This is a genomic window from Streptomyces sp. TRM68367 (assembly GCF_014495685.1).
In the GTDB taxonomy this organism is placed as follows: Bacteria; Actinomycetota; Actinomycetes; order Streptomycetales; family Streptomycetaceae; genus Streptomyces.
In genome coordinates this window covers 55,514-112,765 of the sequence record NZ_JACTVI010000015.1, presented here as the reverse complement: position 1 = coordinate 112,765, position 57,252 = coordinate 55,514, and the positions used below count along the sequence as shown (strand labels likewise).

Below are 57,252 nucleotides of genomic sequence, written 5' to 3'. Positions count from 1 at the left end.
CTGGTACTGGAGGCGGCAAGGACAGCGGCGCGGACGCCATCCACCCCCGCTATGGCTTCCTCTCGGAGGACGCGGCGACAACACTCCCTCGCCCGATGACGCTCGGCAGCGTGCAACTGGCAGACGGCACCCGGGTCCCGGGTGTCCTGTGCGAACCGGGCGCCTCGCCGACGCCCAGGACATCACGCAGTACGGAGGCTGGCGTCACTGTCCAAATCCCCTGGGCAGGGCAGCCAGCCCAGGGGCGCGGGGAACTGCGCGACAAGCCACACACCACCCGCACCCGCCGACGACCGAGTCACCCCACCGACGAGTAGGCGACAACTCCCCGCAGCAACCCATCAACGGCCTTACGCGCAGCCTTCGGCACCGTAGAGCCCTCAGCCGGCGCCGCCGCAGAAATCTGACCCAGCACATCAATCACCTGCTTACACCACCGCACAAAATCCCCCGCCGGCATCTCCACCTCCCGCAGCACCTCATCAAGCCCCTTCCCAGAGGCCCACATATACGCGGCCCAGGCAAACCCGAGATCCGGCTCCCGCTGCCCGACCCCCTCGCTCTGCGTGATCCGGAACTCCTCCTCCAGCCCATCCAGCCGTCCCCAGATCCGCACCATCTCACCCAGCGCGGCCTTGGACTTCCCCGAGGGCAACTTCGGCACCATCGCATCGTCCGAAAGCCGCGCCTCGTACACCAACGCCGAAACACACGCCGCGAGTTCAGCCGGAGCGAGCCCCTCCCAGACCCCCTCCCGCAGACACTCACTCGCCAGCAGATCAAGCTCGCCGTACAGCCGCGCCAACCGCTTGCCGTGCTCGGTGACGTCATCCCCGCGCAGATAGTCCAGCTCGGTCAGCAGCGCCACAATCCGGTCGAACGTCCGGGCAATCGTGTTCGTGCGCCCCTCGATCCGCCGCTCCAGCTGCGACGTGTCCCGCAGCAGCCGGTGATACCGCTCGGCCCACCGCGCATGATCCTCCCGGTCACTGCACCCATGGCAGGGATGCGCCCGCAACGCCGCCCGCAGCCGCGCGATCTCCCGGTCGTCCGCGGCGGCGGACCTCCGCTTGCGGTGCCGGTCCGGCGCGATGTGCCCGGCCTTGCTGCGCAGCGCGGACGCGAGGTCGCGGCGGGACTGCGGCGAACGCGGGTTGAAGGACTTGGGGATCCGCATCCGCTCCAGCGGCTCGACCGGCACCGGGAAATCCATGGATGCCAGGCGCTTGACCTGCCGCTCGGCGGTGAGCACCAGCGGCCGCGGCCCGTCGTGGTGCTCGAAGCCCCGGTGGCCGTTCGACCGCCCGGCCGCCAGCCCCGGGTCCAGTACCAGCGCCAGACCCGCGTACTTGCCCGTCGGCACATGGATGACGTCACCGGGCTTCAGCTTCTCCAGCGCGACGGCCGCCTCCGCGCGCCGCTGCGCCGCGCCCTGCCGGGCCAGCTCGGTCTCGCGGTCCTTCAGCTCGCGGCGCAGCCGCGCGTACTCCTCGAAGTCGCCCAGGTGGCAGGTCATCGAGGCCTTGTAGCCGGCCAGCCCCTCTTCGTTGCGCTGCACCTGACGCGAGATCCCGACCACCGACTTGTCGGCCTGGAACTGCGCGAAGGACGTCTCCAGCAGCTCGCGTGAGCGGTGCCGGCCGAACTGCTCGACCAGGTTGACCGCCATGTTGTACGACGGCTTGAAGCTGGACCGCAGCGGATACGTGCGCGTACCCGCGAGCCCGGCCAGGTGGTCGGGGTTCATGCCGCGCTGCCACAGCACCACGGCGTGGCCCTCGATGTCGATGCCGCGCCGCCCCGCACGGCCCGTCAGCTGCGTGTACTCGCCGGGCGTGATGTCGGCGTGCTGCTCGCCGTTCCACTTGACGAGCTTCTCCAACACCACCGAACGGGCGGGCATGTTGATGCCCAGCGCGAGGGTCTCGGTCGCGAACACCGCCTTCACCAGGCCGCGCACGAAGAGCTCCTCGACGACCTCCTTGAACGTCGGCAGCATGCCCGCGTGATGGGCGGCGATGCCGCGCTCCAGGCCCTCCAGCCACTCGTAGTAGCCCAGGACGTGCAGGTCCTCGGCCGGGATGGAGGCCGTGCGCTCCTCGACGAGGTCGCGCACCTTCTCCCGCGCCTCCTCGTCGTTGAGCCGCAGTCCGGCGTACAGGCACTGCTGGACGGCGGCCTCGCAGGCGGCGCGGCTGAAGATGAAGGTGATCGCGGGCAGCAGGCCCTCGGTGTCGAGCCGCTCGATGACCTCGGGCCGGCTCGGTGTCCACACCCGGGACCGCTGTCTGCGCTCCCGCTCCCGGTCGGCCTCGCGCATGGCCCGACCACGCCTTCTGTCCGTGAACGACGGGCGGGTGGCCTCCATCCGCGCCATCCGCGTGAGGTCGGGGTTGACGGCCTTCTTGTGGCCCTCCCCCTCCTCGAACAGGTCGTACATCCGGCGCCCGGCCAGCACGTGCTGGAACAGCGGCACGGGCCGGTGCTCGGCGACGATCACCTCGGTGTCGCCGCGGACGGTGTCGAGCCAGTCGCCGAACTCCTCGGCGTTCGACACGGTCGCCGACAGTGACACCAGGGTCACGGACTCGGGAAGGTGGATGATCACCTCTTCCCACACGGCGCCCCGGAAGCGGTCGGAGAGGTAGTGCACCTCGTCCATGACCACGTACCCGAGGCCGAGGAGGGTCTGCGAGCCGGCGTACAGCATGTTCCGCAGCACCTCGGTGGTCATCACGACCACGGGGGCGCCGGAGTTGACGCTGTTGTCGCCGGTCAGCAGGCCGACCTTGTCCGTGCCGTAGCGGCGGCACAGGTCGGCGTACTTCTGGTTCGACAGCGCCTTGATGGGCGTCGTGTAGAAGCACTTCTTGCCCTCTTTGAGGGCGAGGTGGACGGCGAACTCGCCCACGATCGTCTTGCCGGAGCCGGTGGGCGCGGCGACCAGCACTCCCTTGCCCGCTTCGAGTGCCTGGCAGGCCTCTATCTGGAAGGGGTCGAGGCCGAAGTCGTACATCTCGCGGAAGGAGGCGAGCGCGGTGGCCTGCTCGGCAGCGCGCCTGCGGGCTGCCTCGTACCGCTCGGCCGGTGAGAGGTCCTCTGTCATCGTGCTTTCGAGCGTACCGGGAGCCACTGACAACAGGACGATCAATATCCGGATCGCGGCCCTCAGTACCGCATCCAGCCCGTGATGTGAGCCGCGTCACTGTGTTCGGCATGGCGAAAGGGCCGGACGGATGCCGTCCGGCCCTCTTCAGGTGCGCGGTGGGCCGTGGCCCTCGCGGGCCGCGTCAGGTGACGTCGTCGTAGCCGTTGACCCGGTCCGGGCCCGCCTGCTCCGGCAGGGCGCGGCTGGCCGTCACGGGCTCGATCTCGCCTATGTCGTCGGGCGTGAGGTCGAGGTCGGAGGCCTCTTCGTCGCTCAGTCCGGCATCGGGGTCGTTGCGGCGGCGCCGGCGGTCGTTGAGCAGGGAGACGCCGACCGCCATGAAGTACAGGACGACGATGGGCCCGGCGAGCGCGATCATGCCGACGGGGTCGGTGGTGGGCGTGGCCACGGCACCGAAGACGAAGACGCCCATCACGACGCCCCGCCACCAGCCCATCATGCGGCGTCCGGTCACGGCACCGGCGAAGTTGAGCATCACGAGCACGAGGGGAAGTTCGAAGGCGCCGCCGAAGATGAGGATCATCCGGACGACGAAGTCAAGGATCTTGTCCATCGGCAGGATGTTCGCCGAACCCTCGGGCGTGATCCCGAGGAGGACGCGCATGCTGATGGGCAGGATCGTGTAGGCGAGCCAGGCTCCGCCCAGGAAGAGGGGCACGGCCGCGGACACGAACCAGTACGTGTACTTCCGCTCGTGCTGGTGCAGACCCGGCGCCACGAACGCCCAGAGCTGGTACAGCCAGACCGGGCTGGCGAGGACAACGCCCGCCATGAAGCACACCTTCACCGTGGTGGTGAAGGGGGACAGCAGGTCGGTGTAGGCGATGACGGCGCAGGCGCCTCCCGTGGATTCGCCCAGTCCCGTGTCGCACCGCGGGACGGGATCCATGAGGAAGTTCATCAGCTCCTGCGAGTAGAAGGCGACCACCACGGTGATGACCGTGATCGCCAACATGCCCTTCGCGAGCCGGTTGCGCAGTTCACGCAGGTGCTCCACAAGGGGCATCCGCCCCTCGGGATCCTTCTCTTTCTTGCGGGCAGACTTGAGCAACCCACGTCCTCATCTCGTGCGGCAGGCCGGAGGCGTCCGGCCCTGCGTCAGCGCTTGGTGGTGTCCGTCGGCTCGTTGACCGGGCGCGAGCTGGTCATGTCGCCGGGGGCCGCCTGGATGATGCGCTGTGCCGGGGAGGACTGCTCGTCGTTGTTCGGCGGGTCGGCCGGGGCGGAGGACTTTTCGTCCTTCATCGCCTTGGCCTCGCTCTTGAGGATGCGCGCGGACTTGCCGAGCGAGCGCGCCATGTCCGGAAGCTTCTTCGCGCCGAACAGCAGGATGATGACGACGAGGATGAGAATGATCTCGGGAGCTCCGAGCCTTCCGAACATAAGTCTTTACCTTCTCACCGAGGCGGCTGGGTGGGGTGCCGTCCGACCGGTCGGACATGCGTCCGATCGACCGTGCTGACAGCGATCGTAACGCTCAGGGGTGAACGCGAGGCAATGCCCGTGCATATCCTGTGCGTACCCCCGATCCGCGGGCCGGGCCTCGTTTTCCGGTCCGCGACCAGCAGCGTACCTGGCGGGACCGGCAAGTTGACAGGGCGAAGCGGCCCAAAACACGGCCAACCCGGGACTCACAGGACACGCACAAGCCACCGCGCCGAAGGTCCACGGCGCCGTCGCCGGGCGGTCGGAGCGGGTCAGAGCGCGTCGACGGACCTGGCCGTGCTCACGGCGGCACGCTCCAGGTCCTCGGCGGCCCGGTTGATGCGCTGCGCCGAGTCCGCGACCTGCCGGCCGAGCCGCTGCGCCTCCAAAAAGACCCGCACGGCGAACACCCCGAGCACGGCGAGACCCAGGAACCCCACAGCTACCGCGAACATCGGCCAGAACATGGCGTCGAGCCTAGACCCTGCCGGGGAGCCGAACGTGCATAGGGCGGACCACGGCCCGCCCCCGGCTACACCGTTGAGTGCAGCCGCAGGGTCCTGACCCCGCCCCCGGTGAGCAGCTCCACGATCCGCTCCCCGGCCGGCTTGCGCACCGAGGCGCCGCATTCCGGGCAGGTGAAGGAGTAGAACGTGGTCCGGCTCGTGGCACCGATGGCCAGGCGCAGGGCGCTCGCGGCGAGCTCGAAACGGCCCCGGCAGTCCGGGCAGCCCGCCTTGAAGACCACCGGGGCCACGCTTCTCATCCCGGCGAACGCGGACGCCACCGTCATGCCCTGCACACCAGACCCCGACTCGCTCAAAGCCCCTGCTCCTGCCTGTCGTCCTGTCTGTCCTGAAGCACTCTTGCCCCGTGAGTGTCGGGAGCCCCCTCGGCCTCACGCGCCTCGACACCGTCGTACGCCGCCAGTGCCTCTCGGGCGGCCTGCCGGGCGCTGTCGGTGAGCTCGGATGGTGAGACGATCCGGCCGTCACGGCCGAGCCGCAGCGCCAGGCGTCTGAGCGACGCCGGGTCGGGGGTCCGCAGAGTGATACGCAGCCCGCCGTCCGGGAGCTCATCCGCGCTGTCGTGCGGGTAGTACTCGGCCACCCAGCGTCCGCCCGGGCCGACCTCCACGACGACCTCCGGGTCCTCGGCGGCAGGCTGCACCAGCGCCTCCGACAGGTCCCTGAGCTCGATCTCCGGCGGCGCGGCCGGCTCGTCGAGGATCTTGATCTCGGCGACCCGGTCGAGCCGGAAGGTGCGGCGCGCCTCGGAGCGGCGGCACCAGGCCTCGACGTAGGTGTGGCCGACGCTGACCAGGCGGATCGGGTCGATCTCGCGCTCGGTGACCTCGTCGCGGGCGGGCGAGTAGTAGCGGATCCACAGGCGGCGGCGCTCGGAGATCGCCCGGTCGACGTCGGCGAAGACGCCGCCCTCGGACTCGAAGGTGACCGACAGACGCGAGCTGGCGCCCGCCGTCTCGCCCGCCGCGGCCTCCACCTTGGCGGTGGCCCGCAGCAGCGCCTGCCGGTCACTCTCGCGCAGTCCGGGCAGCGTGGCCACGGCGCGGGCGGCCACCAGGAGCGCGGTGGCCTCGTCAGCGGCGAGTCTCAGCGGCTCCGCGACATCGTCCGGGTTGTGCCACCAGATGCGCTCGCCGTCCGTGTCGATGTCGAGCAGGTCGCCGCCCCGGAAACTGGTGCCGCACATGGGCAGCACGTCGAGGTCCGAGACCAGCTCGTCCTCGGTGATCCCGAACGCGCGCGCGACATCCCCGACCCGGGCACCGGGGCGCTCCTTCAGATAGGTCACCAGGGAGAGCATCCGCCGGGTCTGGTCGATGGCGTTCACGGGCCTGACCGGTTTGCCTGCCACTGTCCTCGTCCGCTCCCCCTCAGCCCTTGGCCACGGCACGCAGCCGGTCCACCACGTCGGCTCGCAGCTCGGCCGGCTCCAGCACCACCACGTCCGGCCCGAACTCCACCAGCCAGGCATCCAGCCCGTGCCCGTACGGAATCTCCAACTCGTCCCAGCCATCGCCGAGTTCCCGTACGGCCGTCGCTTTCGCCCGCAAAGGGTACCCGGCGCCAGAGCGCAGCCGGATCAGCGCGGAGCGGTCGGCGATCTCCCCGGCCCAGCTCGCGACGGTCTCCCGGACGGTGACGACATCGGGCACCGGGGCGGTGAACCGCGCGCCACGCGAGCGGACCCTGCCGGTGATCCGGGACAGCCGGAACACCCGCTCGGCGCCCCGGTCGCGGTCCCAGCCCGCCAGATACCAGTGGCCGCGCCAGCACTCCAGCGCCCACGGCTCGACATGCCGCGGCTCGGGGTGGGCGGCGGTGGCCTTGCGGTAGTCGAAGACGACCGGACGGCGGTCCCGGCAGGCCAGCATCAGCGGTTCGAACGCGGCCTCGTGCACGGGGATACGGGGCTCCAGCGCGCCGTGCGCCTCGTACGGGTCGACGTCCTCGGGCAGCCCGGCCGCGCGCAGCTTCTGCAGGGCGCCGCTCGCGGCACCGGCGAGCCGGGCCTGCTGCCACACCTTGGCGGCCAGGCCCAGCGCTGCGGCCTCCTCGGCGTCCAGGGTGATGGGCGGGAGGCGGTTGCTGTCGCGACGGGCGAGGTAGCCGACCTCGCCGTCCAGGCTGTCGACGGTCTCGATGACCAGCCCGAGCTCGCGCAGGTCGTCCTTGTCCCGCTCGAACATCCGGTTGAACGAATCGTCGGACCCGGCTTCCAGGTAGGCCTCGATGGACTCGCGCAGCTCGCGCTTGCTCAGCGGCCGCCGCGTCCCGAGCAGACACAGCGCCAGGTTCATGAGCCGCTCGGCCTTGGCAATGGCCATCGACGCCCTACGTCTTTCCCTATGGTTCCCGTGGTCCCTACGATCGACGACCGTACCGCTCACAAGTGCCCTGGCAAAAGCCGAGGGCCCATGCCGGACAGGCATGGGCCCCAGGTGGTCGGGCCCGGTCCGATCCTGCTCAGACCCCGAGCAGGTCGACCACGAAGATCAGGGTCTCGCCGGGCTTGATCGCCGGGGTCGGGCTGTGGTTGCCGTAGGCGAGGTGGGCGGGAACGGTCAGCTGGCGGCGGCCGCCGACCTTCATGCCCTGTACGCCCAGGTCCCAGCCCTTGATGACCCGGCCTCCGCCCAGCGGGAAGCGGAACGGAGTCCCGCGGTTCCAGCTGGCGTCGAACTCCTCGCCCGTGCTGAAGGAGACGCCCACGTAGTGCACGGTGACGGTCTGACCCGCCTGCGCCACTGCGCCGTCGCCCTCCCAGATGTCCTTGATCTCCAGGTCCGCCGGGGGCTCTCCGCCCGGGAAGTCGATCTCGGGCTTGTCGATGTTCACGTCTTTCAGCTCCTGCTTTGTCCGCGGAAAGGCAACAGGGACCAGTCTTACACCTGCGGGCCTCAGAGCTTCGCCAGGATGTCCACCGAGAAGACCAGCGTGGAGTCCTTCTTGATGCCGCTGCCCTGCGGCGGGTTGTTCCCGTAGCCCAGCTCCGGCGGGATGACGATCAGGACGCGGCTGCCGACCTTCTTGCCGGTCAGGCCCTGCGCCCACCCCTTGACGACCTGCTGGAGCCCGAACGACGCCAGCTGCTTGTTGGCGTACGACGAGTCGAACTCCTTGCCGCCGTCCCACAGCACGCCCTTGTACTGCACGAGCACGCTGTCGTCGGCGGCGACCTCGGGGCCGTCGCCCTCGATGACGTAGTTCGACACGAGCTTCTTCGGCGCGTCGGCCTTGGGCACCTCGATGGAGGGCGCCTTGCCGTCGGTGTTGGTGCCGACCTTGGGCAGGGCGGCGTCGTTCTGGGCGGTCTCGCTGCCCTTGGCGGAGCTCTTCGCGTTGTACGTGTCCTGCACGTCCACCACGAACACCAGCGTGTCGGTGCCCTTGATGCCCGCCTGCGCGTTGCCCTGCGAGCCGTATCCCCAGGTGGGCGGCACGGAGAAGAGGACGCGGCTGCCGGTCTTCTTGCCCGTGAGGGCATAGCGCCAGCCGTCGATGATGGCGCCCTGGGCGAGCTGGATGGCCAGCGGGGTCTTGCGGTCGTAGGAGTTGTCGAAGACCTTCGCGGTGTTCCAGACCTGGCCCAGGTAGTGCGCGACGACGTAGTCGCCCTCGGCGACCGTCTTGCCGCCGCCGGCGATGGCCGTCTTCACCGCGAGCTGCTTCGACGGGTCGCCGCTGCCCTTGGCGACCGTGGGTTTCTGCTCGAACTTCATGCCCGCCGTGATCGCCGGCAGCGGGCCGTCGACGATCTTCGGCGGCGGCGCCGCGGACGGCCCCGACGGCGAGGGCGACGCGCTGTCGCTGGCCTTGCTCGAGTCGGACTTGTCGTCGCCGCATCCGGCGATCGTGACCAGTCCTGCGGGAACGGCGATCAGAAGTGAGCGTCGGCGCACGGTGGGGGCCTCGTAATCGGTCGATCTTGCGATGGCGTGCGCGCAACTCTACGGCGTGAGCCGAGCGCCGCACTTGTAACGTGCGGCGCTCGTGTTGCGTTCCGGGGCTTCACCCCGAGCGCGGTGGCTCACATTCCGGCAATCAGCTTCTCCACCCGGTCGTCCACGGAGCGGAACGGGTCCTTGCACAGCACGGTGCGCTGTGCCTGGTCGTTCAGCTTGAGGTGGACCCAGTCGACGGTGAAGTCCCGGCGCTGTTCCTGTGCCCGCCGGATGAAGTCGCCGCGCAGCCGCGCCCGAGTGGTCTGTGGCGGAACAGACTTGCCCTCGAAGATCTTCAAGTCGTTGCAGATCCGGGCGGCTTGGCCCTTCTTCTCCAGCAGGTAGTACAGGCCACGGCGGCGGTGGATGTCGTGGTAGGCGAGGTCTATCTGCGCCACGCGCGGGTGTGACATGGTCATGTTGTGCTTGCTGCGGTACCGCTCGAGGAGCTTGTACTTCATCACCCAGTCGATCTCAGTGTCGATGCGGTCGAGGTCCTCGGTCTCGATCGCGTCCAGGGTGCGGCCCCACAGCTCCAGGACCTGTTCGACGATGCCGGTGCGGATGCCGCGGCGCTCGCAGAAGTCCAGGGCCTTCTCGTAGTACTCCCGCTGCACCTCCAGGGCGGAGGCCTCGCGGCCGCTGGCCAGGCGGACCTTGCGGCGGCCGGTGGTGTCGTGGCTGACCTCGCGGATCGCCCGGATCGGGTTCTCGAGGGTGAGGTCGCGCATCACCGTGCCCGCCTCGATCATGCGCAGCACCAGGTCGGTGGCGCCGACCTTGAGCAGCATGGTCGTCTCGGACATGTTCGAGTCGCCCACGATGACGTGCAGGCGGCGGTAGCGCTCGGCGTCCGCGTGCGGCTCGTCGCGCGTGTTGATGATCGGCCGGGAGCGGGTCGTCGCCGAGGAGACGCCCTCCCAGATGTGCTCGGCCCGCTGGCTGACGCAGTACACCGCGCCGCGCGGCGTCTGCAGCACCTTGCCGGCGCCACAGAGCAGCTGCCTTGTCACCAGGAACGGAATGAGAATGTCCGCGAGCCGGGAGAACTCCCCGTGCCGGGCCACGAGATAGTTCTCGTGGCAGCCGTAGGAGTTGCCCGCCGAGTCGGTGTTGTTCTTGAAGAGGTAGACGTCGCCTGCGATTCCCTCCTCGTGCAGGCGTCGTTCCGCGTCTACCAGGAGTCCTTCCAGAATGCGTTCGCCGGCCTTGTCGTGGGTGACCAGTTCGGTCACATTGTCACATTCGGGTGTCGCGTATTCCGGATGTGAGCCCACGTCGAGATAGAGGCGGGCGCCGTTTCGCAGAAAGACATTGCTGCTGCGGCCCCATGACACGACACGGCGGAAGAGGTACCGCGCCACCTCGTCAGGCGACAGGCGGCGCTGTCCCCTGAACGTGCACGTGACGCCGTACTCGTTCTCCAGCCCGAAAATGCGGCGGTCCATGAGTGAACATTACGCCCGATCCCCCGAGCTGAAACGAGGTTCGACGGCACGGTTTGGATCATTTTCCGAACCGGTGGCAACCACCGCCGCTGCGGCGGGAGCTGCGAGGACCCGCTGGGTGCCCACCAGAACCAGCAGGGAAACCGCCCCCGCCGCGCCCGGTACGGCGAAGCCCCACTGGGCCCCGCCGGCCTCGACGACCGGGCCCGCGATGCCTGTTCCGACGGAGTGGCCCACTGTGAAGGTCGTCACAAGCCAGGAGAACGCCTCGGTGACCGTGCCGCGCGGAGCATGCCGGTCGACCAGCACGAACGCGCAGGCGATGGACGGAGCCAGGAAGACGCCCGCGAGCACGGTGAGCAGCACCATCGCCACCGCGCCCGGCATCAGCATGAGCGGCAGGTAACACACCGCCAGAAGGGTCACCAGGATCCGCAGTCGCCGCGCGGGCTCGCCGGTCCACCGCCGTCCGCCGTAGACACTGCCGCCGATGAGCGCGCCGAGCCCGATGGCGGCCATCAGCCAGCCGTAGACCGTGTCGCCGCCATGGTCGTCCGCATACGGCACCGCGGCCACGGTGATGGACCCGAGCGCCATCCCGACGAACAGGAACGCGCCCAGCAGCGCCAGCATCCCCGCCGAGCGGAGCGCGCCGAGCCAATGCGCCTCGCGGGGAGCCGAGCGCCACGCGCGCGAGGGCGGCGACACGACCACCGAGAGCGCGCCCAGCACCCCCACGGCATTCAGGACCAGTAGCGCCGCCTGGGCCGACCACAGGGACACACACAGCGTGACGAGCAGCGGCCCGACCGTGAACATGATCTCCTGCGCCACGGCGTCCATGGCGTACGCGGTGTGCACGTGGTCCTCCTTACGGAGGACCGAGGACCACAGGGCCCGCAGGCCGCCCTCCAGGGGCGGCGTGAAGAGCCCGGCCGCCGCTACCGACACGCAGGCCACGGCCGCCGGATCGGTGCCGCTGACGGCGAACACGGCCATGGCGAGGGCGGAGGCGAGCGCCGCGGGCAGCTGGACGCGCGGCTGCCCGTACAGGTCCACGATCCGGCCGAGCACCGGCTGGCCGACGGCGTTGGCGACGCCGTACACGGCCGCGAGCGCGCCCGCCAGGCTGTAGGTGCCGCCCTCGGACCGGACGAACAGCACGATCGCGATGGCCGCCGTGGCGTTGGGCAGCCGCCCCACGAGCGTCCCGGCCAGCAGCCGGGCGGCGTGCCGGGCCCGGAGGATCTCCAGATATGTCGTGCCCACTGACCCCACCCTCTCTGGTTCGCGACGCTCCACTCGCCGCTGCCGGCGGCAGTGTTACGTATAACCCCTGGCGTCATACGTACCATGTCCGCTGTTCGCCAGTCCAGACGAAGGAGCGTCCGACGGTGGCACGAGGCAGCACACGGCCCACGAGCCGGGACGTCGCCCGGGCCGCCGGTGTGTCCCAGGCGGCGGTCTCGCTGGTCCTGGGCGACAAGTGGCGCGGCCGTGTCTCGGAGGCCACCGCGGAGCGCGTACGGCAGGCCGCGGTCGACCTGGGCTACCGCCCGAACCTCGCCGCCCGCAATCTGCGTCTGGGCCGCACCCGTACGGTTCTCCTGGTCGTCCCGGCGCTCACCACGGAGTTCTTCGCGGGCGTCTACACCGGTGCGGCCCGTGTGGCGGCCGAACACGGCTTCGGCATGGTCCTGTACCCCTCGCCCGAGGGCGTCGGCCCCGCCAAGGACCCCTTCGCGTCCGCCCAGGCGGCCCTGGACGGCGTGATCGCCTCCTCGATGGCCGCCGACGCCCTCACCGCGATCCGGGGCGACCAGCTGCCGCTGGTGATGCTGGACAGCGACCCGGAGGGCAGCCTCGGCGCGGCGACGGTCAACCTGGACATCGCGGACGGCGTACGCCAGGTCGCGAACCACCTCCTGGCCCTGGGGCACCGCCGCTTCCTGCACCTCGCGGCCGACGTCCCGTCCTGGACGTTCGAGGTACGCGCGCGGGAACTGGCGGCACGGGTGGGCGCGGTCCCGGGCACCTCGGTGCGCACGACCCGGGCCCCCATCTCGATCGAGGGCGCTGTCACCGCCACGGAGGCCGCCCTCGCAGGCGCTGATCCTCGACCCACGGCCCTGGTCTGCGACGACGACAAACTCGCCGCCGGCGCCTACAAGGCCATCCGCCGCCTGGGACTGCGCATTCCCGACGACATCTCCGTCACCGGCCTGGACGACCTCGCCCTCGCCACCGCCATCGACCCCGAACTGACCACGGTCCGTCTCGACGCGGAACTCTTCGGCGAACGCGGCATGCAGGCCCTCCTCTCCGTCCTGGAGGGCCACGCCCCCGCCCCCGGCGCCATCCCCGTACACCTGGTCGTACGAGGCTCCACGGCCCCGCCACGGGCGTGAGAGGGCCGCCACGGGTGACTGGCGCGGCGCTTTCCTCGCACCCGGCACCGGTGCGGGCCGGGGTGGGTGCGCTCGCCCGAGCTGGCGGGGTGCCTCCCCCACGCTCGAACGAGCTCGCGCGGGGGCACCCCCATCGCCCACCCGTGCCGCCCCAGCGGGACAACTGCCCGCAGCTATGTCGGGTGTGGGTGCCGGGGGCTGCGCCCCCAGACCCGGCTGGGGCCTGAACGGCCTCGTCCCCAAACGCCGGACGGGCTGAGAGATGCCGACCGGCACCGAGAAACACAGTCGCCCACCCACCGGCCGCACCTGCACCCCCACACAGGCACACACACGCCGCGCGCCCCGGCCGGTGAAGGCCAGGGCGTGCGCGGGCGGTGAGGGAGGGTTACTCCTCGTCGGACGAGGAGGGCTCCGTGTCGGTGGTCGGGGTGTCCGCGTTGCCCTCCTCCAGGAGGCGCGACAGCTGGGCGCCGACGATGCGCTTGAACTTGCGCTTCTGCGGCCGCGTACGGTCCAGCACCGCGACTTCCAGGCGCTCGGCCGGAATCTCCCGCTGCGTGCCGTTCGACTCTCGGGACAGGGCCTGCACCGCCAGCTTCAGCGCCTCCGCCAGGGTCATACCGTCCTGGTGGCGCTGGTCCAGGTAGTTGCTGATCAGCTCCGCGTTGCCGCCGACCGCGACCGAGCCGTGCTCGTCCACGATCGAGCCGTCGTGCGGCAGCCGGTAGATCTGGTCGCCCTCGGGCGCCTCCCCCACCTCCGCGACCACCAGCTCCACCTCGTACGGCTTCTCGGCCGAGGAGGAGAAGATCGTGCCCAGCGTCTGCGCGTAGACGTTGGCGAGGCCCCGCGCGGTCACATCCTCCCGGTCGTAGGTGTAACCCCGCAGGTCGGCGTACCGGACACCACCGATCCGCAGGTTCTCGTACTCGTTGTACTTGCCGGCGGCAGCGAAACCGATCCGGTCATAGATCTCGCTGAACTTGTGCAGCGCACGGGACGGGTTCTCACCGACGAACACGATGCCATCGGCGTACTGCAGCACAACCAGGCTGCGACCACGGGCGATGCCCTTGCGGGCGTACTCCGCCCGGTCGGCCATGGCCTGCTGAGGTGAAACATAGAACGGCGTCGACACCGGTTATCCGTCCCTTTCTGTGGAAGTCACTGGATCACCTGACAACAGCTCGCCGGCCGACTACAGCAGCGCCGCCCGCGGACCGTCCGGCTGCTCCAGCCGCCGCTGCAGAACCGACCTGGCGGTCTCGGACGCCTCGTCCTCGGTCAGCCGGCGGAAGCCGTCCTCGGTGATCACGGTGACGATCGGGTAGATCCGGCGGGCGACATCGGGACCGCCGGTCGCCGAGTCGTCGTCTGCCGCGTCATACAGGGCCTGGACCACCAGCGTCGTGGCCTCGGACTCGCTCAGATCATCCCGGAAGAGCTTCTTCATGGCGCCGCGCGCGAAGATCGAACCCGAGCCCGTGGCCGCGAAGCCGGTCTCCTCGGAACGGCCGCCCGTGACGTCGTAGGAGAAGATGCGGCCCTTGGCGCGGTCCACGTCGTAGCCGGCGAACAGGGGCACCACGGCCAGGCCCTGCATCGCCATGCCGAGGTTGGAACGGATCATGGTCGACAGACGGTTCGCCTTGCCTTCCAGCGACAGCTGCGCGCCCTCGACCTTCTCGAAGTGCTCCAGCTCCAGCTGGAACAGCTTCACCATCTCCACGGCCAGACCCGCCGTGCCCGCGATGCCCACCGCCGAGTACTCGTCGGCCGGGAAGACCTTCTCGATGTCCCGCTGCGCGATCACGTTGCCCATCGTGGCCCGCCGGTCACCGGCGAGCACGACACCGCCGGGGAAGGACGCGGCCACGATCGTGGTGCCGTGCGGCGCCTCGATCGCTCCCTGGACGGCCGGCAACCTCCTGTTGCCCGGCAGCATTTCGGGCTGGTGCTCGGAGAGAAAGTCCACGAAGGACGAAGACCCTGGCGTCAGGAAGGCAGCTGGTAGACGCCCGGTGCTACGAGTGTTGGCTTCCACGCGGTTCCCTCCAAGTAAGCGGCGGCCCGGCGGACGGCGTCGGGATCGTCTCCCAACTTGCCGATGGCCGAGTTGCAGTTGAAGCACAGTACGCCACGGACCCTACCCGTCTTATGGCAGTGATCCACATGTGCAGCCGGAGACTTCAGGCAGATCACACAGAGCCCCACCTGCGAGGCGACCAGCTCGTCACGCTCCGCTTCGGTGAGGCCGTACTGGCGCTTCAGGTGTCCTGCACGGCCTTTCAATGCCTTGCACGACTTGCACAAGGTCGCCAGGCCATCCGAGGCACTACGGTTCCGCGTCCACTCACTGTGCGGTTTGATCTCGCCACAGGTGCGGCAGTACTTGTGGCCTTCCGGCACATCTACCCTGGGCCGGACGTTACGCCCCTTGGCCACCTGCCTCTGCTGGTGATACGCGGCCGCACACTCCCGGCAGTAAGCCTGCAAGCCATCACGCATCGACTTGTTCTTCGCAAACGCTGCTCGCGGCTTGTGTTGCTTACACCGCGAACAGCGCTTGACGCTCTTTTCGATTGCCAACTCGAGCATCCCCCGTAACCTTCAATTCGAAGGCTACTCGCCACCTTTCTGAACGAAACTTCGAACGAAGTCCTCTGCGTTCTCCTCGAGTACGTCGTCGATCTCATCCAGCACCGAGTCCACGTCGTCGCTGAGCTTCTCCTGCCGCTCCTTGAGGTCCTCCGAAGCCTGCGCTTCCTGCGCCTGCTCCTCGACCTCCTCGGTGGACCGGGTGGCCTTCTGCTGTCCGCCGCCGGTGTCCTTGGTCGCCATAACCCTCACCCCGCTCGGTTCGCCCGACTCAGTTCGCTCGGTACAAGATCAGACCCTACAAGCCGGGTCTGACAATCGGCCCCGTTGTTTCTCCAACGTACGGGGACCACCTCGATGATTCCCGGGCGCCGGGGTTTCCACCCTGTTCCGCCCGCCTGCTCCGGGTACCCCCTCAGCCGCCCGACAGGACCCTGACCAGGTCTTCTGCCGTGCGGCAGCGGTCCAGGAGCTCCTTGACGTGATTTCGCGTTCCGCGAAGCGGTTCCAGGGTTGGAACGCGCTGCAGCGAGTCCCGGCCCGGCAGATCGAAGATCACCGAGTCCCAGGAGGCGGCCGCCACGTCGTCCGCGTACTGCTCCAGGCAGCGGCCGCGGAAGTAGGCCCGGGTGTCCTCCGGCGGCTTCGTACGGGCCCGCTCGATGTCCGCGTCGTCCAGCAGCCGCTTCACGCGGCCGCGGGCCACCAGGCGGTTGTACAGGCCCTTCTCGGGGCGGACGTCGGCGTACTGGAGGTCGATCAGGTGGAGCCGGGCGGCATCCCAGTCGAGGCTGTCGCGGCGCCGGTAGCCCTCCATGAGCTCCCGCTTGGCGACCCAGTCCAGCTCACCGGCCAGGCCCATCGGGTCGTTCTCCAGCCGGTTGAGGGTGTCCTCCCAGCGGGTCAGGATGTCCTTGGTCTGGTCGTCGGCGTCCGCGCCGTAGCGCTCCTCCACGTACTTGCGGGAAAGCTCGTAGTACTCCATCTGCAACTGCACCGCGGTGAGTGTCCGGCCGCTGCGGAGCGTGACGAGCCGCTTCAGGGACGGGTCGTGCGAGACCTGGTGGAGGGTGCGTACGGGCTGGTCGACGGCCAGGTCCACGGCGATGAAGCCGTCCTCGATCATCGACAGCACCAGGGCCGTGGTACCCAGCTTCAGATACGTCGAGATCTCGGACAGGTTCGCGTCGCCGATGATCACGTGCAGCCGGCGGTACTTCTCGGCGTCGGCGTGCGGCTCGTCGCGGGTGTTGATGATCGGGCGCTTGAGGGTCGTCTCCAGGCCCACCTCGACCTCGAAGTAGTCGGCCCGCTGGCTGAGCTGGAAGCCGTGCTCGTGCCCGTCCTGGCCGATGCCCACGCGGCCCGCTCCGGTGAAGACCTGGCGGGAGACGAAGAACGGCGTCAGGTGGCGCACGATGTCCGAGAAGGGGGTCTCCCTCTTCATCAGGTAGTTCTCGTGCGTGCCGTAGGACGCGCCCTTGTTGTCGGTGTTGTTCTTGTACAGGTGGATCGGCTGGGCACCGGGGAGCTGGGCGGCCCGTTCCGCGGCCTCGGCCATGATCCGCTCACCGGCCTTGTCCCACAGCACGGCGTCGCGCGGGTTGGTGACCTCGGGCGAGCTGTACTCGGGGTGGGCGTGGTCGACGTAGAGCCGGGCGCCGTTGGTGAGGATCACGTTGGCCAGGCCGATGTCCTCGTCGGTCAGCTGGCTGGCGTCGGCGGCCTCCCGGGCGAGGTCGAAGCCTCGCGCGTCCCGCAGCGGATTCTCCTCCTCGAAATCCCAGCGAGCCCGGCGGGCCCGGTGCATCGCCGCCGCGTAGGCGTTGACGATCTGGGACGAGGTGAGCATGGCATTGGCGTTCGGGTGGCCGGGGACGGAGATGCCGTACTCCGTCTCGATGCCCATTACTCGCCGTACGGTCATGCGGCCCTCCTTGCCCGGCGGCACCCTCGGTCGTGGGCGCCGCTCAAGTACCGCTGGCGCTCCGATGCGTGTGCGGTGCCCGTCCCCGCACTGCGCGACTCGGCGGTACGGAAGAGCCTAGAACGCCTTTGCGCTGGTGGGGAGATCATTTGCTTCATTGCCTTGCACGCCCCTTGGTCCGGCCGGTGCCTGAAAAACAGTCGGCTGCGGGTACCCGCCGAGGGCACCCGCAGCCGCCCTGTCTTTTACAGGTACTGACCGGTGTTCGCCACCGTGTCGATGGAGCGTCCGGTGTCCGCGCCCTGCTTTCCGGTGATGAGCGTCCGGATGTAAACGATCCGTTCGCCCTTCTTGCCGGAGATCCGGGCCCAGTCGTCCGGGTTGGTGGTGTTGGGCAGGTCCTCGTTCTCCTTGAACTCGTCCACGCAGGCCTGGAGCAGGTGGGAGACGCGCAGACCCTTCTGATTCTTTTCCAAGAAGTCCTTGATCGCCATCTTCTTGGCGCGGCCCACGATGTTCTCGATCATGGCGCCGGAATTGAAGTCCTTGAAGTAGAGGACTTCCTTGTCGCCGTTGGCGTAGGTGACCTCCAGGAAGCGGTTCTCCTCGGATTCGGCGTACATCTGTTCCACCGCGGTCTGGATCATGCTCTGGACCGTGCTGGTCTTGTCGCCGCCGTGCTCGGTGAGGTCGTCGCCGTGCAGCGGGAGGCGCTCGGTGAGGTACTTGCCGAAGATGTCCTTGGCCGCCTCGGCGTCCGGACGCTCGATCTTGATCTTCACGTCCAGGCGGCCGGGGCGCAGGATGGCGGGGTCGATCATGTCCTCGCGGTTGGAGGCGCCGATCACGACCACGTTCTGCAGGCCCTCCACGCCGTCGATCTCGGCGAGCAGCTGCGGGACGATGGTGTTCTCCACGTCCGAGCTGACACCGGAGCCACGGGTGCGGAACAGGGACTCCATCTCGTCGAAGAAGACGATCACCGGGGTTCCCTCGCTGGCCTTCTCACGAGCACGCTGGAAGACCAGGCGGATCTGCCGCTCGGTCTCGCCGACGTACTTGTTCAGCAGCTCGGGACCCTTGATGTTGAGGAAGAAGCTCTTGCCGGCGGCCACGCCGGTCACCTCGGCGACCTTCTTGGCGAGTGAGTTGGCCACGGCCTTGGCGATCAGCGTCTTACCGCATCCAGGAGGGCCGTACAGCAGGACACCCTTGGGCGGCCGCAGTTCGTGCTCCTTGAACAGGTCGGGGTAGAGGTACGGGAGCTCGACGGCGTCCCGGATGGCCTCGATCTGGCCGCCGAGGCCGCCGATCTGCTCGTAGCCGATGTCGGGGACCTCTTCGAGGACGAGCTCCTCGACCTCGCTCTTGGGGACGACCTCGTAGACGTAGCCGGAGCGGGGTTCGAGCAGGAGGGCGTCGCCGGGGCGGATGGTGACGTCCAGCAGCGGCTCGGCGAGCCGTACCACCCGTTCCTCGTCGGTGTGCCCGAGCACCAGGGCGCGCTCGCCGTCCTCGAGGATCTCCTTGAGGGTGACGATGTCCCCGACGCGCTCGAATTCCATGGCCTCGACCACGTTGAGCGCTTCGTTGAGCATCAGTTCCTGGCCGCGCCTGAGCTCGTCCAGCTCGACGCTGGGGCTCACGTTCACCCGGAGTTTGCGGCCCCCGGTGAAGATGTCGGCGGTGCCGTCCTCGTAAGCCTGCAGGAAGACACCGAAGCCGGCCGGCGGCTGCGCGAGCCGGTCGACCTCCTCCTTGAGGGCCACGATCTGGTCGCGGGCCTCACGGAGCGTGTTGGCGAGTCGTTCGTTCTGGGCGGACACGCCGGCCAGGTTTGTCTGCAACTCGACGATCCGCTCTTCGAGAATCCTCGTGTGCCGCGGAGAGTCGGCGAGCTTGCGTCGCAGGACGGCGATCTCCTGCTCAAGATAGGCGATCTGCCCGGCCGGGTCTTCGGACCCCCGCCCCGGGCGGATGCCGCGGTTCATGTCGTCGTCGTGGGCTGCCACGGTCCTCACCTCCTCCAAGGGGAGCTGGACGCTTCCAGACCCTACCTGGGTGGGTGTCGATTGAAACCCCTAGATCACAAGACGGTCGGGGTGTGTCCGATCTTCACCCTTGCGCTCTCCCTCACGCCAGGGGAATACCCATCCAACATGATTGGAAAGCGGACGGAGGTAGGGTCTAAGCGTTCAACACCCGTCAGAGCTGGCCGGATTCCCGTACGGCTCCCGCGCAGGAAACGGCAGGAGAGATGAGCGTGGAGCAGGAGGCCGGGGCCGGCGGCGAGGCACTGGAGGTCTGGATCGACCAGGACCTGTGTACCGGCGACGGCATCTGCGCCCAGTACGCGCCCGAGGTGTTCGAGCTGGACATCGACGGTCTGGCCTATGTGAAGGGCCCCGCCGAGGAGTTGCTCCAGGACAGAGGGGCGACAACGCCCGTGCCGCTGCCGCTTCTCACGGATGTCGTCGACTCCGCGAAGGAGTGTCCGGGCGAGTGCATCCACGTGCGTCGAGTTTCGGACAGGGTCGAGGTGCACGGACCGGACGCAGAGTGACCGGATCAATACGCTCCGTCGTCGCTGTCTGATTTCTCACATGTCGGGCGCGCGCGGCGTTCACGCACTGTGCGCACCGGCCTCACATGCTCGGGTGCCGGGAGGCATGCCGCAGGCGCCTTGCGGACGCGTGCTGCGGGCGCCTCGCGTGCTGCGGTGCCGAGTCACACGCTGCGGGCGCCGGCGGCCTTGGAGCGCACGAACGCACCGTCCTTCCACTGCCAATTCGCCCGGTCCGTGACGTCGGGGCAGCAGCGGGGCACGTCGCGGGACGAGTAGCCGAGGAGTGTGGCACGCACGACGCCGTCGCGCACAGTGAGGGCGCTGACGGTGTTCTGGTCCTTGGGGGCGACGAGGGTGGCCACCACGCGCGGCTTGCCGCTGCCGGCGGCCGCGGTGAGGACGTAGACGCCGTCCGGCGGGGTGCCCATGGGCGAGTCGCAGTGGACCGCGGCCACCGTCTCGGGTCTGCCGTCGCCGTCCAGGTCCCCGGAGGCCTGCTTCACCACGACGGCCTTCACCGGACCGCATTCGAGCGGGAACTCCACGGCCGCGGGGTCGGGCGCCGCGGTGGCCGCCGGGGCGGACCTGTCCCCCGGTCCCGACTGGGCCGCCTTCGCCGCCCCGGGTTGCAGGACCGAGGAGAGGGCCATGACGCCGGCGACGGCCGTGGCGGTGGCGAGCCAGTGGATCGGGCGGGTCTGGGTTTGCGCGAGGGCGAGCTCCGGGACGGCGGAAGGCTGCACTAGGAAGTGTCTCCTGTGAGGGCTGTGCCGGTGGGGTGCAGTGGGGTGGCCAGCATGGTCCCACACGTCAGGGGTCAGGGGAACGGCGGGGGTGGGGGCGGTGCCCGCCGCCCTGGAGGTGACCGTTTCTGCCGCCGTGTCAGCACAAGGGCGCCGTGCCGGACTTCCGGATCGTGTCCGGGAACTCCGCCACGGCGCCCGTACGTTGGTCGTCCGTACGTTGCTCGCGGCAGCGGGCCGGGTCAGCGGCCGGCGCCGCCGGAGGCGTTGGGGCCTTCGTAGTCCTCGCCGTAGGCGCCCTTGGCGGGACGGCGGCGGCGCATGGGCGGCTCGACGCCGTCGGCGAGGCGGCGGGCGGTGAGCAGGAAGCCGGTGTGGCCGATCATCCGGTGGTCCGGGCGGACGGCCAGACCCTCGATGTGCCAGTTGCGGATCATCGTCTCCCAGGAGGTCGGCTCGTTGAAGCAGCCGATCTCGCGGATGGACTCGACGGTCCGGGCGAGCTGGGTCGTGGTCGCGACGTAGCAGCACACGATGCCGCCGGGCACGAGCGCCTTGGAGACGGCCTCCAGGCACTCCCAGGGGGCGAGCATGTCGAGGATGACCCGGTCGACTTCCGTGTCGGACAGGTTGTCCTGGAGGTCGCCGACGGTGAGCTGCCAGGCGGGGTGCGGGCCGCCGAAGTAGCGCTCCACGTTCGCCTGCGCGATCTCGGCGAAGTCCGCGCGGCGCTCGTAGGAGTGCAGCATGCCCTGGTCGCCGATGGCGCGCAGCAGGAAGGTGCTGAGCGAGCCGGAGCCGACGCCGGCCTCGACGACGCGGGCGCCGGGGAAGATGTCGGCGAAGGCGAGGATCTGCCCCGCGTCCTTTGGGTAGACGACGGCTGCCCCGCGGGGCATGGACAGGACGTAGTCGGGGAGCAGGGGGCGCAGCGCGAGGTAGGCGACGTTCCCGGTGGTGCGGACAACGCTGCCCTCGGGAGCGCCGATCAGTTCGTCGTGCGGGAAGGAACCCTTGTGGGTGTGGAAGTTCTTCCCGGCTTCGAGCGTGAACGTGTAGTGGCGGCCCTTGGGGTCGGTCAGCTGTACCTGGTCCCCGACCTTGAAGAGCCCGCGCCTGCGGGCGGCACCGGTCGGTTCGGACATGTGACCAGCCTACCGGCGTTTCCAGGGACCGCCGACCACGCGCGCGGGCGGTGGGGCTTCAGCTGGGCCTTGCCATCGCCTTGACGAAGGCGCGCTCCACGTCGGCCGCCGACAGGACGCCGTAGATCTCGCCGGTCTCCTCGACCACCAGGTACTCGGTGGTCGGGGTTGTGCGCAGGGCTTCCAGGAGTTCCTCCCCGGCCAGCTCGGCGGAGACGCGCATGCCCTCGGTGAGCTCTTGGGAGAGGCCGCTGACCGCGACCCAGGGGCGGCGGTGTTCGGGTACGCCGACGATGGCGGCCTCGCGGACGAGGGAGAGGGGGTTGCCGTCGGCGTCGACGACGACCAAGGCGCGGGCCCCGGCGGCGTTGGCGCGGCGCAGGGCCTCCGAGAGGGGCGTGTCGGTCTGGACGGGGACCGCGCGGCGGGTGAGGGTGCGGGCGCGCAGTTCGGGGAGGTGCTCGCGCAGCCGGGCCATGCGCAGGCTGTTGCCGGCGCCGGTCCAGATGATCGCGGCGAGGATGGCGGCGAGCAGGGCGTCCAGGACGGTGTCCATGCCGACGCCGGCCTCGGCGGCGGAGCCGAGGGCTCCGGACTGGGTGAGCAGCGGCAGTCCGATCAGGACGGAGACGGCGAGGGCGCGGCCGACCCAGGCGGCGGCGACCGTACCGCTCATCGGCCTGCCGGTGATCTTCCAGACGACGGCGCGGAGCATGCGGCCGCCGTCCAGGGGCAGGCCGGGCAGGAGGTTGAAGGCGGCGACGATGAGGTTGGAGATCATCAGTCCCGCCAGCAGGACGCCGGGGACGGTGCCGGGTTCGACGGTCTGCATGGCGAGGTAGAAGAGCCCGGCGAGGGCGAGTGAGAGCAGCGGGCCGACGAAGGCGAGCACGAACTCCCGTCCGGGGGTCTCGGCCTCCTTCTCGATCTCGGATACGCCGCCGAAGAACTGGAGCTGGATGCGGCGGACCGGGAGTTTGAAGCGGAGGGCGGCGACAGTGTGGGCGAGCTCGTGGACGAGGACGGAGGCGTAGAAGGCGACCGCGAAGAAGAGGGAGACAAGGTAGCGGGCGGCGCCGAGCTCGGGCAGCACGCGGTCGAGCTGTCCGCCGAACACCCAGGTGATCAGGGCGGCGACCAGGAACCAGCTCGGGGCCACGTACACCGGCACGCCGAACGGCCGCCCCATCAGCAGCCCGCCCCGGGGCTCGGGCCGCTGCGGCCGCCCCTGCCCGGCCCCGGAATGCGCGAGCGACCGGTCCCTGTCCGCAACGCCCTCACCTGCGGTACGACGCTTGTCGCGCGGGGGCTTCCGCAGCGACGGGCGGCCGGGCTGACCGGAGCCGCCGGACACGTGGTCGTCGTTGCCGGACGCGCTGTCGGGGTGATCCGAGGTCCGGGCACCGGATGCGGTGGGGGAACGATCGCCGCGGCCGGGACCAGCGGGCGCGCCCGCGTGGGGGGCAGCGCTGTCGCCGGACGCCTCGTCCGCATCCGGCGGGGTCCTCCGGTTCGGAGTCCGGCCACCGGGGCCGGCATCCGCACCATCGGCCGAGACGGCACTATCTGCTGCCCCGGCTCCCGTACGACTCTCGGTCCGCGGCTCGGGATCCCCCCGTCGACTCTCCGACGCCGCCCCGGCACCCGCATCTCCTTCGGATCCGGTCCCGGCCTCATGGCCGCCCGCAGATGCATCGGAACCCGGCCGACGCCCAAGGCCATCCGCAGAACCGCCGGCGACCGGCCGGATCTCGCCCCCGTCGGCAGAATCACCGGAAGGCTGCCGAGCCTCTCGGCCGACCGCAGAACCGCCGGAACCCGTCCGGGGCTCATGGCCGTCCGCGGAACCGTCGACGTCCGGCCTGGCGTCGCGACCGCCCGCGGAATCATCAGAACTCCGCCGGGCCTCATGGCCATCCGCGGAATCATCAGAACCCCGCCGAGCCGACGAGCCGTCCGCAGAACCGCCGGAACCAGGTCGGACCTCATGGCCGTCCGCAGAATCGCCGGAACTCCGCTGGGTCTCGTGGCCGTCGGCGGATGCGGTTGCGGTCTGATGTGCTGGGGAGTCGGAGCTGGGTTCCGTGGCTCGGGGGGTGGTCTCGGGGTGGGTGGGCGGGTTCGTGGTGTCGTTCCTCTCCGGGGGCGTCTCGGGGGACTCGGACTGCCGTTGCCGCGTGGGGTGTTCGGCGGGCGTGGGGGCGGGGTGCGCGGCGGTGTCCGGGCCTGCGGGGCCGACGTCCGGGGCCGTAGGTCCTGCGTGGTGCTCGGCCGACTCGTCGCTGCCGGACCGCGGCTGCCCGCTCCCGCCGCTCTCGTCCACGGTGTCCCCTCGCTCGAAGCGTCTCCCGTGCCTGCCGGACGGGAGGGTCTCAGGTCGATGGTATGCGGCCCTGGCGGTGCCCAACGCCCCGGCACCCCAGTGTCCTCCCCCGCTCGGTTCCCTCCCGCGTGCTTCGCCGTTGACCTCCGCCGCCCACCTCACGACCGCGGCTGGGTCACTGTCAGTGGCGGGCCGTAAGGTCTGTCGTCATGGAGACGAGCACCGAGGGCGTCGTGGCGGACACCGGCAGTCCTGACGTGGCGGCAGACGTGCCGCAGACGGCCGGGCCGACGGCGGCGGCAGTGGACCCGGCAAGCGAGACCGAGCCCGTCGCGGAGCGCGTCGCCATACCGCCCGCCGCGCTGTCTCCCTCGCGTGCCAGTGACTTCATGCAGTGCCCCCTGCTGTACCGCTTCCGGGTCATCGACCGGCTGCCCGAGAAGCCCAGCGAGGCGGCGACCCGGGGCACGCTGGTCCACGCCGTGCTGGAGCGGCTCTTCGACGCCCCGGCCACCGAGCGCACCGCGCCCCGGGCCAGGTCCCTCGTCCCGGCCCAGTGGGACCGGCTGCGCGAGACCAGGCCGGAGGTCGTGGAGCTGTTCGCCGACGACCCGGAGGGGGAGCGGCTGGCGCGCTGGCTCGGGGAGGCCGAGCAGCTCGTGGAGCGCTGGTTCACGCTGGAGGACCCGAGCCGGCTGGAGCCGGCCGAGCGCGAGCTGTTCGTCGAGGCCGAACTGGACTCGGGGCTGCGGCTGCGCGGCATCATCGACCGGGTCGACGTGGCGCCCACGGGCGAGGTGCGGATCGTCGACTACAAGACGGGCAAGGCACCCCGGCCGGAGTACGCCGAAGGCGCGCTGTTCCAGATGAAGTTCTATGCCCTGGTGGTGTGGCGGCTCAAGAAGGTCGTCCCCCGGCGGCTCCAGCTGGTGTACCTCGGCAGCGGGGATGTCCTGACGTACGACCCCGTCCCCGCCGACCTGGAGCGCGTCGAGCGCAAGCTGCTCGCGCTGTGGGACGCGATCCGGCGGGCGACCGAGAGCGGCGACTGGCGTCCGCGCCCGACCAAGCTGTGCGGCTGGTGCGACCACCAGGCGCACTGTCCGGAATTCGGCGGCACTCCCCCGCCCTACCCCCTCCCGGTGAGGGCGGCTGAGTCCGGGGCCGGGGAGCAGGGCAGAATGGGGCCGGACTAGCGAAGGAGACTTACGTGGCCATCCGCGTCCTACTGGTCGACGACCAGCCGCTGCTGCGTACGGGCTTCCGGATGATCCTGGAGGCGGAGCAGGACATCGCGGTCGTCGGCGAGGCCGGAGACGGCCTCCAGGCCCTGGACCAGGTGCGGGCCCTGCAGCCCGATGTGGTCCTGATGGACATCCGCATGCCACGGATGGACGGGGTGGAGGCGACCCGGCAGATCACCGGGCCCGAGCGGGACGGCCCGGCGAAGGTGCTGGTGCTGACGACCTTTGATCTCGACGAGTACGTGGTGGAGGCGCTGAAGGCGGGCGCCAGCGGATTCCTGCTGAAGGACGCCCCGGCCAACGAGCTGGTGCAGGCCATCCGCGTGGTGGCCGCCGGCGAGGCGATGCTCGCGCCGAGCATCACCAGGCGGCTGCTCGACAAATACGCCACGCATCTGCCCTCCGGCGACGAGCCGGTCCCCGACACCCTGCACACGCTCACCGAGCGCGAGGTGGAGGTGCTGAAGCTGGTGGCGCGCGGCCTGTCCAACGCCGAGATCGCCGCCGACCTGTTCGTCAGCGAGACCACGGTCAAGACGCACGTCGGGCATGTGCTCACCAAGCTGGGCCTGCGCGACCGGGTGCAGGCCGCGGTGTACGCGTACGAGAGCGGGCTGGTGCGCCCCGGCGCGCAGTAGGCAGTCGTACGCAGAGCACGGGGCGGTCCTTCGGCCAAGGACCGCCCCGTGCTCGTGTGAACGCTCAGCTCTTGCTGAGTTCCCAGAACCGGAACACGGTCGAGGCGTCCAGGCAGTACTCCAGGCCGTAGACGCCGTCGCGGACGACCGCGTACTGCTTGGCCTGCCACACCGGCAGGACGGGGAGTTCGTCGGCGACGATGTCCTGGAGCTGTCCGAACTCCTTGTCGGTCGCGGAGCGGTCGCTCTGGGCCGCGGTGGCCGGGATCAGCGAACCGGTGATGGTGTTGTTGGAGTAGTTGTTGCCGAGCACGTTGCCGTTGCCGAAGAAGGGGGCCGTGAAGTTGTCGGCGTCCGGGTAGTCCGGCACCCAGCCCTTGACGTACACGCCGTACTTGCCGGCGGCGATGTCCTTCTCGTACTGGTCGAAGGCGACGGACTTCACGTTGGCGGCGAACAGGCCGCTGTCGTTGAGCTGCCGGGCGATCTCGGTGAGTTCCTGGTCGGTGGCCGGGCCGTAGCGGGACGGCGTGGACCACAGGGTCAGCTTCACCTTGCCGGTGATGCCGTCGGCGCGCAGGGCGGCCTCGGCGTCGGCCTTGGAGGGGCGGGCGCCGTAGGTGTCGAAGAAGGCCGTGTTGTGGCCGGCGATCCCGGCCGGGATGATCGAGTACAGCGGGGTCGCGGTGTCCTGGTAGACGTCCTTGATGAGGGCCTCGCGGTCGATCAGGTGGGCGATGGCCTTGCGTACGCCGAGCTTTCCGGCGACCGGGTCGTCCATGTTGAACACCAGGTGCTGGACCTCGGCGCTGCTGCCCTCGACGACCTCGACGCCCGAGCCGTTGTCGGCCTCCTCGATGTCGGCGATGTCGCCGGCGGTCAGGCCGCGGTAGGCGATGTCGACCTTGCCGCCCATGAGGGCCTGCTTCAGGGCGGGCTGGTCGCCGTGGAAGAACTTCAGCGTCACGCCGGAGTTCTGGGTCTTCGCGGTGCCCTTGTAGTTGCCGTTGACGGAGAAGACGGCCTGGTCCTTGCCGAAGGAGTCCAGCTTGTACGGGCCGGAGCCGACCGCCTCGCCGTCCTTGCGCAGCCCGTTCGCGTCGTACTGGCCGGAGGCGACGATGGAGCCGGCGCCCGAGGCTATCTTGCTCGGGAAGGTGGCGTCGGAGGTGTTGAGGCGGAAGACGACCGTCTTCTCGTCGGGCGTCTCGACCTTGTCGAGGGTGGGGAACATGACGGCGGGGCCGTCGGCATCGTTGATCTTCAGCATGCGGTCGAAGGAGAACTTGACGTCCTTCGAGGTGAGCGGGTCACCGTTGCTGAACTTGAGCCCGTCCTTCAGCGTGCACTTGTAGACCTTGGTCTCCGTGTCCGTGAAGGCGCAGCTCTTAGCGGCCTCGGGCTGCGGCTCGGTGGCGCCCTTGGGGAAGCTGAGCAGGGACTGGAAGACGTTGTTGAACAGCAGCCAGGAACCGGGGTCGTACCCGGAGGCCGGGTCCGTGGCCAGGACGTCGTCGGACATCCCCACCACCACGGAGGAGCCGTCGCCTCCGGATTCGCCGTTCTCGGTGCCGCAGCCGGTCAGCAGGCCGGAGGCCAGGCCCGCCACGATCGGCAGGACTGGCCACTGGGTGCGCATGTTCACGTTGCGAGTGCCTTGTCGTCGGTTCTCGGATGCCCGGGGCCGTCGTCCCCAGCCCCGGGCACGGACGGTCCGTCAGCCGCTCATACCGCGGCCGAGCTCCCAGAGCTGAAGCGTCGAGGAGGAGTTGAGGGCGTACGCCGCGCCCGTGATGCCGTCGCGTACGGCGACGTACTGATTGCCCTGCCACAGCGGCAGGACGGGTACGTCATCGGCGACGATGTTCTGGATGTCCGTCAGGCTCGGCGCGGCGGCGAGCCGGTTGGCCTCGCGGCGGGACTCCGGAATCAGCTTGTTGCGGATCCGGCTGTTGGCGTACGGCGAGCCGAGGGTGTTGTCCTTGTCGAGGAACGGCGCGAGGAAGTTGTCGGCGTCCGGGAAGTCCGGGAACCAGCCCATGCCGTAGACGTCGTACCGACCCTTCTTCTCGGCCGGGCGGAAGGTGTCCCACGGCGTGCCCTTGATGCGTACATCGAACAGGCCGCTGTCGTTGAACTGCTTCTGGAGGACCTCGAACTCCTCCTTGGTGGCCGGGCCGTAGTGGTCGGTCGTGTAGTGCAGCGTCAGCTTGACCGGCGTGGTGATGTCCGCCGCGGCCAGCAGGGCCCTGGCCTTGGGCACGCTCGGGTCGCCGTACTTGTTCAGGAACGAGTTGGAGTGCCCGGTGATGCTGGCCGGCACCATCGAGTACAACGGCTCGGCCTGGGCGCCGTACACCTTGGAGACGAGGTCGCTGCGGTTGACGATCTGGGCCATCGCCTGGCGCACTGCCCGGGACTTCACGGTCGGGGCGTCGGTGTTGAAGCCGAGGTAGCGGATCTCCAGACCGGGCATGTCGACCAGGTCTATGTGTTCCTGGGTGCCGTTGGACAGCCTCTGGATCTGCTGCGGCGACATGGTGCGGGTCATCATGTCGATGTCGCCCTTCTCCAGCGCCGTGCCCATGGCGTCGGCGCTGTCGTAGGAGACCAGGTCGACCTTGTCGTTGTTCACCTCCAGCGAGCCCTTGTAGTTAGAGTTCTTGGTGAACTCGGCCCTGACCAGCTCGTCGCCCTTGACGTCGGCGTGGAAGGTGTAGGGGCCGGAGCCGTCGACGTCGAAGCCGTCGCGCAGCTTGTTCTTCGGGTAGTCGTCGGGGTTGACGATGCCCGCGACCGGGGTCGACAGCTTGAACGGGAAGGTGGCGTCGGCGGTCTTGAGGTGGAAGATGACCTCGCGGTCGCCCTGCGTCTCGACGGTGTCGATGGTGTTCAGCAGGCCGGACACGCCGCTGTCGGCCTTGAGGGCGAGGGCGCGGTCGATGGAGTACTTCACGTCGGCCGCGGTGACCGGGTCGCCGTTCGCGAACTTCAGGCCCTCGCGCAGGGTGCACGCGTAGCGCTCGTTACCGGTGTCGGTGAAGCCGCACTTCTCGGCGGCCTCGGGCACCGGGTCGCCCCCGCCGCGCGGCTGGATCATCAGCGTCTGAACGGTCTGGCGGAGGATGTTCCAGGGGCCGATGTCGTAGGCGTACGCCGGGTCGAGGGGAGCGGGGGCGTCCTTCGAGGCGATGAACCGGTCCGTGGTGCCGACGACGATCGGATTGCCGCCGCCGCTGCCGCTGTCGGTGGCGCCGCACCCGGCGAGCACGGGCGCGAGCAGGCCGACCACGGCCGGCAGCACCAAAGTCTTGCGGTTCATGCTCGCGATTCTCCAGAGCGGTGTACTCCGTGCGCCCGGCACGCATGGGTGGTGCGGCGGGCTCACAGGGGTGGGGCGATGTTCTCGCGACGAGATTAGTCCGCACCTGCAGCAGGGGTCGCAGCCACCGGAGTTGAACGTTCGTCACTCAGTGAAACCGGGCGCGGACGCACTGAAGGCCCGACAGCGGAAGGATTGGTACAGGGGTTCATCAATCGGGACACAAGGGCGTGCGTCCGGGCCTCGAAGGGGGGTGACCGGCCGGTACCGGGTCCCCTGCCATCCCTGCGTGAAGTGGTGAACGTCACACGATCAACAATGTCAGGTGAACTCCCGGCGTATTTCCGTCCTCAGGCCGCCATCAGACCGTGCAGAAATGTCAGGTCGACCCGTTCGAGCGAGGGCAGGACGGTGCGCCGGACGGCCGGGGCGATCGGGGCCACGGAGGGCACCGCCACGACGAGGCAGCCGGCCGACTCCGCCGCGGCGACACCGGTCGCGGTGTCCTCGACGACGGCGCATCTGGCCGGGTCCACGCCGAGGCCTGCGGCGGCGGCCAGGTACGGGTCGGGGTGCGGCTTGGTGCGCGGCACCTCGTCGCCGGCGACCGTGAGGGCGAAGTGCTGCGGGCCCAGGGAGGTGAGCACCCGGTCGATGATGCGTCGGTGCGAGGCGGAGACCAGGGCGGTGGGGATCTCGCACTCGTACAGCTCGGCCAGCAGCCGGGCGGCGCCCGGCATCAGCGGCAGGGCGCGGCCTATGCGTTCCTCGAAGCCGTCGTTGAGCAGCATTGTGAGCTCGGCGAGGGTGATGTCGGCGCCGGTGGCCTCGATCAGGAACCCCGCGCTGCGGGTCATGGGACCGCCGACCACGACATGGCGCCAGGAGTCGTCGAGCGTGTGGCCGAGGGCGGTGAAGACCTCGACCTCGACGTCCCACCAGAAGCCCTCGGTGTCCACCAGAGTGCCGTCCATGTCGAGGAGCACGGCCTGCAGGGCGGAGCCGTCGGCCGTACGGGTTACTGGCGCGGGGACCGTGCTGGTCATCCGGGCGCACCTCCTTGAGGGGCGAGCAGGCCGGTTCCCGGGTGGGGAACCGGCCTGCGGTGGACCGACCAGTCTACGTCGTCCGCGGACGAAGCGCCTTGTTTGGCCTGTGCGCCCCGGGGCACACAGGAATCCCAGCCGGGGGTGGCCCGGACGTGGCCCCGACTGGTGCCCTGACGTGCGCCCAGAGGGATGTCCCGGCGCACGCCGCTGGGCGCCGCCTCAGCGGGCGTTGAAGTACTTCGCCTCGGGGTGGTGGATCACGATGGCGTCCGTGGACTGCTCGGGGTGCAGCTGGAATTCCTCGGACAGCTGGACGCCGATCCGCTCGGGCTGGAGCAGGTCGGCGATCTTGGCGCGGTCCTCCAGATTCGGGCAGGCGCCGTAGCCGAGGGAGAAGCGGGCGCCGCGGTACATCAGCTCGAACATCCCCTGCATTTCGTCCGGGTCCTCGCTCGCGAAGCCGAGTTCGGAACGCACGCGCGCGTGCCAGTACTCGGCCAGCGCCTCGGCCAACTGCACGGACAGGCCGTGCAGTTCGAGGTAGTCGCGGTAGGAGTCGGACTCGAACAGCCGGGCGGTCTCCTCGCCGATCCGGGAGCCGACGGTGACGACCTGAAGGCCGACGACGTCGGTCTCGCCCGACTCCTCCGGGCGGAAGAAGTCGGCCAGGCACAGCCGGCGGCCGCGGCGCTGGCGCGGGAAGGTGAACCGGGTGCGCTCGTTGCCCTGCTCGTCCAGGAGGATCAGGTCGTCGTCCTTGGAGACACACGGGAAGTAGCCGTAGACGACTGCCGCCTCCAGCAGGTTCTCCGTCTGCAACCGGTCCAGCAGGCCGCGCAGCCGGGGCCGGCCCTCGGTCTCGACGAGCTCCTCGTACGACGGCCCCTCGCCGGTGCGGGCCTGCTTCAGCCCCCACTGGCCCTTGAACAGGGCGCCCTCATCGAGCCAGCTCGCGTACTCCTTGAGCTGGATGCCCTTGATGACACGGCTGCCCCAGAAGGGCGGGGTGGGCACGGGGTTGTCGGTGGCCACGTCGGAGCGGGCCGCGCCCTCCTCGGGACGCTCGGCGACCTCCACCGTCGCCGCGCGCACCCGGCGCTGCCTGAGCTCGGGCAGGGCCGCGCCGGGCACGCCGCGCTTGATGCCGATGAGCGCGTCCATCAGACGCAGCCCCTCGAACGCGTCGCGGGCGTAGCGGACTTCGCCCTCGTACAGCTCGTGCAGATCCTGCTCCACGTACGCGCGGGTGAGGGCGGCGCCGCCGAGGATGACCGGGTAATTGGCGGCCAGGCCCCGGGAGTTGAGCTCCTCCAGGTTCTCTTTCATGATCACCGTGGACTTGACCAACAGCCCGGACATGCCGATCACGTCGGCCTTGTGCTCCTCGGCGGCGTCCAGGATCGCCGAGACCGGCTGCTTGATGCCCAGGTTGACCACGTTGTAGCCGTTGTTGGACAGGATGATGTCGACCAGGTTCTTGCCGATGTCGTGCACGTCCCCGCGTACCGTGGCCAGCACGATGGTGCCCTTGCCGTCGTCGTCCGTCTTCTCCATGTGCGGCTCGAGGTGGGCGACGGCCGCCTTCATCACCTCGGCGGACTGGAGCACGAACGGCAGCTGCATCTGGCCCGAGCCGAACAGCTCACCGACCACCTTCATGCCGTCCAGCAAGGTCTCGTTGACGATGTCGAGCGCCGGGCGGGACTGGAGCGCCTCCTCCAGGTCGGCCTCCAGGCCGTTGCGCTCACCGTCGATGATGCGGCGCTTGAGCCGCTCGTCCAGCGGCAGCGCGGCCAGCTCCTCGGCCTTGCCCGCCTTCAGCGACTTGGCAGTGGCGCCCTCGAACAGCTGCATCAGTTTCTGCAGCGGGTCGTAACCCTCACGGCGACGGTCGTAGACCAGGTCGAGGGCCGTCTGCACCTCTTCTTCACTGAACCGGGCGATCGGCAGGATCTTCGACGCATGGACGATCGCCGAGTCCAGCCCCGCCTTCACGCACTCGTCCAGGAAGACCGAGTTCAGCAGGATCCGCGCGGCCGGGTTCAGACCGAAGGAGATGTTCGACAAGCCCAACGTGGTCTGCACCCGCGGGTGGCGCTTCTTCAGCTCCCGGATGCCCTCGATGGTGGCGATGCCATCGCCCCGGGACTCCTCCTGACCGGTGCAGATGGTGAAGGTCAGACAGTCGACGAGGATGTCCTCCTCGTGGATGCCCCAGTTGCCGGTCAGGTCCTCGATCAGCCGCTCGGCGATCTCGACCTTCTTCTCGGCGGTACGGGCCTGGCCCTCCTCGTCGATCGTCAGCGCGATCAGCGCGGCGCCGTGCTCCCGCGCCAGCTGGGTGACCTTCGCGAAACGGGACTCGGGGCCGTCGCCGTCCTCGTAGTTCACCGAGTTGATCACCGCGCGCCCACCGAGCTTCTCCAGGCCCGCCTTGATGACGTCGACCTCGGTGGAGTCCAGCACGATCGGCAGCGTGGAGGCCGTGGCGAAACGCCCGGCCAGCTCCTCCATGTCGGCGACACCGTCGCGGCCGACGTAGTCCACGCACAGGTCGAGCATGTGCGCGCCCTCGCGGATCTGCTCCCGCGCCATCTCCACGCAGTCGTCCCAGCGGCCGTCCAGCATGGCCTCACGGAACTTCTTCGAGCCGTTGGCGTTGGTCCGCTCGCCGATGGCCAGGTACGAGGTGTCCTGGCGGAACGGCACGCTCTGGTAGAGGGAGGCCGCGCCCGGCTCGGGCTGCGGGCTGCGCTCCGGCGGGGTGACGTCCCGGACGCGCTCGACGACCTGCCGCAGGTGCTCCGGCGTCGTTCCGCAGCAGCCGCCGATGAGGGACAGGCCGTAGTCGCGGACGAAGTTCTCCTGCGCGTCGGCCAGGCCCTCCGGGCCGAGCGGGAAGTGGGCGCCGTCCTTGGTGAGGACCGGCAGGCCGGCGTTCGGCATGCACAGCAACGGGATGCGGGAGTGGCGCGTGAGGTAGCGCAGGTGCTCGCTCATCTCGGCCGGGCCGGTTGAGCAGTTCAGGCCGATCATGTCGATGCCGAGCGGCTCCAGGGCGGTCAGGGCCGCGCCGATCTCGGAGCCGAGCAGCATGGTGCCGGTGGTCTCGAAGGCCATCGAGCACAGCAGGGGCACCTCGACACCGGTGGCCTCCATGGCGCGGTGGGCGCCCAGGATGGAGGCCTTGGTCTGGAGAAGGTCCTGCGTGGTCTCCACGAGCAGCGCGTCCGCGCCGCCGGCCAGCAGGCCCTCGGCGTTGGCCTGGTAGCCGTCGCGGATCGTGGCGTACCCGATGTGGCCGAGCGTGGGCAGCTTGGTGCCGGGGCCGACCGAGCCGAGCACCCAGCGGGTGCGGCCGTCCTCGGCGACGTACTCGTCGGCCACCTCGCGGGCGATGCGGGCACCCGCCTCGGAGAGGTCGTGGATGCGGTGGGCGATCTCGTACTCGGCCGCCGCCGAGTGGTTGGCGCCGAAGGTGTTGGTCTCGACGCAGTCCACGCCCACCGCGAAATAGGCGTCGTGGACGGAGCGGACGATGTCGGGCCGGGTGAGGTTCAGGATCTCGTTGCAGCCTTCGAGGTTCTCGAAGTCCTCCAGCGTCGGATCCTGAGCCTGGAGCATGGTGCCCATGGCGCCGTCGGCGACCACCACACGGGTGGCGAGCGCCTCACGGAGGGCGGACACGCGGGTCCGGCTGTCGGCGGAAGGGGTCAGTGGCAACGAGGCCATGAAAAGGGCTCCCTCGGGTGCGACGGCTGTCGGCTATGCGGCTCCCGCGCGTGTGCGGAAGCAAGGGCACCGGATCAGCCTAACCGGGAGTCGGCTCGGATGGGCAGGGCGTCCACGGGACGGACTCAGGTGGCGTCCGGATTGCCGACAGTTGGCCGAAAGGTCACGGGTACACGCCGCGGATGCCGGCGGATCGGGGGCGAATGGCGGTGGATGGCGCCGGAACATTAGCGGGAGGTCGGCATCGACCGGTAGTGTTCGACATTGCCGAACGGCGGCAGCGGCGTCGCGGGTCGACGGTCGAAGGGGACGGAGGCAGGACGGCGATGGCACGGAACATCCAGTCGCTCGAACGGGCGGCCGCGATGCTGAGACTGCTCGCGGGCGGCGAGCGGCGGCTCGGCCTGTCGGACATCGCCTCCTCGCTGGGCCTCGCCAAAGGCACCGCTCACGGCATCCTGCGCACCCTCCAGCAGGAGGGCTTCGTCGAGCAGGACGACACCTCCGGGCGCTACCAGCTGGGCGCCGAGCTGCTGCGCCTGGGCACCACCTACCTCGACGTGCACGAGCTGCGCGCGCGAGCCCTGGTGTGGACGGACGACCTGGCCCGCTCCAGCGGCGAGAGCGTCTACCTGGGCGTGCTGCACCAGCAGGGCGTACTGATCGTGCACCACGTCTTCCGGCCCGACGACAGCCGGCAGGTCCTGGAGATCGGGGCCATGCAGCCGCTGCACTCCACAGCCCTTGGCAAGGTGCTCTCCGCCTACGACCCGGTCGCGCACAGCGAGGCGATCGAGGCCGACCGCAAGCCGTTCACGGACCGGACCGTGTGCGAGCTGGAGAGATTCGAGCACGTCCTCGATATCACGCGCGCGCGGGGGTACGCCGCCGACGTCGAGGAGACCTGGGAGGGCGTCGCCTCCGTCGCCGCGCCGATCCACGACCGGCGGCGCATGCCGGTGGGCGCGGTCGGCGTCACCGGCGCCGTGGAGCGGCTGTGCCGGGACGGTGAGCTGCGCCCCGAGCTGATCGCGGCGGTACGGGACTGCGCCCGCGCGGTGTCGCGGGACCTGGGCGCCGGGCGGTTCTGAGGCGTACGGCGCCGGTACGGACGTACGAGACTTACGAGACTTACGAGACTTACGAGACACACGAGAGGACCGGGACGCCCCTGCCGGCGTTCCGGCCACCGGGCTGCCGGGCCTGCCACGAAGCACGCATGTCGGGCACATGTGGACACACAGTCACCGAAGATCGATAACCCGTCGCGATCAATAACGATCGTGCTTTCGATAACAGAACCCTTGACGGGCGCGTAACGCCGAAGCAAGACTCCCGTCCGTTGGTCGACATTGTCGAACACCTACCGGCAATACGCGCTAGAGTGTGACAACGCCAGGCCGGTAGCACTGCCCCTGGACGAAGGACAAAGGAGTCGCGGGTGTCCAGCTCCGACATCTTCATCGGTGAGACCATCGGTACCGCCATACTCATCCTGCTCGGCGGTGGAGTCTGCGCCGCCGTCACCCTGAAGGCCTCCAAGGCCCGCAACGCCGGCTGGCTCGCCATCACCTTCGGGTGGGGCTTCGCAGTGCTCACGGCGGTCTACATCGCGGCGCCGCTGTCCGGCGCCCAGCTGAACCCGGCCGTGACCCTGGGCATCGCGATCAAGGACGGCGACTGGAGCACCGTTCCGGTGTACTGGGCCGGACAGATGCTCGGCGCGATGATCGGCGCGTCCCTGATCTGGATCGCGTACTACGGCCAGTTCCACGCCCACCTCACCGACCGGGAGATCGTCGGCGGTCCGGGTGCGCAGGCCACCAAGGCCAAGGCCGTCGAGGCCCAGGAGCCGGGTGCCGGTCCGGTGCTCGGCGTCTTCTCCACCGGGCCCGAGGTCCGGGTCGCCTGGCAGAACGTCGCCACGGAGGTCATCGGCACGATGGTGCTGGTGCTCGCCGTGCTCACCCAGGGGCTGAACGTGACCGACAACGGCACCAAGGGCCTCAGCACGCTGGGCGGCCTGATCACCGCGCTCGTGGTCGTGTCGATCGGCCTGTCCCTCGGCGGCCCGACCGGCTACGCCATCAACCCGGCCCGTGACCTCGGTCCGCGCATCGTGCACGCCCTGCTGCCGCTGCCCAACAAGGGCGGTTCCGACTGGGCCTACGCCTGGGTCCCCGTGGTCGGACCGCTGCTCGGCGGTGCGCTCGCCGCAGGCATCTACAACGTCGCCTTCGCCTAGGAAGATCAGGCCTGCGGGTTGTGGAAACGCACAGCACGCGCCGTACGTACAGCCATTGACCACGGTACCTCAGGAGCACACAGTGACCGACGCCCACACCGCCGGCCCTTTCATCGCAGCCATCGACCAGGGCACCACCTCCAGCCGGTGCATCATCTTCGACCGCGACGGCCGGATCGTCTCCGTCGACCAGAAGGAACACGAGCAGATCTTCCCGAAGCCGGGCTGGGTGGAGCACAACGCCACCGAGATCTGGACCAACGTCCAGGAGGTCGTCGCCGGGGCCGTCGCCAAGGCCGGCATCACCCGTGACGACATCAAGGCCATCGGCATCACCAACCAGCGCGAGACCACCGTGCTGTGGGACCGGAACACCGGTGAGCCGGTCCACAACGCCATAGTCTGGCAGGACACCCGCACCGACACCCTGTGCAGGGAGCTCGGCCGCAACGTCGGCCAGGACCGCTTCCGCCGCGAGACCGGCCTGCCGCTGGCCTCCTACTTCGCCGGTCCCAAGGCCCGCTGGCTGCTCGACAACGTCGACGGTCTGAAGGAGCGCGCCGAGGCGGGCGACATCCTCTTCGGCACCATGGACAGCTGGGTCATCTGGAACCTGACCGGCGGGGTGAACGGCGGGCGCCACGTCACCGACGTCACCAACGCCTCCCGCACCCTGCTGATGAACCTCCACACCATGGAGTGGGACGACAAGATCTGCGAGTCCATCGGCGTGCCGATGCAGATCCTGCCGGAGATCCGCTCCTCCGCCGAGATCTACGGCGAGATCAAGGGCGGCAAGCTGGGCGAGCTGCTCGGCGGCATCCCGGTCGCCTCCGCGCTGGGCGACCAGCAGGCAGCGCTGTTCGGCCAGACCTGCTTCTCCGAGGGCGAGACCAAGTCGACGTACGGCACCGGCACCTTCATGGTGATGAACACCGGTGACAAGATCATCAACTCCTATGCGGGTCTGCTGACCACGGTCGGCTACAAGATCGGCGACCAGCCGACGGTCTACGCCCTGGAGGGCTCGATCGCCGTCACCGGCTCGCTGGTGCAGTGGATGCGCGACCAGATGGGCCTGATCTCCACCGCCGCCGAGATCGAGACGCTCGCGCTCTCGGTCGAGGACAACGGCGGCGCCTACTTCGTGCCCGCCTTCTCCGGCCTGTTCGCCCCGCACTGGCGCTCCGACGCCCGCGGTGTGATCGCCGGCCTGACCCGGTACGTCACCAAGGCGCACCTCGCGCGCGCCGTCCTGGAGGCCACCGCCTGGCAGACGCGGGAGATCGCCGACGCCATGGTCAAGGACTCCGGCGACGAGCTCGTGACCCTCAAGGTCGACGGCGGCATGACCGCCAACAACCTGCTGATGCAGACGCTCGCCGACGTCCTGGACGCCCCCGTGGTGCGCCCGATGGTCGCCGAGACCACCTGCCTCGGCGCCGCCTACGCCGCCGGTCTCGCCGTCGGCTTCTGGAACAGCACAGACGACCTGCGCCAGAACTGGCGGCGGGCCGCCGAGTGGACCCCCCGCATGGACGCGGAGACCCGCGACCGTGAGTACAAGAACTGGCTCAAGGCCGTCGAGCGGACCATGGGCTGGATCCCCGAGGAAGACTGACGAGGAGTAAGAAACCGCATGACCACTCAGTCCACCCTGCAGTCCGTGCCTGCGCTGGGGACCCGCCCGGCCTCCGGCGTAGGCCCGAGCCGCGCCGAGACCCGGGAACAGCTCGCCAAGGCGTCGTACGACCTTCTCGTGATCGGCGGCGGCATCCTGGGCATCTCCACCGCCTGGCACGCCGCGCAGTCCGGCCTCAGGGTGGCTCTGGTCGACGCCGGCGACTTCGCCGGCGCCACCTCCTCCGCCTCCTCCAAGCTGCTCCACGGCGGTCTGCGCTACCTGCAGACCGGCGCGGTGAAGCTGGTGGCGGAGAACCACTTCGAGCGCCGTGCGGTCTCCCGCCAGGTGGCCCCGCACCTGGCGAACCCGCTCACGTTCTACCTCCCCGTGTACAAGGGCGGGCCGCACGGCGCGGCGAAGCTCGGGGCGGGCGTCTTCGCCTACTCCGCGCTGTCCGCGTTCGGTGACGGCGTCGGCCACCTGCTCTCGCCGGCGAAGGCGGCGCAGGACGTGCCCGAGCTGCGCACGGAGAACCTGAAGGCCGTGGCCGTGTACGGCGACGACCAGATGAACGACGCGCGCATGGCGCTGATGACGGTCCGCGCGGCCGTCGAGGCGGGCGCGGTGGTCCTCAACCACGCCGAGGTGACGGGCCTGCGCTTCACCCGGGGCCGGGTCACCGGTGCCGAGCTGCGCGACCGCCTCTCCGGTGACGAGTTCGGTGTCACCGCGCGTCTGGTGCTGAACGCGACCGGCCCGTGGGTCGACCACCTGCGCCGGATGGAGAACCCGAACGCGGCCCCGTCCATCCGCCTCTCCAAGGGCGCGCACCTGGTCCTGAAGCGCACCTCCCTGTGGCGGGCCGCGCTCGCCACCCCGATCGACAAGTACCGGATCACCTTCGCCCTCCCCTGGGAGGACATGCTGCTGCTCGGCACGACCGACGAGGTGTACGAGGGCGACCCCGGGGATGTCGCCGTGGGCGACAAGGACATAGCCCAGATCCTTGACGAGGCCGCCTTCTCCGTCCGCGACCAGCAGCTCGACCGGGACCTCATCACATACGCCTTCGCGGGCCTGCGCGTGCTGCCGGGCGGCCCCGGCGACACGGCCAAGGCCAAGCGGGAGACCGTCGTCACTGAGGGCCGGGGCGGCATGCTGTCCGTCGCGGGCGGCAAGTGGACGACCTTCCGGCACATCGGCCGTACGGTCATGAAGAAGCTGGAGTCCCTGCCGGGCCATCCGCTCGGCGACGACTTCGAGCCGATCGCCTCCCTGCCGAAGAAGCTGCCGCTGCCCGGCATCGCCAACCCACGCGCGGTCGCCCACCGCCTGCTGACCGACCACCCGGCGCCCGGCCCGCGCATGGCCGCGGACACCGCCAGGCACCTGGCCACGCACTACGGCTCGCTGGCCTTCGACATCGCGCGGCTGGCCAACGACAACCCGGAGCTGGCCGAGCGCGTCCACCCGGACGCCCCGGAGATCTGGGCGCAGGTCGTCTGGGCCCGTGACCACGAGTGGGCCGAGACGCCGGACGACGTGCTGCGCCGCCGTACGACGCTGACCATCCGCGGCCTGGCCACGGACGAGGTCCGTACGAAGGTCCAGGACCTGCTCGACAAGGAGTAGGCGTGAGGTAGGTCCCACAGGCCCGGACAGGCCCGGCCCGCCGGGAACGGAAGGGGCGGCTCCACACCGACGGAGCCGCCCCTTTCACCTGCGCGGACAACGTGGGACCGCGGGCGAGCCGGCCCCCGTAACATCGGATGTCTTACCGACATGCCTGAGCGACAGGAGGCCGGCCATGGCAGTGACCGACGAGGCGATCGAGAAGATCAAGGGAATGATCGTCTCCGGTGCGCTGCGCCCCGGCGACCGGCTGCCCAAGGAGAGCGAGCTCGCCGCCGACCTCGGGCTGTCCCGCAACTCCCTGCGGGAGGCCGTGCGCGCCCTGTCGCTGATCCGGATCCTGGACGTGCGCCAGGGCGACGGCACGTATGTCACCAGCCTCGATCCGCAGCTGCTGCTGGAGGCGCTGAGCTTCGTCGTGGACTTCCACCGCGACGACACGGTCCTGGAGTTCCTGGCCGTACGCCGCATCCTGGAGCCGGCCGCGACCGCGATGGCCGCTCTGCGCATCAGCGAACAGCAACTGGACGCGCTCGGCGCCCAGCTGGACAAGCTCGGCGACGACCCGTCGGTGGAGGACCTGGTCGCCTGCGACCTGGACTTCCACCGCGGCATCGTGCAGAGCTCGGGAAACTCCGTGCTGTGCTCGCTGCTTGACGGACTGTCCGGCCCCACCACGCGCGCGCGTATCTGGCGCGGGCTCACGCAGGAGGACGCGGTCGGGCGCACCCTGCGCGAGCACCGGGCGATCCTCGCCGCCCTGCGCGACCGGGACGCGGAGGCGGCGCGGTCGTGGGCGACGGTGCACGTCGCGAGCGTGGAGCAGTGGCTGCGGTCCACGCTGTGAACGCCGGTTCGCGGGGTGGCCGCAGGCAGCGGAGGGGCCGTGGACAGCTCGGATGACTGCTCGGGTGTTCCGGCGTGGCTCGCGGGGCAGTGATGGGGTCACTCCCCCGTGCAAGGGGGCTGCGGGCGCCCCCGCGGCACACCGTAAGGTTGGGGCGTTAAGCGAGGGCACGTCGGAAGGAGGCACTGGGTGATCGAGCTGGAGGGAGTTCCCGAGCTGATCGACCCAGTCATGGTGGCCGCGTTCGAGGGCTGGAACGATGCCGGCGACGCCGCCTCCACCGCGGTCGCGCATCTCGACAGGGAATGGAAGGGCGAGGTGTTCGCGGCGCTGGACGCCGAGGACTACTACGACTTCCAGGTGAACCGCCCCACGGTGTGGATGGATGCGGGCGTACGGAAGATCACCTGGCCGACGACAAGGTTGTCGGTGGTCCGGGTCGGCGGCGACAAGCCGCGGGATCTCGTACTGGTCCGGGGCATCGAACCGTCCATGCGCTGGCGCTCGTTCTGCAACGAGCTGCTCGGCTTCGCGCACGAACTGGGCGTGGAGCTGGTGGTCGTCCTGGGCGCCCTGCTCGGCGACACCCCGCACACGCGTCCGGTTCCGATCAGCGGGACCACGTCCGACCCGGACCTGGCCCGTCGCATGGACCTGGAGGAGACCAAGTACGAGGGCCCCACGGGCATCGTCGGTGTCCTTCAGGAGGCGTGCACGCACGCGGGCGTGCCGGCGGTGTCGCTGTGGGCGGCCGTCCCGCACTACGTCTCGCAGCCGCCGAACCCGAAGGCGACGCTGGCTCTCCTCAACCGCCTGGAGGACCTGATCGACGTGCGCATCCCGCTGGGCGAGCTGGCCGAGGACGCGCGCGCGTGGCAGGTGGGCGTGGATCAGCTGGCCGCCGAGGACAGCGAGGTCGCGGAGTACGTCCAGACGCTGGAGGAGGCCCGGGACACCGCCGAACTGCCGGAGGCGTCGGGCGAGGCCATCGCCCGCGAGTTCGAGCGGTATCTGCGGCGCCGGGACGGCGGCAGCGGCCAGCCCGGCGGGCACGCCACCGCGGACGGCGGCGAGGCCCCGCCGGGTGCGCCTTTTCTGCGAGACCGGGACAACCCGGGCGGCCGGGCGCGGCCTCCGAAGCCGCCGAAGGCGAGCGGGGACGACGAGGACTCGTCGGAGGACTGAGACTGAGCCGTTCACCGGACTGGGAAGAAACGGGGAAGGGGCGGTACGCGTGCGCGTACCGCCCCTTCGCTTCTTGCCGCGGGCCCGGCTAGAGGGCGACGCCGAGCAGTGCGTCCGCGGCGCGGGAGACGACGCCGGGGGCGCCGGTGTCCGTGCCGCCGTGCTCGTGCTGGAGCGCGGCCCAGCGGTCGACCGCGGCGAGCGCCGCCGGGGAGTCCAGGTCGTCGGCCAGGGCCTCGCGGATCTCCTCGACGAGGGCCTCGGCGGGCGGGCCGTCGGGCCGGGACACGGCGGACCGCCAGCGCTCGAGCCGCGCGAGGGCGTCCTGGAGCACCTGGTCGGTCCACTCCCAGTCGGCCCGGTAGTGGTGCGAGAGCAGCGCGAGCCGGATGGCGGCGGGGTCGACGCCCTCGCGGCGCAGCTGCGAGACGAACACCAGATTGCCCTTGGACTTGGACATCTTCTCGCCGTCGAGGGCGACCATGCCGGCGTGGACGTACGCCCTGGCCATGGGGAACTCGCCGGTGAGGGCCTGGGCGTGGGAGGCGCCCATCTCGTGATGCGGGAAGACGAGGTCGGAGCCGCCGCCCTGGACGTCGAAGCCCATGCCGAGGTGATCGAGGGCGATGGCCACGCACTCGATGTGCCAGCCGGGGCGGCCGCGGCCGAGCGAACCGCCCTCCCAGCTGGGCTCGCCGGGCCGGGCGGCCATCCACAGCATCGGGTCGAGGGGGTTCTTCTTGCCGGGCCGGTCGGGGTCGCCGCCACGCTCGGCGGACAGCAGCCGCATGGCCGTGGCGTCGAGGTTGGAGACCTTTCCGAAGTTCGGGTCGGACTCGACGGAGAAGTAGACGTCGCCTTCGAGTTCGTAGGCGGCGCCCGCGTCCCGGAGCCGCTCGACGAGCGGGACGATGCCGGGTATCGCCTCCACGGCGCCGATGTAGTGCCGCGGCGGCAGCATCCGCAGCGCGATCATGTCCTCGCGGAAGAGGGCCGTCTCCTGCTCGGCGAGGGCGGCCCAGTCGACGCCGTCACGGTCGGCCCGCTCCAGCAGCGGGTCGTCGACGTCGGTGACGTTCTGGACGTAGTGAACCTGCCGCTTGGTGTCGAGCCACACGCGCTGCACGAGGTCGAACGCGTTGTAGGTCGCCGCGTGACCGATGTGGGTGGCGTCGTACGGAGTGATGCCGCAGACGTAGATGCGGGCGACGGGACCGGGGTCGAGGGTGACGAGGCCGCCGGTCGCGGTGTCGTGGATCCTCAGGTCGCGGCCCTGACCGGGCAGGGCGGGGACTTCGGAAGCGGGCCAGGCATGCATGTCATGAGCCTAACCGGACGGATGTTCCGGATACGAACCGGAGCGGGGCAGCTGGCCGGGACGGTGGTCTTGCGGGTTCCCTGCCGGTGTGCGGGGGCGTGGAGCCGGTATGCGGAGGTGACCGGCGCCGGTATGTGCGAGTGACCGGCGTGGAGGTGGCCGTCGGTGCGTTTCACTTGCCCGCGCCCTGGGGCGGTCAGACCGGGGGCCAGGGGATGGCCGGCCACTCTCCGCTCGGTTCCGGGTGTCTGCCTGACGTGAGCAGGGTCTCCACGCGTGCGCGTGTGGCCTGTATCTCGGTGACTGTGATCAGGTCGGTGAGGCGTGCGGTCAGTGTTCCGGTCTCCTCCAGGGCGGCCTTGAGCGTCTTCAGCACCTCCACCGCCTCACCGGTGAGGGGCTCCCCCGCCCACCCCCACAGCAGCGTCCGCAGCTTGTTCTCGGCGTTGAACGTGACCCCGTGGTCGATCCCGTACAGCCGTCCCGCGCCGGCGGGCAGCAGGTGGCCGCCCTTGCGGTCGGCGTTGTTGATCACCACGTCGAGGACGGCGAGGCGCCGCAGCCGCTCGTCGTCGGCGTGCACGAGCAGCGCCGTACGGCCCTCCCCCACCTCGGCGAAGCCGATCGCCTTCCAGCCGGGCCCGGGCTCCTCGCCCTCCACCAGCGCGAGCAGCTCGGCCTCCTCCGGCACCAGCTCGATCCACAGCTGGCACATGCCCTCGCCGTACGGCCCGTCGCGCAGCACGGTCGGGGGCACCAGCCCCCAGCCGGTCGCCTCGGACACCTCGTACGCGGCGACCTCGCGCTGGGCGAGCGTCCCGTCGGGGAAGTCCCACAGGGGGCGCTCACCGGCGACCGGCTTGTAGATGCAGGCGGCCTCCTGCCCGTCGTAGGTCACCGTGCAGTACAGCGCCGCGTTGGAGGCCTCCCGGATGCGTCCGCGCACGGTCAACTCGCCGTGCGCGAGCAGGTCGGCGGCCGTCACGCTCCGCGGCGGTATCCGTTCTGGCGCGGACATACGTGTCCTTCCGGGTCGAGCGGGAGGCTGCACAGCGGGCACGGCGGCCGCCCGGCGTTGACGACGTCGAGGGCGCGCTTGGTGAAGGCCCTGGCCTGGGCGCCGGTGAGCCGGACCCGTAGCATCGGGGGCCCGTTCTCCTCGTCCTGCAGCAGCCGCTCCTCGGCCTCGGCGAGGTCCTCCTCAGAGTCGGCGTCCAGTTCCACCAGGGCCTGCGCCTCGACGATCATGCGCTCTTCCTCGCCGTCCCAGGCCAGCGCCATGGTGCCGACGCGGAACTCCTCCTCGATGGGGCTGTCGAGCGGGGCACTGTCGGCGATCTCCGTGGGCGCCACGGCCGGGACGGCCGCGCTGCCGCCACTACGGCGTACGACCTCGTCGAGCAGCTCTTCCATGCGCTCGGCGAGCGCTGCGACCTGGGTCTTCTCCAGGGCCACGCTGGTCACCCGGGAGCCGGCTGAGGCCTGGAGGAAGAACGTACGGCGCCCGGGCAGTCCGACCGTACCGGCCACGAAGCGGTCCGGTTGGTCGTAGAGGAACACCTGACGGGACACGTCCTGTCTCCATTGGAATCGTGAGTACGTGAACGTCCATGCTGAACGCGCGTGTGTGTGAACCGCTTCACCCTACTGCGGCCGACGATCACGGTGCGCCCGCACCGCCCCCGACTTGGGCTTCGTCGGCCGACGGCGCCTCGCGCGGCACCAGGGAGGCGAAATCCCCGGTGTCGCCGAGGCGGACGAGAAACGGCCTGAGACGTGTGTAGCGGATCGCGGTGATGGAACACGGTTCAACAGAGATCCTCTGGAAAAGGTCCAGATGAAGTCCGAGTGCGTCCGCGGCGAGGGACTTGATGATGTCGCCGTGCGAGCACATCAGATACACCGCGTCGGCGCCGTGGTCCCGCTCCACGCGCGCGTTCCACTCGCGCACCGCCTCGGCCGCGCGGGTCTGCATGGCCCGCATCGACTCGCCGCCGGGGAACTGGGCGGCCGACGGGTGCGCCTGCACGACCTCCATCAGGGGCTCGTCCTTCAGCTCTGCGAGCTTGCGCCCGGACCAGTCGCCGTAGTGGCACTCCCCGATCCGCTCCTCGGTGTGCACGGGCAGACCGGGGCGGGCGTCGAGGAGGGGCTGGATCGTCTCTTGGCAGCGTTGCAGCGGGCTCGTGACGACCTCGGACAGGGGCAGCTCGGCGAGCCGCCCGGGCAGTGCGGCGGCCTGTGCGGCGCCGCGTTCGTCGAGAGCGACGCCGGGCGTCCAGCCGGCGAGCAGTCCCTCGGTGTTGGCGGTGGAACGTCCGTGCCGGACCAGGATCAGCGTGGGCATGCGGCCCAGGGTAGGCATACGCCGTGGTACGGCGGACGCCGGACGACGGGAGAATGCGCTCCGCGACCGTCGACTGTGCCGTCTGCCGCGACGGACACCGCACGGATGGCCCCGAGGACCTCCCGGACGCGCTGGGCGAGGCGCGGGCCGTGGGCGGGTCGTCTGGATCGGGCTGCCCGAGCCGTCGGAGCGGGAATTCGACCGGGTCACCGAGGAGTTCGGGCGGAGAGTCTGGACCGGCTGGTGTCGGACATCCTCTCGGCGCATCTGGCGCAGATGAACGTGCGGCAGAACGACAACAGGCTAAAGATCTCCGCGTGGGCGGCCATGGCCGCGATTCCCACGATGATCGCGGGGATCTACGGCATGAACTTCGATCACATGCCGGAGCTGCGCGGGCTACGGTCGTATCCGGCGGTGATCGTGGGGATGGCCGCCCTGGAGGTGCTGCTGTACCGGCTGTTCAAGCGGCGGGGGTGGATGTAGGGGTCGGGTGTGTCCCGGGCGCTCAGGCGAACTCGGGTGCCGTGGTGGCCGGGCCGCCCAGGGCGTTGCGGTGGTCCGGCGTCTTCAGGGACACCATCCGGCGCCAGCCGCCGAGGCGTTCGTAGCCGTGGACCGCGTGGATGCCGGCCGCGAGCGCCGCGGCCTTGGGCCTGGACCAGCCGAGGATGCGGCCCATGTGGGCCATGACCGCGAGGCTGACGTCCCGGTAGATGCGGATCTCGGCGAGCGCGCACTCGCGCAGGGTCCGCTGGATGGCCCGGCCGTGTCCGGCGTCCGTCAGGCGGAGTAGTTCCTCGTGGCAGTAGGCGAGGTGGTTGTCCTCGTCGTTGGCGATCATCCTGACTGCGCGGCCGAGGTCGGGGTGGTCGGCGAAGTGCTTGCGGAGCATGTCCATCTGCTCGGAGGCGCGCTGTTCGGTGACCCGGCTGTGCGCGAGGTAGGTGACGATGTCCTGGACGGTGAGCTTCTCGTCGCGCCTGAGTTTCTCGTGCGCGAGGCCGACGCCATGCTGTTCCAGGAGCATGGTGTAGTCGGTCTCCGGCGGGACGGGGACGGGTTCGAGGCCACGCTTCTTCATCAGCGCGTTGAAGATCCGGCCGTGTTTGTCCTCGTCGGCGCCGTGCCGGGTGATCTTGGGGGCGAGTGCGCGCTCGGTCTCGGGGACGAGCGCGGCGATGCGCGCGTTCTCCCAGCCGCCCTGTGCCTCGCCGCTGGCGGCGATGGAGCAGAACAGGGCGTAGGACTCGTCGTTGTCGAGGATCTCCTGGAACAGACTCTTGGCCGAAAGCATCGTGGGCATCCTCTCTGCCGGGTTCCGCGAAGTCTGCAAAGAACGAGTCAAATGCCGGGCGAGGGGTGCTGCAACAGTTGTGTCGGACAACTCCGCCGAAAGAAGGACGGCGGGGTCATGACGCGGGCGCATCGCGCGCGTGTGTGGGCTGGTTTCGCAGTGTGCGGGGGCGTAACCGGGGTGTGTGTCGGCGCGTTGTTCCGCATGACGGCCGTGGCGGGGAAGACCCCCGAGCCCCCACCACGGCCGTGGAAAGCTCCGCTGGGCGCCGGGAAGCTATGCGAGCCCGGCGCGTTCCAGGGCCTCGGTGCCGGCGCGGAGTGAGGCGATGCGCTCGTCGAGGCTGAAGCCGGCCGGGGCGAGTGTGAGGGTGGTGACGCCGGCCTCCGCGTATGCCTTCATGCGGTCGGCGATCCGGTCGACGGAGCCGAGCAGGGTGGTCCTGTCGATGAGTTCGTGCGGTACGGCGGCCGCGGCGCCCTGCTTGTCGCCGGACAGGTACTTGTCCTGGATCTCGGCGGCTGCCTTCTCGTAGCCCATGCGCTGGGCGAGTTGGTTGTAGAAGTTCTGCTTGCGGCTGCCCATGCCGCCGACGTAGAGCGCGGTGTAAGGGCGGAAGGTGTCGGCGAGGGCGGGCAGGTCCTTGTCGTCGCCGACGGCGAGGGGCAGGGTCGGGCACACGTCGAAGCCGTCGAGCGTCTTGCCTGCCTTTTCGCGACCCGCGCGGAGATACTTGATCGTGGTCTCCTCGAGATGATCGGCGGAGGGGAAGATCAGCAGGGCGCCGTCGGCGATCTCGCCGGTCTGTTCGAGGTTCTTGGGGCCGATGGCGGCGATGTAGAGGGGGATGTGCTCGCGCTGCGGGTGCACGGTCAGCTTGATCGGCTTGCCCGGACCGCCGGGCAGGGGCAGCGTCCAGTGCTCGCCGTCGTGGGTCAGGCGCTCGCGGGTCATGGCCTTGCGGATGATCTCGACGTACTCGCGGGTGCGGGCGAGAGGCTTGTCGAACTTGACGCCGTACCAGCCCTCGGAGACCTGCGGGCCGGAGACGCCGAGGCCGAGGCGGAAGCGGCCGCCGGAGAGGGAGTCCAGGGTGGCGGCGGTCATCGCGGTCATCGCGGGCTGGCGGGCGGGGATCTGGAAGATGGCCGAGCCGACGTCGATCCTGGTGGTCTGGGCGGCGACCCAGGTCAGTACGGTGGCCGCGTCCGATCCGTAGGCCTCGGCGGCCCAGCACACGGCGTATCCGAGCCGGTCGGCCTCCTGCGCGACGGCGAGATTGTCCGCGTCCATGCCGGCGCCCCAGTAGCCGAGGTTGATCCCTAGCTGCATGCCCGATTCCCCTTACCGATCAGTAACGTCCCTTGGCGGAGACCTTAGCGCGGGGGCGGGGGGTGTGGGCCAAGCGGTCCCTTTGGGCGCCGTCGGCAAAGCTCAGCCCTCGAGGTCCACGGACGATGATGCATCTGCCACCTCTCAGCCCGTCCCGGCGTTTGAGGAACCGAGGCAACAGCAGCCGTGGTAGCTGCGGGCAGTCGTGCCTCCCATGGCGAAATCGGTCGTCCACAGGCCCCCACAGCGCAGGTTCTGACCAGTAATCTCGGCGTTCATGGAGCAGAGGCATCTCGGCCGTACCGGCCTGCGCGTGTCCCGGATCGGGCTCGGCACCCTCACTTGGGGCAGGGACACCGACGAGCACGACGCGGCGGACCTCTTGAAGACGTTCTGGGAGGCGGGCGGGACCCTCGTCGACACGGCGGACGTGTACGGCGACGGAGAGGCCGAGTATCTGCTCGGGCGCCTGACAGACGGCCTGGTGCCGCGCCGGGACCTGGTCATCTCGACGAAGGCGGGCAGCGTACCGGACCCCGACCGCCGCTTCGACGGCTCCCGCGGCCACCTGCTCTCCGCCCTGGACGCCTCGCTGTCCCGGCTCGGTACGGACTACGTCGACGTGTGGCACGTCCACGCCTTCGACCCGCACACTCCGCTGGAGGAGACCCTCCACGCCCTCGACCTGGCGGTCGGCAGCGGCCGCGCCCGCTACGCCGGCGTCTCCAACTTCTGCGGCTGGCAGCTCGCCAAGGCGGCGACCTGGCAGCTGGCGGTGCCGGGCACGCGGACGCGGCTGGCGAGTACGCAGATGGAGTACTCGCTGTTGCAGCGTGGTGTGGAGCGCGAGGTGCTACCCGCCGCGCTGGACACGGGCATCGGAGTGCTGCCCTCCTCACCCCTCGGCCGCGGGGTCCTGACGGGCAAGTACCGGGGCGACACGACACCCCCGGACTCGCGCGGTGCCTCGGAGCACCTGGCCCCGTTCGTCGCGCCGTACCTCGACGACACCGCCAGCCGCATCGTGGACGCCGTCACGACCGCGGCGGACGGTCTCGCGGTGACCCCGCTCCAGGTGGCGCTCGCCTGGGTCCGCGACCGGCCCGGCGTGGCCGCGCCCATCGTTGGCGCGCGCAACGCGCAGCAGCTCACGGCGGCATTGTCAGTGGAGACCCTTAGTCTTCCTGGCGAGATCTGCCGGGCGCTCGACGACGTGTCGGCGCCCGTGCACCGCTATCCCGATCACGACTGGAGCACGCTGTGAGCACGGAGCCCGAGACCACGGAGGACGCCGAGCCGGGGACGCCGGGCGCCGACGGCGGACAGGCTGCGGAGGACGTCGACGGTACGACCGACGCGGAAGGCGGCGAGGCCGGCGCGGGGGGCGACGGTGGTGACGCCGACGCGTCCCAGCTGTCCGAGGCCGAGGCCGAGTTGCTGGCACAGCAGGCCGAGCGGGAGCGCATCGAGCGACGCAAGGCCGAGAAGAAGCGGCCGGTCGAGAGCGGCGCGAAGCTGAGCGGCAAGGCCGCCGATCTGCTGGCTGCCGTGCGGGCCGTGGAGAGCGGGGAGAAGCCCGTGGCGGCCGTCTTCGCCGGGCCCGAGCCTGCCCCTCGTCGGGCTGCGCCGGAGCCGGCGCGGCGGCCGCAGCCGGTGTCGGCGCAGGCCCAGGTTCAGGCTCAGGCTGTCCTCGCGCCCGCGGCGGAGAGCGTGCAGGCCGTGCGGCAGGTGCTGGCCGAGGGCGGCGCGCCCGAGGCGCTCGCTTTGCAGGTCGCCGCGGTACTCGGCGAGGGCGCGGAGGCGAGCCTGCGGGCGGACCCCTGGCAGTTGCTGCGCATCGGCGGCGTACGGCCCGAGCAGGCCGACGGGTTCGCGCGGGCGCTGCTCGGGCCGGAGTGCGGGCCGGACGACGAGCGGCGTGGGCGCGCGGTGACCGTGTGGCTGCTGGAGCAGGCGGCCCTGGCCGGGCACACGACCCTGGAGTTGCCGGCGCTCACCGCCGCGCTGGCCCAGCGGGGCGTGCCGGACACCGGCGCCGCTGTACAGGACGCCATCGCGGAGGGTGAGGCCCTGGTCTTCCAGGACGCCCTGGAGGGGCCCGGCGCCCAGGACGGGGACGAAGAGGACGAGGAGCGTCCCGTCCGTGTCCTGGTCGGGCTCGAGCGGTACGCGCTCGCCGAGGAGAGCCTCGCCGACGGGCTGGCCCGGCTGGTCAACTCCGTGCCGAAGCAGGATGGTTCGGCACAGGAGTGGGAGCGGGCTGCGGCTTCCGCGGAAGGGGCGGGCGGCGGGCTGATCCGGGCGGTCGCGGGGCACGGCGTGGTTCTTCATACGGGTGGGGAGGCGTCGCTGGCCGAGCCGGCCGCGCTGGTGCAGGCGGCGCACGGGCTCGGGCTGCGTGCCTGGGCCGCCACGCACACCATGATCGGGCGCGGGCGTTTCGCGGCGCTGCTGCGCCGGCATGCCGGTTCCGATACCGGCGAGTCCGGACCTGGCGTGGCCACCGTCGCCGGGTTGCTGTCGGGTGCCGAAGGGCCGGGGCGGGACGCGGACGGTGCCCTGGATCTGGACCTTCTCGTGGTGCTCGACGCGCCGCAGCTGGACGTCGAGGCGGCGGCGCTGCTGACGGAGTCGCTGCCGGACGGGGCCCGGCTGGTGCTGTCCGGGGATCCGGCGGTGCTGTGGTCCGTGGGCCCGGGGCGGGTGTTCGCGGATCTGCTGGCGGCGCGGGTCTGTCCGCAGATCGCCTCGCGGCGCCCGGACCCCGGTCCGCTGGGCGAGCTGGTCTCCGGCATCGGCGTTGGCGAGCTGAACCAGGTGGAGGCGCCCGGCAAGGAGGTCGTGATCGTGCCGGTGCGGGACGCGGGCGAGGCTGTGCACCGGACCGTGCAGCTCGTCGTGGACTCGGTGCCGCGGGCGATCGGCGTCCCGGTCGAGGAGACGCAGGTGATCACGCCGGGGCATGGCGGTGCGGTGGGTACGCGCGCGTTGAACGCCGCGCTGAAGGAGCGGCTCAACCCCGGTCCCGGCCGTTTCGGCGGCTTCGACCCCGGCGACCGGATCGCCTACTCCCCCGCGCCGGGTCGTACGCTGCCGGGCCGCGTGGTGACGGCCGACGCCGAGGGGCTGCACCTGTCCTGCGCGGGCGAGGCGGTCGTCGTACCGAAGGAGCGGGTGGAGCAGACCGTGCGGCACGGGTGGGCGTTGACCGCGCACCAGGCGGTGGGCTGCCGGTGGCCCGCGGCGGTCGTGGTGCTGCCCGGAGACGCCGCGCAGGCACTCAGCCGCCCGTGGGTCTACACGGCGTTCGGCCGGGCCGACCGGCACCTGTCCGTGGTGCACGGCGTTGAGCAGGCGCTCCCCCGGGCCGTGGCCGAGACCCCGCACAAGCCCCGTACGACCCGCCTCCCGGCCCTCCTCGCCCCACAGATCCCGACGACGGCGGCCTGAACCGCACGCCGACCGCGGACGCCCGGGTGTGCCCGACGGCAAGCCGACCGCGCGAGTCGCACGGCGACTCGCTCGCAGGCCGCGATGGCGGGGCCCGGCCCGCCCGCCGACTCCGCGGGCCCGATGGCGGCCCGACCCATGCGGGGCCCGGCCCATGCAGGGGCCCGAGCCCTCGCGGCCCGACGACGGGCCCCCACATGAACAGCCCACCGCGCCGGCCGGACGGTGAGCCGGTGCCGGAGTGCCGGATCTCCCGGGTTCGCAGGACGTGCCAGGCGCCCGGGGCAGACGAACGGCGGCGGTCACCAGGGAGTCTCCCGGTGACCGCCGCCGTCGTGGTCGGGCCTGCCGTCGGCAGGCCGCGTCAGCGGTCCGCGTCCAAGGGTTCCAGGTCCTCGTCCTCGTCCAGCTCCGAGTCGAGGTCGGCCGAGTCCTCTTCGTCGTCCTCGTCGTCGAGGTCCTCGTCGTCGAACACCGCGCTGACGTCGAAGCGGCACACCACCCGCTGCGGATCGATCTGCTCGAACGGCGCCTCCAGCCACTCACCGGGGTCGGCCGGCTCGTCCGCGGCGGTCACCCACAGCGTGGAGTCGCCCTCCTCCAGACCGAACTCCTTGTGCCGGGTGACGATCTCGTCCGGTTCGAACTCGCCGAACAGGATACCGAGCGCGCCGTGGATCGTGCCGGAGGCCGCCACGCCCACGCCGTCCGCGCCGTCCTCCTCGTCCACCGCCTCGATCCGCTGGGCCTGGGCCAGCAGCCGCTGCGGCTCCACCACGGCGTAGTCGCGGCGGATCAGCACGCTCAGCGCGTTCGGTTCCTCGGGGCCGGTGTACGGCGGCAGGGATTCCTCCGTACCGGGGATCTCGAAGGGTGTGACCTCGTCGTGGCGGTCGTAGAGCAGCTCGTCGTACGCCTCCGCGGCCGCGGCCAGCTGGTTGAACGCCTCGTAGACGGCCGGGTCGTCCTCCCCCGACCTGCGTTCGACCGCGGCCAGGTGGCGGTCGAGCGCGGTCTTGACCGCCTCGGCGGCGGCGCGTACCTCGGCAGCGGTGGGCTGCACAGCATCAGACATACTGCAGACGCTATCCGTACCGAGGCTCCGCACGCACAATAGATGCGATGCCGGAATACGAATTTGTCGACGTGTACGTGCCGCGCGGGGTCTCCCGCAAGGAAGCGACACGGCTGCTGACGGACCACGCCGAGTACGGACACTGGGAGTTGGACCGCCTGAGCCTGCTGCGTGACGGCAGCCGCAGGGTGCGGTTGCGGCGGCGGATCATCCGCCAGGTACGCGCCACGTGGTGAGCTGAGGCAGTGCACACGCACGGAGCGGGCCCCGCCGACGCGGAGCCCGCTCTGTGCGTGTGTCCTGGCGTTACGCCGAGGCCCGTGCCTTGCGGTACAGGACCGTGCCCGCGAGCAGCGCGGCGGCGCCGACCGGCAGGACGACGCCCAGGGGCAGGTCACCGCCGGTACGGGCGAGCTGCGTGGTGCCGTCGGGCTGGGCGACGGACAGCGCGCCCGGCTGGTTCGGGTGCGCGGGGTCGCCAGGGGTGTGCGCGCCCGGGGTGCCGGGGCGGGAGGGCTCCACGGGGTTCTCCGGGCCGCCCGGCCCTCCCGGGCCCCCGCTTCCGGGGTTGCCCGGGTCATTCGGGTCGCTCGGATCGCCGGGGTTTCCGGGCGGCGTCTCGTGGCCGCCGCCCGGCGGGGTAGCGGAGTGGCCGCCGCCCCCGTTGCCGCAGTCGTTGCCCGTGGTGGTGCTGCCTGCCCCGGCGACGTCGACGCCGTTGCCGCAGATGTTCACGGGGACGTGGATCGGCGCCTGGACGTGGTTGCCGGAGCCGACGCCGGGCGAGTCACTGGCGTGGCCGTCGGCGTGCGAGCCGCCGTTTCCGCCGGAGTCGCCGTGCCCGCCGGACGACGAGCCGCCGCCCAGGTTGGCGCATGCGTTGCCCACCGACGGATTGAGCACGCCGACGACGTTGACCGTGTTGCCGCAGACGTTGACCTTCGCGTCCACCGGCGCCTGAACGGTGTTGCCGGACAGCACGCCGGGCGAGTCCGAACTGGAGCCGCTCGCGCCCGAATCGGCGTGGGCGGAGCTGCCCGCGGCGGCGATCAAACCGGTCGCCGCGGCCACAGTCATCAGGCCCTTGCGGGTGACGTGTCGCATTGCTGAATTCCTGCCTTCGACCTTGTGCCGGGAACGGGCGCGGAATGTGCCCGTACTCGGCGTTCCGACGTATCGAAAAGACCGGTCGGCCCCGGAGCGCATGGCGCGCGGTCCGGGGCCGACGGACTTCAAAGCCCCCCCCACAAATGCCGGACGGGGTCAGGCCCTCATGAAATGAGGCACAACGTCACTTGTTGATGCAGGTGTTGCCGAAGGCGGGGTTCAGCAGCCCGATCACGGAGACCGTGTTGCCGCAGACGTTCACCGGGGCGTGAATCGGCGCCTGGACAACGTTGCCGGACAGGACACCCGGGGAGTGCACGGCGGCACCCTGGGTACCCGCGTGGGCGACGGCCATGCCCGCACCCGCGAGAACCAGCCCACCAGTGGCAGCCGCAGCAGCGACGACCTTCTTGATCATTATTCCTCCTTGTTGGCAATGCGATCCAAAATTGCGGATCACATGACCAGTAACGAGGACGGAGTAATGAGGCTACGAGCATATGGTCCCATTCACTCTTTATCGGGCCCACTCGTACACGCAGCCTATTACTGTGGCGTTATCCCGATTACTGTGGCGTTATCAATGGCCAACGGACGCGGTGACCGAGGGTTCAGGACGCGTCGATGAAACGGTCCAGCACCCGCACGCCGAAGGTCAGGCCCTCCACCGGCACCCGCTCGTCGACGCCGTGGAACATGCCGGCGAAGTCCAGCTCCGGCGGCAGCTTCAGCGGCGCGAAGCCGAAACAGCGGATGCCGAGGTCGTCGAAGGACTTGGCGTCGGTGCCGCCGGAGAGCATGTACGGCACGGCCCGCGCGATCGGATCCTCGGCGCCGAGCGCGCTCTGCATGGCGTCGACGAGCCTTCCGTCGAAGTCGGTCTCCAGCGCCTTGTCGGCGTGCACGTCCTCCCGCTGCACGCGCGGGCCGAGGATCCGGTCGAGGTCGGCGAGGAACTCCTCCTCGTGGCCGGGCAGGAAGCGCCCGTCGACGTGCGCGGTGGCCTGGCCGGGGATGACGTTGACCTTGTAGCCGGCGCCGAGCATGGTGGGCGCCGCCGAGTTGCGCAGGGTCGTGCCGATCATGCGGGCGATGCCGCCGAGCTTGGCGAGGGCCTCGTCCATGTTCTCGGGGTCGAGCTCGGTGCCGAGCGCGTCGGACAGCTCGTCCAGGAAGGCCCGTACGGTCTTGGTGATCCGCACCGGCCACTTGTGCCGGCCGAGCCGCGCGACCGCCTCGCACAGCTCGGTGATCGCGTTGTCGGTGTTGGTCATGGAACCGTGCCCGGCCGTCCCGTCGACGGTGAGCCGCATCCAGTGCATGCCCTTCTCGGCGGTCTCGACGAGGTAGAGCCGCAGCTTCTCGTTGACGGTGAAGGAGAACCCGCCGACCTCGCCGATCGCCTCGGTGACCCCCTCGAAGAGGTCGGGGTGCTTGCGTACGAGGTGCTTGGCACCCCAGGTGCCGCCCGCCTCCTCGTCCGCGAGGAAGGCCAGCACGATGTCCCGGGGCGGCTTGCGCCCGCTGCGCATCCGGTCGCGGACGACGGCGAGGGTCATCGCGTCCATGTCCTTCATGTCGACGGCGCCGCGCCCCCACACGCACCCGTCGGCGATCTCCCCGGAGAAGGGGTGGTGGGTCCAGTCGTCCGCGTTGGCCGGGACGACGTCGGTGTGCCCGTGGATGAGCAGCGCGGGCCGGGAGGGGTCCTCCCCCTCGATCCGGGCCACGGTGGAGGCGCGCCCCGGGTGCGATTCGAAGATCTTCGGTTCCAGGCCCACCTCGGCGAGCTTCTCGGCGACGTACTCGGCGGCCTTGCGCTCGCCCGGTCCCGAGTGGTCGCCGTAGTTGCTGGTGTCGATCCGGATCAGCTCGCGGCAGAGGTCCACGACCTCGTCCTCCCCGGTGACGCCCCTGGCCGTGTCCGTGTCGCTCACGTGCTTCCTCCCGACTGTAACTGCTGGTGGGTCCCCCTCATCCTCCTCCTGCCCGGGTCCGGCCCCAAGACCGGGACGCGCCCGTCACGTGCCGTTCACACGGGGGCCGGGGTGATCGGCCCCCTGCGAAAGCCTGGTAATGTTTATGTCGTCGCCGCGGGGGCACACCGCGCGGCAGGCAACCTGTCCGGGTGGCGGAATGGCAGACGCGCTAGCTTGAGGTGCTAGTGCCCTTTATCGGGCGTGGGGGTTCAAGTCCCCCCTCGGACACACACAGAAACAGAACACAGCAGGACGAACACCCGCTTCCGGCTCCTGGCCGGAAGCGGGTGTTCGTCGTTTCAGCCTCCTACGACACCGTCGAGCTGGAATGCCGTGACGGCACCCCGCGGGAACAGGTTGGCGATCGTGTCGGTTCTGCCGGTGGCCGCGGCGGACGGTGGCCACACCGATGGCGGCGGTGGCGCTCTGGCCGGCCGGCGAACGGGGCAGCGGATCGGGGACCGTTTCGAGGTCTCCGCGCCGGGTGCGGCCACCCAGCGCATGGTGATCGCGAGCAAGTACGAGACGGGAATGCTGCGTTCGTCGCCGATGGTCGCGGTGCGAGAGGGGGACGTGAAGACGGTCAAGTCGTGCGTCGAGTTCGCCGGGAGCGGTGAACGGGAGAGCTCCCGGCCGTGACGGGCGTGTGCGCGGAGGGCGACCCGCCCGTCGCCCATTGTGTGGGGCATCTCTCGTCCGGCCCGGAGATCAGCAGGTCAGGGCCGTTCGGGCGGCTCCCAGGCACCCCCGAACGGCCGTGCCGAGTGGGCGGGCACAGGGGCGGAACCTAGCGTCGTACTAATATTTTCGGCTTGTTACCGAGCTGGAGCCGGACAACCCCAGGCAGACCTGCGGGCCCGCCAGCGCCCCGGAAGCTTCCGGGAATTCAGACGCGAGGACCGATGGCAGCCATTCACGAGAGCAGCGCTCTCGGCCGGCTCGACGACGAGCTCGACGCAGAGATCCGCGACCGGTTCGGCGACACGGCACGTTTCTCGGGAGGCCAAGCGGCCTCCCCGCGCACGCTCGTCGACATCCTGGACGCCTCCGTGCGGTCGTACCCGGACGAGCTCGCCCTGGACGACGGCACGACCCGGCTCACCTACCGTGCGCTGGCGGTCGAGGTGGAGCGGCTGCGACGGCGGCTCGCCGAGGCCGGGGTCGGGCTCGGCGACCGGGTGGGCGTGCGCGTGCCGTCCGGCACCGGCGACCTGTACGTGGCGATCCTGGCCGTGCTCGCGGCCGGTGCCGCCTATGTGCCGGTGGACGCCGAGGACCCGGACGAGCGCGCCGAGCTGGTGTTCGGGGAGGCGGAGGTGCGGGCCGTCGTCGGGGCCGGGCACGAGCTGACCGTCCACGGCACGTCCGACATCCCCGCGGCCCGCCCGGGTGTCGAGCACGACGCGTGGATCATCTTCACCTCCGGCTCCACCGGCAAACCCAAGGGCGTGGCCGTCAGTCACCGCAGCGCGGCCGCGTTCGTGGACGCCGAGGCGGCGCTGTTCCTCACCGAGGATCCGATCGGGCCCGGCGACCGGGTCATGGCGGGGCTGTCGGTGGCGTTCGACGCGTCGTGCGAGGAGATGTGGCTGGCCTGGCGGTACGG

50 protein-coding genes, 1 tRNA gene and 1 pseudogene (2 of these 52 only partly in view) are annotated in these 57,252 nt (G+C 70.3%); 18 read left to right on the top strand and 34 right to left on the bottom strand.

Going from position 1 to position 57,252, the window contains the following annotated elements; all coding sequences use genetic code 11:
• Window positions 1-317: the 3' portion of a biotin carboxylase N-terminal domain-containing protein gene (locus H8R17_RS49200; protein ID WP_399476669.1), read on the top strand. 196 nt of this gene lie to the left of the window's left edge; the window shows 317 of its 513 coding nt (coding positions 197-513); its start codon lies beyond the left edge, outside the window; its stop codon occupies window positions 315-317.
• Here H8R17_RS49200 and H8R17_RS13455 read toward each other — a convergent pair.
• From H8R17_RS13455 to H8R17_RS13405, 11 genes are all read right to left on the bottom strand, one after another.
• Complete coding sequence (locus H8R17_RS13455) at window positions 299-3,151, bottom strand: RNA helicase (protein WP_187823405.1); 2,853 nt, start codon at window positions 3,149-3,151, stop codon at window positions 299-301. The two genes, H8R17_RS49200 and H8R17_RS13455, sit on opposite strands and share 19 nt — an antisense overlap.
• A 139-nt stretch (window positions 3,152-3,290) precedes the next feature.
• The gene (gene tatC, locus H8R17_RS13450; protein WP_187823404.1) at window positions 3,291-4,175 is read right to left on the bottom strand and encodes a twin-arginine translocase subunit TatC; all 885 of its coding nucleotides are present in this window, start codon (window positions 4,173-4,175) and stop codon (window positions 3,291-3,293) included.
• Window positions 4,176-4,267: 92 nt separating this feature from the next.
• Window positions 4,268-4,552, bottom strand: a complete 285-nt coding sequence (gene tatA, locus H8R17_RS13445; protein WP_187823403.1) for a Sec-independent protein translocase subunit TatA — start codon at window positions 4,550-4,552, stop codon at window positions 4,268-4,270.
• Window positions 4,553-4,866: 314 nt separating this feature from the next.
• Entirely contained in the window at window positions 4,867-5,061 is a 195-nt protein-coding gene (locus H8R17_RS13440) for a hypothetical protein (RefSeq protein ID WP_187823402.1), read from the bottom strand.
• A 65-nt stretch (window positions 5,062-5,126) separates the two neighbouring features.
• On the bottom strand, window positions 5,127-5,387 hold the full coding sequence (locus H8R17_RS13435; protein ID WP_399476667.1) for a hypothetical protein: 261 nt from the start codon (window positions 5,385-5,387) through the stop codon (window positions 5,127-5,129).
• Between the two features lie 26 nt (window positions 5,388-5,413).
• Window positions 5,414-6,472 (bottom strand): YafY family protein, encoded by a 1,059-nt coding sequence (locus tag H8R17_RS13430; protein WP_187823400.1) that lies wholly within the window; start codon window positions 6,470-6,472, stop codon window positions 5,414-5,416.
• A 19-nt stretch (window positions 6,473-6,491) separates the two neighbouring features.
• Complete coding sequence (locus H8R17_RS13425) at window positions 6,492-7,445, bottom strand: YafY family protein (protein WP_187823399.1); 954 nt, start codon at window positions 7,443-7,445, stop codon at window positions 6,492-6,494.
• 139 nt (window positions 7,446-7,584) lie between these two features.
• The gene (locus tag H8R17_RS13420) at window positions 7,585-7,956 is read right to left on the bottom strand and encodes an FKBP-type peptidyl-prolyl cis-trans isomerase (RefSeq protein WP_187823398.1); all 372 of its coding nucleotides are present in this window, start codon (window positions 7,954-7,956) and stop codon (window positions 7,585-7,587) included.
• 62 nt (window positions 7,957-8,018) lie between these two features.
• The gene (locus H8R17_RS13415) at window positions 8,019-9,020 is read right to left on the bottom strand and encodes an FKBP-type peptidyl-prolyl cis-trans isomerase (protein ID WP_187823397.1); all 1,002 of its coding nucleotides are present in this window, start codon (window positions 9,018-9,020) and stop codon (window positions 8,019-8,021) included.
• A gap of 128 nt (window positions 9,021-9,148) precedes the next feature.
• Window positions 9,149-10,510 (bottom strand): Pup--protein ligase, encoded by a 1,362-nt coding sequence (gene pafA / locus H8R17_RS13410; protein WP_187823396.1) that lies wholly within the window; start codon window positions 10,508-10,510, stop codon window positions 9,149-9,151.
• Window positions 10,511-10,519: 9 nt separating this feature from the next.
• On the bottom strand, window positions 10,520-11,779 hold the full coding sequence (locus H8R17_RS13405) for an MFS transporter (protein WP_187823395.1): 1,260 nt from the start codon (window positions 11,777-11,779) through the stop codon (window positions 10,520-10,522).
• Between the two features lie 125 nt (window positions 11,780-11,904).
• Here H8R17_RS13405 and H8R17_RS13400 point away from each other — a divergent pair, with 125 nt between their 5' ends.
• On the top strand, window positions 11,905-12,918 hold the full coding sequence (locus H8R17_RS13400; protein WP_187823394.1) for a LacI family DNA-binding transcriptional regulator: 1,014 nt from the start codon (window positions 11,905-11,907) through the stop codon (window positions 12,916-12,918).
• 388 nt (window positions 12,919-13,306) lie between these two features.
• On the opposite strand, the gene prcA is transcribed toward H8R17_RS13400, so the two are convergent.
• The 6 genes from prcA to arc all read right to left on the bottom strand — a co-directional run bounded on the left by prcA (window position 13,307) and on the right by arc (window position 19,458).
• On the bottom strand, window positions 13,307-14,059 hold the full coding sequence (prcA, locus tag H8R17_RS13395; protein WP_187823393.1) for a proteasome subunit alpha: 753 nt from the start codon (window positions 14,057-14,059) through the stop codon (window positions 13,307-13,309).
• 60 nt (window positions 14,060-14,119) lie between these two features.
• The gene (gene prcB, locus H8R17_RS13390; RefSeq protein ID WP_187823392.1) at window positions 14,120-14,965 is read right to left on the bottom strand and encodes a proteasome subunit beta; all 846 of its coding nucleotides are present in this window, start codon (window positions 14,963-14,965) and stop codon (window positions 14,120-14,122) included.
• On the bottom strand, window positions 14,917-15,519 hold the full coding sequence (locus H8R17_RS13385) for an endonuclease VII domain-containing protein (RefSeq protein WP_187823391.1): 603 nt from the start codon (window positions 15,517-15,519) through the stop codon (window positions 14,917-14,919). Before H8R17_RS13385 ends, prcB begins: the two co-directional genes overlap by 49 nt.
• A 24-nt stretch (window positions 15,520-15,543) precedes the next feature.
• Complete coding sequence (locus H8R17_RS13380) at window positions 15,544-15,762, bottom strand: ubiquitin-like protein Pup (RefSeq protein ID WP_108147781.1); 219 nt, start codon at window positions 15,760-15,762, stop codon at window positions 15,544-15,546.
• A 172-nt stretch (window positions 15,763-15,934) separates the two neighbouring features.
• Window positions 15,935-17,446, bottom strand: coding sequence for a depupylase/deamidase Dop (dop, locus tag H8R17_RS13375; protein WP_399476663.1), 1,512 nt, complete (start codon window positions 17,444-17,446; stop codon window positions 15,935-15,937).
• A gap of 245 nt (window positions 17,447-17,691) precedes the next feature.
• A complete protein-coding gene (gene arc / locus H8R17_RS13370; RefSeq protein ID WP_187823390.1) occupies window positions 17,692-19,458 on the bottom strand; it encodes a proteasome ATPase in 1,767 nt (588 codons plus the stop codon).
• Window positions 19,459-19,703: 245 nt separating this feature from the next.
• On the opposite strand from arc, the gene H8R17_RS13365 reads away from it, so the two are divergent.
• Window positions 19,704-20,009, top strand: a complete 306-nt coding sequence (locus H8R17_RS13365; protein WP_187823389.1) for a ferredoxin — start codon at window positions 19,704-19,706, stop codon at window positions 20,007-20,009.
• Window positions 20,010-20,173: 164 nt separating this feature from the next.
• Here H8R17_RS13365 and H8R17_RS13360 read toward each other — a convergent pair whose 3' ends face one another.
• The 3 genes from H8R17_RS13360 to H8R17_RS48650 all read right to left on the bottom strand — a co-directional run bounded on the left by H8R17_RS13360 (window position 20,174) and on the right by H8R17_RS48650 (window position 23,650).
• Window positions 20,174-20,755 (bottom strand): hypothetical protein, encoded by a 582-nt coding sequence (locus H8R17_RS13360; RefSeq protein ID WP_187823388.1) that lies wholly within the window; start codon window positions 20,753-20,755, stop codon window positions 20,174-20,176.
• A gap of 242 nt (window positions 20,756-20,997) precedes the next feature.
• Complete coding sequence (locus tag H8R17_RS13355; protein WP_187823387.1) at window positions 20,998-21,900, bottom strand: tRNA (adenine-N1)-methyltransferase; 903 nt, start codon at window positions 21,898-21,900, stop codon at window positions 20,998-21,000.
• A gap of 58 nt (window positions 21,901-21,958) precedes the next feature.
• Window positions 21,959-23,650, bottom strand: coding sequence for a site-2 protease family protein (locus tag H8R17_RS48650; protein WP_399476673.1), 1,692 nt, complete (start codon window positions 23,648-23,650; stop codon window positions 21,959-21,961).
• A 782-nt stretch (window positions 23,651-24,432) separates the two neighbouring features.
• On the opposite strand from H8R17_RS48650, the gene H8R17_RS13345 reads away from it, so the two are divergent.
• On the top strand, window positions 24,433-25,419 hold the full coding sequence (locus H8R17_RS13345) for a RecB family exonuclease (RefSeq protein ID WP_187823385.1): 987 nt from the start codon (window positions 24,433-24,435) through the stop codon (window positions 25,417-25,419).
• 14 nt (window positions 25,420-25,433) lie between these two features.
• Window positions 25,434-26,105: a response regulator transcription factor gene (locus H8R17_RS13340; RefSeq protein WP_187823384.1), complete on the top strand. Its 672-nt coding sequence runs from the start codon at window positions 25,434-25,436 to the stop codon at window positions 26,103-26,105.
• A 64-nt stretch (window positions 26,106-26,169) separates the two neighbouring features.
• Here H8R17_RS13340 and H8R17_RS13335 read toward each other — a convergent pair whose 3' ends face one another.
• The 4 genes from H8R17_RS13335 to metH all read right to left on the bottom strand — a co-directional run bounded on the left by H8R17_RS13335 (window position 26,170) and on the right by metH (window position 34,208).
• Complete coding sequence (locus H8R17_RS13335; RefSeq protein ID WP_187823383.1) at window positions 26,170-27,750, bottom strand: ABC transporter substrate-binding protein; 1,581 nt, start codon at window positions 27,748-27,750, stop codon at window positions 26,170-26,172.
• Window positions 27,751-27,822: 72 nt separating this feature from the next.
• Window positions 27,823-29,427 carry an ABC transporter substrate-binding protein gene (locus tag H8R17_RS13330; RefSeq protein ID WP_187823382.1) on the bottom strand — a complete coding sequence of 535 codons (1,605 nt, stop codon included), beginning with the start codon at window positions 29,425-29,427 and terminating at the stop codon, window positions 27,823-27,825.
• Between the two features lie 350 nt (window positions 29,428-29,777).
• The gene (locus H8R17_RS13325) at window positions 29,778-30,473 is read right to left on the bottom strand and encodes an HAD family phosphatase (protein ID WP_187823381.1); all 696 of its coding nucleotides are present in this window, start codon (window positions 30,471-30,473) and stop codon (window positions 29,778-29,780) included.
• A 222-nt stretch (window positions 30,474-30,695) separates the two neighbouring features.
• Window positions 30,696-34,208, bottom strand: coding sequence for a methionine synthase (metH, locus tag H8R17_RS13320; protein WP_187823380.1), 3,513 nt, complete (start codon window positions 34,206-34,208; stop codon window positions 30,696-30,698).
• A 326-nt stretch (window positions 34,209-34,534) separates the two neighbouring features.
• On the opposite strand from metH, the gene H8R17_RS13315 reads away from it, so the two are divergent.
• The 6 genes from H8R17_RS13315 (at window position 34,535) to H8R17_RS13290 (ending at window position 41,741) form a co-directional block, all read left to right on the top strand.
• On the top strand, window positions 34,535-35,299 hold the full coding sequence (locus H8R17_RS13315) for an IclR family transcriptional regulator (RefSeq protein WP_187823379.1): 765 nt from the start codon (window positions 34,535-34,537) through the stop codon (window positions 35,297-35,299).
• 350 nt (window positions 35,300-35,649) lie between these two features.
• A complete protein-coding gene (locus H8R17_RS13310) occupies window positions 35,650-36,453 on the top strand; it encodes an MIP/aquaporin family protein (RefSeq protein WP_187823378.1) in 804 nt (267 codons plus the stop codon).
• Between the two features lie 82 nt (window positions 36,454-36,535).
• Window positions 36,536-38,074, top strand: a complete 1,539-nt coding sequence (glpK, locus tag H8R17_RS13305) for a glycerol kinase GlpK (RefSeq protein ID WP_187823377.1) — start codon at window positions 36,536-36,538, stop codon at window positions 38,072-38,074.
• Between the two features lie 18 nt (window positions 38,075-38,092).
• A complete protein-coding gene (locus H8R17_RS13300; RefSeq protein ID WP_187823376.1) occupies window positions 38,093-39,709 on the top strand; it encodes a glycerol-3-phosphate dehydrogenase/oxidase in 1,617 nt (538 codons plus the stop codon).
• Between the two features lie 175 nt (window positions 39,710-39,884).
• Window positions 39,885-40,556, top strand: coding sequence for a FadR/GntR family transcriptional regulator (locus H8R17_RS13295; RefSeq protein ID WP_187823375.1), 672 nt, complete (start codon window positions 39,885-39,887; stop codon window positions 40,554-40,556).
• 189 nt (window positions 40,557-40,745) lie between these two features.
• Window positions 40,746-41,741, top strand: coding sequence for a PAC2 family protein (locus tag H8R17_RS13290; RefSeq protein WP_187823374.1), 996 nt, complete (start codon window positions 40,746-40,748; stop codon window positions 41,739-41,741).
• Between the two features lie 88 nt (window positions 41,742-41,829).
• Here H8R17_RS13290 and mshC read toward each other — a convergent pair whose 3' ends face one another.
• From mshC to H8R17_RS13270, 4 genes are all read right to left on the bottom strand, one after another.
• Complete coding sequence (mshC, locus tag H8R17_RS13285; RefSeq protein WP_187823373.1) at window positions 41,830-43,059, bottom strand: cysteine--1-D-myo-inosityl 2-amino-2-deoxy-alpha-D-glucopyranoside ligase; 1,230 nt, start codon at window positions 43,057-43,059, stop codon at window positions 41,830-41,832.
• Window positions 43,060-43,255: 196 nt separating this feature from the next.
• Window positions 43,256-44,077 carry an SCO1664 family protein gene (locus tag H8R17_RS13280; RefSeq protein ID WP_187823372.1) on the bottom strand — a complete coding sequence of 274 codons (822 nt, stop codon included), beginning with the start codon at window positions 44,075-44,077 and terminating at the stop codon, window positions 43,256-43,258.
• Complete coding sequence (locus tag H8R17_RS13275) at window positions 44,041-44,631, bottom strand: DUF3090 domain-containing protein (RefSeq protein WP_187823371.1); 591 nt, start codon at window positions 44,629-44,631, stop codon at window positions 44,041-44,043. The genes H8R17_RS13280 and H8R17_RS13275 overlap by 37 nt, the downstream gene beginning before the upstream one ends.
• Before the next feature lie 88 nt (window positions 44,632-44,719).
• Window positions 44,720-45,406, bottom strand: a complete 687-nt coding sequence (locus H8R17_RS13270; protein ID WP_187823370.1) for a histidine phosphatase family protein — start codon at window positions 45,404-45,406, stop codon at window positions 44,720-44,722.
• Between the two features lie 225 nt (window positions 45,407-45,631).
• On the opposite strand from H8R17_RS13270, the pseudogene H8R17_RS46650 reads away from it, so the two are divergent.
• Window positions 45,632-45,892 (top strand): annotated as a pseudogene (locus tag H8R17_RS46650) (CorA family divalent cation transporter); the annotation flags it as partial.
• Window positions 45,893-45,914: 22 nt separating this feature from the next.
• On the opposite strand, the gene H8R17_RS13260 reads toward H8R17_RS46650, so the two are convergent.
• Window positions 45,915-46,703 (bottom strand): ferritin-like domain-containing protein, encoded by a 789-nt coding sequence (locus tag H8R17_RS13260; RefSeq protein WP_187823369.1) that lies wholly within the window; start codon window positions 46,701-46,703, stop codon window positions 45,915-45,917.
• Between the two features lie 276 nt (window positions 46,704-46,979).
• Window positions 46,980-48,035: an LLM class F420-dependent oxidoreductase gene (locus H8R17_RS13255; RefSeq protein ID WP_187823368.1), complete on the bottom strand. Its 1,056-nt coding sequence runs from the start codon at window positions 48,033-48,035 to the stop codon at window positions 46,980-46,982.
• Between the two features lie 277 nt (window positions 48,036-48,312).
• On the opposite strand from H8R17_RS13255, the gene H8R17_RS13250 reads away from it, so the two are divergent.
• Entirely contained in the window at window positions 48,313-49,299 is a 987-nt protein-coding gene (locus H8R17_RS13250) for an aldo/keto reductase (RefSeq protein WP_187823367.1), read from the top strand.
• Window positions 49,296-51,485, top strand: coding sequence for a helix-hairpin-helix domain-containing protein (locus H8R17_RS13245; RefSeq protein WP_187823366.1), 2,190 nt, complete (start codon window positions 49,296-49,298; stop codon window positions 51,483-51,485). The genes H8R17_RS13250 and H8R17_RS13245 overlap by 4 nt, the downstream gene beginning before the upstream one ends.
• Before the next feature lie 364 nt (window positions 51,486-51,849).
• Here the strand turns inward: H8R17_RS13245 and H8R17_RS13240 are convergent, their stop codons facing one another.
• Window positions 51,850-52,560, bottom strand: coding sequence for a hypothetical protein (locus H8R17_RS13240; RefSeq protein ID WP_187823365.1), 711 nt, complete (start codon window positions 52,558-52,560; stop codon window positions 51,850-51,852).
• Between the two features lie 47 nt (window positions 52,561-52,607).
• Here H8R17_RS13240 and H8R17_RS13235 point away from each other — a divergent pair, with 47 nt between their 5' ends.
• Window positions 52,608-52,796 (top strand): DUF5703 family protein, encoded by a 189-nt coding sequence (locus tag H8R17_RS13235; protein WP_014671721.1) that lies wholly within the window; start codon window positions 52,608-52,610, stop codon window positions 52,794-52,796.
• Between the two features lie 70 nt (window positions 52,797-52,866).
• Here H8R17_RS13235 and H8R17_RS13230 read toward each other — a convergent pair whose 3' ends face one another.
• The 3 genes from H8R17_RS13230 to H8R17_RS13220 all read right to left on the bottom strand — a co-directional run bounded on the left by H8R17_RS13230 (window position 52,867) and on the right by H8R17_RS13220 (window position 55,604).
• The gene (locus H8R17_RS13230; protein ID WP_187823364.1) at window positions 52,867-53,664 is read right to left on the bottom strand and encodes a chaplin; all 798 of its coding nucleotides are present in this window, start codon (window positions 53,662-53,664) and stop codon (window positions 52,867-52,869) included.
• 187 nt (window positions 53,665-53,851) lie between these two features.
• On the bottom strand, window positions 53,852-54,085 hold the full coding sequence (gene chpH / locus H8R17_RS13225) for a chaplin ChpH (protein WP_187823363.1): 234 nt from the start codon (window positions 54,083-54,085) through the stop codon (window positions 53,852-53,854).
• 193 nt (window positions 54,086-54,278) lie between these two features.
• Complete coding sequence (locus H8R17_RS13220; protein WP_187823362.1) at window positions 54,279-55,604, bottom strand: M20/M25/M40 family metallo-hydrolase; 1,326 nt, start codon at window positions 55,602-55,604, stop codon at window positions 54,279-54,281.
• 185 nt (window positions 55,605-55,789) lie between these two features.
• Here H8R17_RS13220 and H8R17_RS13215 point away from each other — a divergent pair.
• From H8R17_RS13215 to H8R17_RS13205, 3 genes are all read left to right on the top strand, one after another.
• A tRNA-Leu gene (locus H8R17_RS13215) sits at window positions 55,790-55,874 on the top strand.
• A gap of 138 nt (window positions 55,875-56,012) precedes the next feature.
• Complete coding sequence (locus H8R17_RS13210) at window positions 56,013-56,285, top strand: hypothetical protein (RefSeq protein WP_187823361.1); 273 nt, start codon at window positions 56,013-56,015, stop codon at window positions 56,283-56,285.
• A 263-nt stretch (window positions 56,286-56,548) separates the two neighbouring features.
• Window positions 56,549-57,252: the start of a Pls/PosA family non-ribosomal peptide synthetase gene (locus H8R17_RS13205; RefSeq protein WP_187823360.1), read on the top strand. It continues 3,163 nt past the right edge of the window; only the first 704 of its 3,867 coding nucleotides appear in the window; its start codon is at window positions 56,549-56,551; its stop codon lies beyond the right edge, outside the window.

What these genes read in the sequence shown, in the direction of transcription:
- tatC (WP_187823404.1), bottom strand. Translation starts at nt 4,175, where the DNA reads ATGCCCCTTGTGGAGCACCTGCGTGAACTGCGCAACCGGCTCGCGAAG.
- tatA (WP_187823403.1), bottom strand. Translation starts at nt 4,552, where the DNA reads ATGTTCGGAAGGCTCGGAGCTCCCGAGATCATTCTCATCCTCGTCGTC.
- H8R17_RS13440 (WP_187823402.1), bottom strand. Translation starts at nt 5,061, where the DNA reads ATGTTCTGGCCGATGTTCGCGGTAGCTGTGGGGTTCCTGGGTCTCGCC.
- H8R17_RS13435 (WP_399476667.1), bottom strand. Translation starts at nt 5,387, where the DNA reads ATGACGGTGGCGTCCGCGTTCGCCGGGATGAGAAGCGTGGCCCCGGTG.
- H8R17_RS13425 (WP_187823399.1), bottom strand. Translation starts at nt 7,445, where the DNA reads ATGGCCATTGCCAAGGCCGAGCGGCTCATGAACCTGGCGCTGTGTCTG.
- pafA (WP_187823396.1), bottom strand. Translation starts at nt 10,510, where the DNA reads ATGGACCGCCGCATTTTCGGGCTGGAGAACGAGTACGGCGTCACGTGC.
- H8R17_RS13385 (WP_187823391.1), bottom strand. Translation starts at nt 15,519, where the DNA reads ATGCTCGAGTTGGCAATCGAAAAGAGCGTCAAGCGCTGTTCGCGGTGT.
- H8R17_RS13380 (WP_108147781.1), bottom strand. Translation starts at nt 15,762, where the DNA reads ATGGCGACCAAGGACACCGGCGGCGGACAGCAGAAGGCCACCCGGTCC.
- dop (WP_399476663.1), bottom strand. Translation starts at nt 17,446, where the DNA reads ATGACCGTACGGCGAGTAATGGGCATCGAGACGGAGTACGGCATCTCC.
- H8R17_RS13365 (WP_187823389.1), top strand. Translation starts at nt 19,704, where the DNA reads ATGAGCGTGGAGCAGGAGGCCGGGGCCGGCGGCGAGGCACTGGAGGTC.
- H8R17_RS13355 (WP_187823387.1), bottom strand. Translation starts at nt 21,900, where the DNA reads ATGTCCGAACCGACCGGTGCCGCCCGCAGGCGCGGGCTCTTCAAGGTC.
- H8R17_RS13345 (WP_187823385.1), top strand. Translation starts at nt 24,433, where the DNA reads ATGGAGACGAGCACCGAGGGCGTCGTGGCGGACACCGGCAGTCCTGAC.
- H8R17_RS13330 (WP_187823382.1), bottom strand. Translation starts at nt 29,427, where the DNA reads ATGAACCGCAAGACTTTGGTGCTGCCGGCCGTGGTCGGCCTGCTCGCG.
- H8R17_RS13325 (WP_187823381.1), bottom strand. Translation starts at nt 30,473, where the DNA reads ATGACCAGCACGGTCCCCGCGCCAGTAACCCGTACGGCCGACGGCTCC.
- metH (WP_187823380.1), bottom strand. Translation starts at nt 34,208, where the DNA reads ATGGCCTCGTTGCCACTGACCCCTTCCGCCGACAGCCGGACCCGCGTG.
- H8R17_RS13315 (WP_187823379.1), top strand. Translation starts at nt 34,535, where the DNA reads ATGGCACGGAACATCCAGTCGCTCGAACGGGCGGCCGCGATGCTGAGA.
- H8R17_RS13300 (WP_187823376.1), top strand. Translation starts at nt 38,093, where the DNA reads ATGACCACTCAGTCCACCCTGCAGTCCGTGCCTGCGCTGGGGACCCGC.
- H8R17_RS13295 (WP_187823375.1), top strand. Translation starts at nt 39,885, where the DNA reads ATGGCAGTGACCGACGAGGCGATCGAGAAGATCAAGGGAATGATCGTC.
- mshC (WP_187823373.1), bottom strand. Translation starts at nt 43,059, where the DNA reads ATGCATGCCTGGCCCGCTTCCGAAGTCCCCGCCCTGCCCGGTCAGGGC.
- H8R17_RS13280 (WP_187823372.1), bottom strand. Translation starts at nt 44,077, where the DNA reads ATGTCCGCGCCAGAACGGATACCGCCGCGGAGCGTGACGGCCGCCGAC.
- H8R17_RS13270 (WP_187823370.1), bottom strand. Translation starts at nt 45,406, where the DNA reads ATGCCCACGCTGATCCTGGTCCGGCACGGACGTTCCACCGCCAACACC.
- H8R17_RS13260 (WP_187823369.1), bottom strand. Translation starts at nt 46,703, where the DNA reads ATGCTTTCGGCCAAGAGTCTGTTCCAGGAGATCCTCGACAACGACGAG.
- H8R17_RS13255 (WP_187823368.1), bottom strand. Translation starts at nt 48,035, where the DNA reads ATGCAGCTAGGGATCAACCTCGGCTACTGGGGCGCCGGCATGGACGCG.
- H8R17_RS13250 (WP_187823367.1), top strand. Translation starts at nt 48,313, where the DNA reads ATGGAGCAGAGGCATCTCGGCCGTACCGGCCTGCGCGTGTCCCGGATC.
- H8R17_RS13240 (WP_187823365.1), bottom strand. Translation starts at nt 52,560, where the DNA reads ATGTCTGATGCTGTGCAGCCCACCGCTGCCGAGGTACGCGCCGCCGCC.
- H8R17_RS13235 (WP_014671721.1), top strand. Translation starts at nt 52,608, where the DNA reads ATGCCGGAATACGAATTTGTCGACGTGTACGTGCCGCGCGGGGTCTCC.
- H8R17_RS13230 (WP_187823364.1), bottom strand. Translation starts at nt 53,664, where the DNA reads ATGCGACACGTCACCCGCAAGGGCCTGATGACTGTGGCCGCGGCGACC.
- chpH (WP_187823363.1), bottom strand. Translation starts at nt 54,085, where the DNA reads ATGATCAAGAAGGTCGTCGCTGCTGCGGCTGCCACTGGTGGGCTGGTT.